The organism is Vibrio sp. 10N.222.55.B11 (genome assembly GCF_041473705.1).
GTDB lineage: Bacteria > Pseudomonadota > Gammaproteobacteria > Enterobacterales > Vibrionaceae > Vibrio > Vibrio crassostreae_C.
Genome location: NZ_JBFRST010000009.1, coordinates 1 through 55,536 on the forward strand (window position 1 = coordinate 1; position 55,536 = coordinate 55,536).

General features: G+C 44.6%; 64 protein-coding genes, 1 pseudogene and 1 riboswitch. Of the genes and pseudogenes, 34 read left to right on the forward strand and 31 right to left on the reverse strand.

What is annotated here, in order from left to right; all coding sequences use genetic code 11:
- Positions 1-85: 85 nt before the first annotated feature.
- Positions 86-559 (reverse strand): GNAT family N-acetyltransferase, encoded by a 474-nt coding sequence (locus AB4503_RS05055; RefSeq protein ID WP_004734802.1) that lies wholly within the window; start codon positions 557-559, stop codon positions 86-88.
- Between the two features lie 1,218 nt (positions 560-1,777).
- On the opposite strand from AB4503_RS05055, the gene AB4503_RS05060 reads away from it, so the two are divergent.
- Entirely contained in the window at positions 1,778-2,374 is a 597-nt protein-coding gene (locus AB4503_RS05060) for a tyrosine-type recombinase/integrase (protein ID WP_371724440.1), read from the forward strand.
- 164 nt (positions 2,375-2,538) lie between these two features.
- Here the strand turns inward: AB4503_RS05060 and AB4503_RS05065 are convergent, their stop codons facing one another.
- The 5 genes and pseudogenes from AB4503_RS05065 to AB4503_RS05085 all read right to left on the reverse strand — a co-directional run.
- Positions 2,539-2,769 carry a hypothetical protein gene (locus AB4503_RS05065; protein ID WP_004735670.1) on the reverse strand — a complete coding sequence of 77 codons (231 nt, stop codon included), beginning with the start codon at positions 2,767-2,769 and terminating at the stop codon, positions 2,539-2,541.
- Entirely contained in the window at positions 2,770-3,135 is a 366-nt protein-coding gene (gspS2, locus tag AB4503_RS05070) for a type II secretion system pilot lipoprotein GspS-beta (RefSeq protein ID WP_372113827.1), read from the reverse strand.
- The gene (locus tag AB4503_RS05075; RefSeq protein ID WP_372104790.1) at positions 3,092-4,228 is read right to left on the reverse strand and encodes an alanine/ornithine racemase family PLP-dependent enzyme; all 1,137 of its coding nucleotides are present in this window, start codon (positions 4,226-4,228) and stop codon (positions 3,092-3,094) included. The genes gspS2 and AB4503_RS05075 overlap by 44 nt, the downstream gene beginning before the upstream one ends.
- Complete coding sequence (locus tag AB4503_RS05080) at positions 4,225-5,430, reverse strand: DUF1611 domain-containing protein (RefSeq protein WP_372113829.1); 1,206 nt, start codon at positions 5,428-5,430, stop codon at positions 4,225-4,227. The genes AB4503_RS05075 and AB4503_RS05080 overlap by 4 nt, the downstream gene beginning before the upstream one ends.
- A 461-nt stretch (positions 5,431-5,891) precedes the next feature.
- Positions 5,892-6,161: pseudogene (locus AB4503_RS05085) on the reverse strand (carboxypeptidase M32); the annotation flags it as partial.
- Positions 6,162-6,552: 391 nt separating this feature from the next.
- On the opposite strand from AB4503_RS05085, the gene AB4503_RS05090 reads away from it, so the two are divergent.
- Positions 6,553-6,831 carry a hypothetical protein gene (locus AB4503_RS05090; protein ID WP_017063787.1) on the forward strand — a complete coding sequence of 93 codons (279 nt, stop codon included), beginning with the start codon at positions 6,553-6,555 and terminating at the stop codon, positions 6,829-6,831.
- A 529-nt stretch (positions 6,832-7,360) separates the two neighbouring features.
- Here AB4503_RS05090 and AB4503_RS05095 read toward each other — a convergent pair.
- Both AB4503_RS05095 and AB4503_RS05100 read right to left on the reverse strand, forming a co-directional pair.
- Positions 7,361-8,272 (reverse strand): LysR family transcriptional regulator, encoded by a 912-nt coding sequence (locus AB4503_RS05095; protein WP_017070940.1) that lies wholly within the window; start codon positions 8,270-8,272, stop codon positions 7,361-7,363.
- Positions 8,273-8,602: 330 nt separating this feature from the next.
- Positions 8,603-10,075: a carboxypeptidase M32 gene (locus tag AB4503_RS05100; RefSeq protein ID WP_017066275.1), complete on the reverse strand. Its 1,473-nt coding sequence runs from the start codon at positions 10,073-10,075 to the stop codon at positions 8,603-8,605.
- A gap of 321 nt (positions 10,076-10,396) precedes the next feature.
- On the opposite strand from AB4503_RS05100, the gene AB4503_RS05105 reads away from it, so the two are divergent.
- Entirely contained in the window at positions 10,397-11,032 is a 636-nt protein-coding gene (locus AB4503_RS05105; RefSeq protein ID WP_017058961.1) for a LysE family translocator, read from the forward strand.
- Positions 11,033-11,133: 101 nt separating this feature from the next.
- Here the strand turns inward: AB4503_RS05105 and AB4503_RS05110 are convergent, their stop codons facing one another.
- From AB4503_RS05110 to AB4503_RS05120, 3 genes are all read right to left on the reverse strand, one after another.
- Positions 11,134-12,609 carry an aerolysin family beta-barrel pore-forming toxin gene (locus tag AB4503_RS05110; protein ID WP_372113832.1) on the reverse strand — a complete coding sequence of 492 codons (1,476 nt, stop codon included), beginning with the start codon at positions 12,607-12,609 and terminating at the stop codon, positions 11,134-11,136.
- A 560-nt stretch (positions 12,610-13,169) separates the two neighbouring features.
- A complete protein-coding gene (locus tag AB4503_RS05115; RefSeq protein WP_372113876.1) occupies positions 13,170-13,574 on the reverse strand; it encodes a hypothetical protein in 405 nt (134 codons plus the stop codon).
- Between the two features lie 191 nt (positions 13,575-13,765).
- Positions 13,766-14,470, reverse strand: coding sequence for a S24 family peptidase (locus AB4503_RS05120; protein WP_136985805.1), 705 nt, complete (start codon positions 14,468-14,470; stop codon positions 13,766-13,768).
- A gap of 212 nt (positions 14,471-14,682) precedes the next feature.
- Between AB4503_RS05120 and AB4503_RS05125 the strand changes: the two genes are divergently transcribed.
- From AB4503_RS05125 to AB4503_RS05160, 8 genes are all read left to right on the forward strand, one after another.
- Positions 14,683-14,910 carry a helix-turn-helix transcriptional regulator gene (locus AB4503_RS05125; RefSeq protein ID WP_048615410.1) on the forward strand — a complete coding sequence of 76 codons (228 nt, stop codon included), beginning with the start codon at positions 14,683-14,685 and terminating at the stop codon, positions 14,908-14,910.
- Between the two features lies 1 nt (position 14,911).
- Positions 14,912-16,957 (forward strand): transposase domain-containing protein, encoded by a 2,046-nt coding sequence (locus tag AB4503_RS05130; RefSeq protein WP_136985804.1) that lies wholly within the window; start codon positions 14,912-14,914, stop codon positions 16,955-16,957.
- Complete coding sequence (locus AB4503_RS05135; protein ID WP_048666276.1) at positions 16,954-17,886, forward strand: AAA family ATPase; 933 nt, start codon at positions 16,954-16,956, stop codon at positions 17,884-17,886. The genes AB4503_RS05130 and AB4503_RS05135 overlap by 4 nt, the downstream gene beginning before the upstream one ends.
- Positions 17,887-17,888: 2 nt before the next feature.
- A complete protein-coding gene (locus AB4503_RS05140) occupies positions 17,889-18,293 on the forward strand; it encodes a BlaI/MecI/CopY family transcriptional regulator (protein ID WP_136984520.1) in 405 nt (134 codons plus the stop codon).
- Positions 18,290-18,508, forward strand: a complete 219-nt coding sequence (locus AB4503_RS05145; protein WP_048666278.1) for a hypothetical protein — start codon at positions 18,290-18,292, stop codon at positions 18,506-18,508. The genes AB4503_RS05140 and AB4503_RS05145 overlap by 4 nt, the downstream gene beginning before the upstream one ends.
- Positions 18,508-18,759: a hypothetical protein gene (locus tag AB4503_RS05150; RefSeq protein ID WP_372107171.1), complete on the forward strand. Its 252-nt coding sequence runs from the start codon at positions 18,508-18,510 to the stop codon at positions 18,757-18,759. The genes AB4503_RS05145 and AB4503_RS05150 overlap by 1 nt, the downstream gene beginning before the upstream one ends.
- On the forward strand, positions 18,756-19,397 hold the full coding sequence (locus AB4503_RS05155) for a DUF3164 family protein (RefSeq protein ID WP_372113835.1): 642 nt from the start codon (positions 18,756-18,758) through the stop codon (positions 19,395-19,397). The genes AB4503_RS05150 and AB4503_RS05155 overlap by 4 nt, the downstream gene beginning before the upstream one ends.
- 71 nt (positions 19,398-19,468) lie before the next feature.
- A complete protein-coding gene (locus AB4503_RS05160) occupies positions 19,469-19,636 on the forward strand; it encodes a hypothetical protein (RefSeq protein ID WP_372113837.1) in 168 nt (55 codons plus the stop codon).
- Between the two features lie 641 nt (positions 19,637-20,277).
- On the opposite strand, the gene AB4503_RS05165 is transcribed toward AB4503_RS05160, so the two are convergent.
- The 5 genes from AB4503_RS05165 to AB4503_RS05185 form a co-directional block, all read right to left on the reverse strand.
- Positions 20,278-20,439 carry a hypothetical protein gene (locus AB4503_RS05165; protein WP_372113838.1) on the reverse strand — a complete coding sequence of 54 codons (162 nt, stop codon included), beginning with the start codon at positions 20,437-20,439 and terminating at the stop codon, positions 20,278-20,280.
- Between the two features lie 20 nt (positions 20,440-20,459).
- A complete protein-coding gene (locus tag AB4503_RS05170) occupies positions 20,460-21,674 on the reverse strand; it encodes a hypothetical protein (protein ID WP_372113840.1) in 1,215 nt (404 codons plus the stop codon).
- 318 nt (positions 21,675-21,992) lie between these two features.
- Positions 21,993-22,661, reverse strand: coding sequence for a hypothetical protein (locus AB4503_RS05175; protein ID WP_372113842.1), 669 nt, complete (start codon positions 22,659-22,661; stop codon positions 21,993-21,995).
- Positions 22,662-22,903: 242 nt separating this feature from the next.
- Positions 22,904-23,362 carry a hypothetical protein gene (locus tag AB4503_RS05180; protein ID WP_372113844.1) on the reverse strand — a complete coding sequence of 153 codons (459 nt, stop codon included), beginning with the start codon at positions 23,360-23,362 and terminating at the stop codon, positions 22,904-22,906.
- Positions 23,363-23,475: 113 nt separating this feature from the next.
- Complete coding sequence (locus AB4503_RS05185) at positions 23,476-24,123, reverse strand: hypothetical protein (RefSeq protein WP_372113846.1); 648 nt, start codon at positions 24,121-24,123, stop codon at positions 23,476-23,478.
- A 419-nt stretch (positions 24,124-24,542) separates the two neighbouring features.
- Here AB4503_RS05185 and AB4503_RS05190 point away from each other — a divergent pair, with 419 nt between their 5' ends.
- The 3 genes from AB4503_RS05190 to AB4503_RS05200 are packed head-to-tail and all read left to right on the forward strand — an operon-like array spanning position 24,543 to position 25,530.
- Positions 24,543-24,824 carry a hypothetical protein gene (locus tag AB4503_RS05190; protein WP_372113847.1) on the forward strand — a complete coding sequence of 94 codons (282 nt, stop codon included), beginning with the start codon at positions 24,543-24,545 and terminating at the stop codon, positions 24,822-24,824.
- Positions 24,821-25,270, forward strand: a complete 450-nt coding sequence (locus tag AB4503_RS05195) for a regulatory protein GemA (RefSeq protein WP_372113849.1) — start codon at positions 24,821-24,823, stop codon at positions 25,268-25,270. Before AB4503_RS05190 ends, AB4503_RS05195 begins: the two co-directional genes overlap by 4 nt.
- Positions 25,255-25,530, forward strand: a complete 276-nt coding sequence (locus AB4503_RS05200; RefSeq protein ID WP_057620491.1) for a hypothetical protein — start codon at positions 25,255-25,257, stop codon at positions 25,528-25,530. The genes AB4503_RS05195 and AB4503_RS05200 overlap by 16 nt, the downstream gene beginning before the upstream one ends.
- A gap of 134 nt (positions 25,531-25,664) precedes the next feature.
- On the opposite strand, the gene AB4503_RS05205 is transcribed toward AB4503_RS05200, so the two are convergent.
- The 10 genes from AB4503_RS05205 to AB4503_RS05250 form a co-directional block, all read right to left on the reverse strand.
- On the reverse strand, positions 25,665-25,997 hold the full coding sequence (locus AB4503_RS05205) for a hypothetical protein (protein ID WP_372113850.1): 333 nt from the start codon (positions 25,995-25,997) through the stop codon (positions 25,665-25,667).
- Positions 25,939-26,229 carry a hypothetical protein gene (locus AB4503_RS05210; protein ID WP_372113852.1) on the reverse strand — a complete coding sequence of 97 codons (291 nt, stop codon included), beginning with the start codon at positions 26,227-26,229 and terminating at the stop codon, positions 25,939-25,941. Before AB4503_RS05210 ends, AB4503_RS05205 begins: the two co-directional genes overlap by 59 nt.
- Before the next feature lie 73 nt (positions 26,230-26,302).
- A complete protein-coding gene (locus tag AB4503_RS05215) occupies positions 26,303-26,842 on the reverse strand; it encodes a lysozyme (RefSeq protein ID WP_048666288.1) in 540 nt (179 codons plus the stop codon).
- Positions 26,839-27,069, reverse strand: coding sequence for a hypothetical protein (locus AB4503_RS05220; protein WP_311764700.1), 231 nt, complete (start codon positions 27,067-27,069; stop codon positions 26,839-26,841). Before AB4503_RS05220 ends, AB4503_RS05215 begins: the two co-directional genes overlap by 4 nt.
- 53 nt (positions 27,070-27,122) lie before the next feature.
- Entirely contained in the window at positions 27,123-28,289 is a 1,167-nt protein-coding gene (locus tag AB4503_RS05225) for a baseplate J/gp47 family protein (protein WP_136984528.1), read from the reverse strand.
- A gap of 1 nt (position 28,290) precedes the next feature.
- Positions 28,291-29,322: a phage late control D family protein gene (locus tag AB4503_RS05230; protein ID WP_048666291.1), complete on the reverse strand. Its 1,032-nt coding sequence runs from the start codon at positions 29,320-29,322 to the stop codon at positions 28,291-28,293.
- Positions 29,313-29,531, reverse strand: coding sequence for a tail protein X (locus AB4503_RS05235; protein WP_048666292.1), 219 nt, complete (start codon positions 29,529-29,531; stop codon positions 29,313-29,315). Before AB4503_RS05235 ends, AB4503_RS05230 begins: the two co-directional genes overlap by 10 nt.
- Positions 29,528-29,926 (reverse strand): phage tail protein, encoded by a 399-nt coding sequence (locus tag AB4503_RS05240; RefSeq protein WP_132982795.1) that lies wholly within the window; start codon positions 29,924-29,926, stop codon positions 29,528-29,530. Before AB4503_RS05240 ends, AB4503_RS05235 begins: the two co-directional genes overlap by 4 nt.
- Complete coding sequence (locus AB4503_RS05245; RefSeq protein ID WP_372107190.1) at positions 29,927-30,514, reverse strand: hypothetical protein; 588 nt, start codon at positions 30,512-30,514, stop codon at positions 29,927-29,929.
- Entirely contained in the window at positions 30,511-31,149 is a 639-nt protein-coding gene (locus AB4503_RS05250) for a hypothetical protein (RefSeq protein ID WP_229647025.1), read from the reverse strand. The genes AB4503_RS05245 and AB4503_RS05250 overlap by 4 nt, the downstream gene beginning before the upstream one ends.
- 139 nt (positions 31,150-31,288) lie before the next feature.
- Between AB4503_RS05250 and AB4503_RS05255 the strand changes: the two genes are divergently transcribed.
- The 16 genes from AB4503_RS05255 (at position 31,289) to AB4503_RS05330 (ending at position 45,130) form a co-directional block, all read left to right on the forward strand.
- Entirely contained in the window at positions 31,289-31,840 is a 552-nt protein-coding gene (locus AB4503_RS05255; RefSeq protein WP_048666296.1) for a phage protein Gp27 family protein, read from the forward strand.
- A gap of 203 nt (positions 31,841-32,043) precedes the next feature.
- On the forward strand, positions 32,044-33,507 hold the full coding sequence (gene terL / locus AB4503_RS05260; RefSeq protein ID WP_229647024.1) for a phage terminase large subunit: 1,464 nt from the start codon (positions 32,044-32,046) through the stop codon (positions 33,505-33,507).
- A gap of 8 nt (positions 33,508-33,515) precedes the next feature.
- A complete protein-coding gene (locus AB4503_RS05265; protein ID WP_372107193.1) occupies positions 33,516-34,226 on the forward strand; it encodes a phage baseplate assembly protein V in 711 nt (236 codons plus the stop codon).
- A 120-nt stretch (positions 34,227-34,346) separates the two neighbouring features.
- Positions 34,347-34,688 (forward strand): GPW/gp25 family protein, encoded by a 342-nt coding sequence (locus tag AB4503_RS05270; RefSeq protein WP_048615433.1) that lies wholly within the window; start codon positions 34,347-34,349, stop codon positions 34,686-34,688.
- Positions 34,689-34,759: 71 nt separating this feature from the next.
- The gene (locus AB4503_RS05275) at positions 34,760-36,553 is read left to right on the forward strand and encodes an Ig-like domain-containing protein (RefSeq protein ID WP_136984533.1); all 1,794 of its coding nucleotides are present in this window, start codon (positions 34,760-34,762) and stop codon (positions 36,551-36,553) included.
- A gap of 8 nt (positions 36,554-36,561) precedes the next feature.
- Positions 36,562-37,074: a phage major tail tube protein gene (locus AB4503_RS05280; RefSeq protein WP_372107195.1), complete on the forward strand. Its 513-nt coding sequence runs from the start codon at positions 36,562-36,564 to the stop codon at positions 37,072-37,074.
- 9 nt (positions 37,075-37,083) lie between these two features.
- Positions 37,084-38,052, forward strand: coding sequence for a hypothetical protein (locus AB4503_RS05285; RefSeq protein ID WP_372113855.1), 969 nt, complete (start codon positions 37,084-37,086; stop codon positions 38,050-38,052).
- An 11-nt stretch (positions 38,053-38,063) separates the two neighbouring features.
- Complete coding sequence (locus tag AB4503_RS05290; protein ID WP_136984534.1) at positions 38,064-38,447, forward strand: hypothetical protein; 384 nt, start codon at positions 38,064-38,066, stop codon at positions 38,445-38,447.
- Positions 38,444-39,067 carry an Ig domain-containing protein gene (locus tag AB4503_RS05295; protein ID WP_372113857.1) on the forward strand — a complete coding sequence of 208 codons (624 nt, stop codon included), beginning with the start codon at positions 38,444-38,446 and terminating at the stop codon, positions 39,065-39,067. Before AB4503_RS05290 ends, AB4503_RS05295 begins: the two co-directional genes overlap by 4 nt.
- A gap of 55 nt (positions 39,068-39,122) precedes the next feature.
- On the forward strand, positions 39,123-40,124 hold the full coding sequence (locus AB4503_RS05300; protein ID WP_372113859.1) for a major capsid protein: 1,002 nt from the start codon (positions 39,123-39,125) through the stop codon (positions 40,122-40,124).
- A 9-nt stretch (positions 40,125-40,133) separates the two neighbouring features.
- Complete coding sequence (locus AB4503_RS05305; RefSeq protein ID WP_372113861.1) at positions 40,134-40,565, forward strand: hypothetical protein; 432 nt, start codon at positions 40,134-40,136, stop codon at positions 40,563-40,565.
- Complete coding sequence (locus tag AB4503_RS05310) at positions 40,504-41,604, forward strand: DUF935 family protein (protein ID WP_241487292.1); 1,101 nt, start codon at positions 40,504-40,506, stop codon at positions 41,602-41,604. The genes AB4503_RS05305 and AB4503_RS05310 overlap by 62 nt, the downstream gene beginning before the upstream one ends.
- A complete protein-coding gene (locus tag AB4503_RS05315) occupies positions 41,592-42,929 on the forward strand; it encodes a phage minor head protein (protein ID WP_372113863.1) in 1,338 nt (445 codons plus the stop codon). Before AB4503_RS05310 ends, AB4503_RS05315 begins: the two co-directional genes overlap by 13 nt.
- A 90-nt stretch (positions 42,930-43,019) precedes the next feature.
- The gene (locus AB4503_RS05320) at positions 43,020-43,604 is read left to right on the forward strand and encodes a DUF2913 family protein (RefSeq protein ID WP_372113865.1); all 585 of its coding nucleotides are present in this window, start codon (positions 43,020-43,022) and stop codon (positions 43,602-43,604) included.
- Between the two features lie 89 nt (positions 43,605-43,693).
- A complete protein-coding gene (locus AB4503_RS05325) occupies positions 43,694-43,885 on the forward strand; it encodes a hypothetical protein (RefSeq protein WP_048666307.1) in 192 nt (63 codons plus the stop codon).
- A 189-nt stretch (positions 43,886-44,074) separates the two neighbouring features.
- Positions 44,075-45,130: a site-specific DNA-methyltransferase gene (locus AB4503_RS05330; RefSeq protein ID WP_372113867.1), complete on the forward strand. Its 1,056-nt coding sequence runs from the start codon at positions 44,075-44,077 to the stop codon at positions 45,128-45,130.
- Positions 45,131-45,176: 46 nt separating this feature from the next.
- Here the strand turns inward: AB4503_RS05330 and AB4503_RS05335 are convergent, their stop codons facing one another.
- From AB4503_RS05335 to AB4503_RS05345, 3 genes are all read right to left on the reverse strand, one after another.
- Positions 45,177-45,410, reverse strand: coding sequence for a DinI-like family protein (locus AB4503_RS05335; RefSeq protein WP_172379794.1), 234 nt, complete (start codon positions 45,408-45,410; stop codon positions 45,177-45,179).
- Positions 45,411-45,460: 50 nt separating this feature from the next.
- On the reverse strand, positions 45,461-48,169 hold the full coding sequence (locus AB4503_RS05340; protein WP_372113869.1) for a phage tail tape measure protein: 2,709 nt from the start codon (positions 48,167-48,169) through the stop codon (positions 45,461-45,463).
- A gap of 138 nt (positions 48,170-48,307) precedes the next feature.
- Positions 48,308-48,736, reverse strand: a complete 429-nt coding sequence (locus tag AB4503_RS05345; protein ID WP_048666309.1) for a hypothetical protein — start codon at positions 48,734-48,736, stop codon at positions 48,308-48,310.
- Positions 48,737-48,862: 126 nt separating this feature from the next.
- On the opposite strand from AB4503_RS05345, the gene AB4503_RS05350 reads away from it, so the two are divergent.
- The 3 genes from AB4503_RS05350 to AB4503_RS05360 are packed head-to-tail and all read left to right on the forward strand — an operon-like array spanning position 48,863 to position 50,999.
- Positions 48,863-49,492 (forward strand): phage tail protein I, encoded by a 630-nt coding sequence (locus AB4503_RS05350; RefSeq protein WP_230853860.1) that lies wholly within the window; start codon positions 48,863-48,865, stop codon positions 49,490-49,492.
- Positions 49,489-50,583: a phage tail protein gene (locus tag AB4503_RS05355; protein ID WP_136984541.1), complete on the forward strand. Its 1,095-nt coding sequence runs from the start codon at positions 49,489-49,491 to the stop codon at positions 50,581-50,583. Before AB4503_RS05350 ends, AB4503_RS05355 begins: the two co-directional genes overlap by 4 nt.
- A complete protein-coding gene (locus AB4503_RS05360) occupies positions 50,580-50,999 on the forward strand; it encodes a hypothetical protein (protein WP_372113872.1) in 420 nt (139 codons plus the stop codon). Before AB4503_RS05355 ends, AB4503_RS05360 begins: the two co-directional genes overlap by 4 nt.
- Before the next feature lie 273 nt (positions 51,000-51,272).
- Here AB4503_RS05360 and AB4503_RS05365 read toward each other — a convergent pair whose 3' ends face one another.
- Positions 51,273-52,085 carry a winged helix-turn-helix domain-containing protein gene (locus AB4503_RS05365; protein ID WP_017063797.1) on the reverse strand — a complete coding sequence of 271 codons (813 nt, stop codon included), beginning with the start codon at positions 52,083-52,085 and terminating at the stop codon, positions 51,273-51,275.
- A gap of 384 nt (positions 52,086-52,469) precedes the next feature.
- Positions 52,470-53,840 carry a sodium:alanine symporter family protein gene (locus tag AB4503_RS05370; RefSeq protein ID WP_017059726.1) on the reverse strand — a complete coding sequence of 457 codons (1,371 nt, stop codon included), beginning with the start codon at positions 53,838-53,840 and terminating at the stop codon, positions 52,470-52,472.
- A gap of 128 nt (positions 53,841-53,968) precedes the next feature.
- Positions 53,969-54,088, reverse strand: a riboswitch (glycine riboswitch).
- Between the two features lie 609 nt (positions 54,089-54,697).
- On the opposite strand from AB4503_RS05370, the gene AB4503_RS05375 reads away from it, so the two are divergent.
- On the forward strand, positions 54,698-55,432 hold the full coding sequence (locus AB4503_RS05375) for a chromosome segregation ATPase (protein WP_017059725.1): 735 nt from the start codon (positions 54,698-54,700) through the stop codon (positions 55,430-55,432).
- The last annotated feature ends 104 nt before the right edge of the window (positions 55,433-55,536 follow it).

Below are 55,536 nucleotides of genomic sequence, written 5' to 3' on the forward strand. Positions count from 1 at the left end.
GATTTGATCAACAACGCCCAGTTGAAGTATAAAATGAGGCGGCCAAATAGCCGTCCCAGACACACCATCTGACTTGTTTATCCACTCATTCCTTTAAGCCAAAAATTAATTCAATTTCATCATCAAGTCTTCTGCCCGTTGGTATAAAACCAAGCTTTTGATAAATAGAGAGCGCATTGCCTTTTTCTTTATCCATCGTTGTCAGGGAGACGCCTTTTAAACCGGTAATGGAAGCGTATTTCTTACTGAAGTTAATCGCTTGACTCCCCAATCCTTTTCCTTGGAAACGATGGTCAATCATGACGCGCCATACATATAAATGCTCCTTTTGAAAGTGTTCATCGTGTGTGTCCAGTATTCTAGGGTCAATCAGAGAGATTAGCCCCGCAGGTTTATTGTTTAAGTAAATACCATAGTTGATACTATCGTCGTTAAAACTGGCTTCTGCAAGCCACTCTGCGTTGTTAGCAATGAGTTGTTTTTGAGACTCTTCCACTGAGAGATCAATAATGTCATTGATAATGGTATTGTTTATTTTTAAAAAGCTAATTTTATTCATGCTTATTTACCTTGGGTAGGTGTTTCATTAAAAGTAACTGGCCAATGTAAGGATCTTGATAAGCTAATCTTGAGTTATCAAAATGGTAATGTCGCTTTTGCTCCTGTCTTTTAACATAGACTCTTCAAGTATCTTATAGATCTCTTTATCTGGCGCATATTAGAACGCGCCAATTTTTTTAATTAAGGTATATGTATGTCTTAATTAAAAACGATGATGGAAGTTATTGTTTCCTTTTTGCCTGCCCCCATGACAGAAATATTAGTTCCAAGCGTTGCCCACGATGATTCAAAAATAGGGTACGTATAGTATTTTTACAATAGTGCCGTCACAAAACCCAAAACAAACTCCCTGATAGAATGCTGACGAGTGTGATTAAAGATAACTTTAATGTGTTCTCAGCCAGCTACATTTTGTATATCACTTATCAGCTAAAATGGTGGCCAATATCTTATCGCCTTTGCATTCAACACTGACGTTCATTCCATTGACGAGTGCTCTCTCATTAGGCGCACTTGCTCTCATATCGAGTCCACTTGTTTAAATTTGGACAACTAGTTCGGTAAGCGTTAAAGAAAGAGTGCTGGTTACCCTGAAGTTTTAGTGTAGGCCACATCTTGATGTTATCGAAGATGGCCAATCGCAATGCAAAAATAGACACAGCCCTGGAATATTGAAGCTAATGTTATCGAAAGCTTTTCTGCACTATTTTTTTAGTTTGCGTAATTGGTGTAGCCAAACTTAACACCAATGATACGAACCGCCATATAAGTTTTAACTCATACCATTTGACGTATTATTGCGGAATCTTTTGTCTATGACAGTATGACTTTGTAAGTAAAATCATTACATAATGAAAGCGTATTTATTAAGTTGCCAGTTCAAACCTTGATGTATTGTTTTCATAAAGTTCAACGTTAATGTCGGTTTTATCTAATAGTCATAAGATGTTGCGCCTAATGAATTGATAGCAGCGTAGCTTCTTACGTCTAAAGCGGGACTGTATTGGATAAACCTGTGATAAAAATACAACGATTCACAAAAATGCTGTGCTTGGCCGACATATCACTCAGATTGACATCACTCATGGAAGTTGATTAAACGACTTTATATACTTGTAGTAATTCATTGTTTACTAAATTAGTAAAATCACTGACACGCTTTTGTCCATTTCCTTCCAACTACAATCGTGATGACCAAATTAAAAAGGAGGTCATCATGGTAGTTTTCAACAAAACGAAACGAAGTGGCGTCAAAAAGCCTTTTCGGCTTGAGGAAATTTGGCGGATCAGAACCAGATTAGAAATTGAAAATAATTTGATGCAGCTTGCGTTGCTCAACTTAGCTATTGATAGCAAACTTAGAGCAAGTGAATTGCTCGTTCTCAGAGTTTGCGATGTATCTTCGCAAGATAGGATATTTAACCGCGTTAAGCATATCCAGCGCAAAACAGATATTGAAGTTCAATTTGAGATAACGACAAGAACTCAACAGAGTCTAATGAAATGGATTTTGATGGCTTCGCTACATGACAGCAATTTTATTTTCCCAAGCCAAAGGCGAAAGCAACAACCGATTAGCTATTCGTACTATCGATACTTAGTGAGGAGATGGGCTTCTAATCTGGGGTTGGATCCTAACTTGTATGGCACTCACTCGATGAGGCGAACAAAAGCGACGTTAGTCTACGCAAAAACGAAAAATATCCGAGCGGTGCAGCTACTACTTGGTCATACCAAGGTAGATAATACAATCCGCTATCTTGGGGTTGAATTAGAAGATGCATTGTTGCTTTCAGAAGGTACTGAGTGTTAATCGAAAAGGAACCTAAATACTTAGGTGTTTCAATTGCTATTACGCTGAAAGTTGTTACCCATTCACCGCTACACTTGATTATTTTCAATACGTTAAGTGCAAATACTACTAATCTGTCCAAGGTTTAGAGGACCTTGAACAGATTAGGTATACACAAGCTTAAATTAAACGTTGGAACGCGCGTTTTTCTTCTTTGATTTATAGGCTTTCATTGAAATTTTTAAAGCAAGCTGTTTTTGTTTAATTGAAATGAGTTGTCTAGTTACGACCTTATGGTGTAACTCTGTGATAAAGTTTTTTTCCCAAGGCGTAAGGCGGTCAAACCTCAATAAAATAGTGTCATTGAGTACATTGAACAACTCGTATTGGCTTTTATCCATTCGACTGCTAAGCATTCAATTAGAGCACTTAGCTAGAGAAATGACGTTAAGGCTTTCTACTTTCTCATTTTTTCCTAAGGTAATGATTCGATAAGAGAGCCCACTCTCTAATAGTGGTCTTATTTCGATGTTGTCACAAAAACTAACGGCGACTTTTTCTACTAAGCGGTCCATATTCAAAGTTTTCTTTTTTACGAAAACAAGAGTGACACTATCGCCCTCTGACTGTGCATTTACGAGTGTGATTGAGCCTAACTCTTGTGGAAGTTGGCTTGAAATAACTGTCGCTCTATAATCGGCAAGTCCATTAGATTTTATTGGGCTTATCTGACAACCGTTAAGCATGACACTGACGAAGAGAATTACAGTTGTTCGTAGCATTATGTGCTCCTTCTTCCTTTCTTCTCCCTTTAGGTGCCTTAAAATATTTATGGATATAACGTGAAGATATAGAAGATAAGAGCGCACTGTAATCTAAACTGAATGTGACTTTTTCCCCTACAAATAGTGGTTTCTGTGAGGATTCAAGGACAAGATGATCACTGGTTGAAGACATGATCTTAATCCCATTCGGAGCCTTAAGCCCGCTGACACAAACATCTTGGCGGCCTAATGCTAGAATAGCTTGTGAGACCTCCCCTCTATCTTGAAGGTTTTCTTTTTCACCAAAAGCATTTAACCCCCGACTCCCCCAAGGCAAAGTCGGTTTAGTCTTGGATTCAATCACTTCAGCGGTCAAAGAAACCGCATCCGTATGTAAGCCTTTGATATTTTCGTGCTCTAAAGGCTCACAGCCTAAAAAAATGGCTTCTCCTATACGAAGGTGATTGACTCGAGTTAAGCCTGTTCTCTGAAGAGCCCAGTTAACTGAAGCAGAATTACCCCCTGAAATAATTTCTAGACTGACCCCAAATGTAGCTTCAATTCCATCGGCAAGCTCAGAAAGAATACTCATATTTTGATCATCTGGAGCGACACCATACCGACAGGCTAAATTCGTACCAATTCCTTTTATCGTGATGTTTGGTAAAGAAATGATCTCTCGGATAAAATCAATCACGCGATTTGGCATCACACCTTCTCTTAGATCGCCAAGCTCAACCATAATAATGATACCGTGACAGCAATTTTGTTGTTCCGCTGCATGTGAAAGCCTCTGAATCACTTCAACTTCAGAGTTTAAACTCATATCACTGTATTTTATTACGCTCGCCACTTGACTGAGCATGGGTGTACGTATCAGCATTTTAGGGGTAGCAATGCCAGATTCAGTCATCTTTTGAAGATTTTCGATCCTTGAATCGGCTAACATTGTTGCGCCAGCATCAATAAGAACTTGTGCGATGATAGGGTGGCCGAGGAAGGCTTTTGTTACAGGCGTAACGGATATATTTTTCAGTGAGAGCTGAGAAATCAGGAACTGAGCGTTATGATGAACTTTCCCACAATCGATGTCTAACCTAGGGTAGTTCACCCTTTTTCGGCCAGTTTACTTGCTATTATAGGAAAGGCTGACGTTACGATGTGCTGTAGATGTTCAACAGGCTGTGACAAGACATCAGTAACCGGTAAACCAAATTCGGTAGTGTAAGTGTCTATCGCACAACGTGTTTCATCCAACGACATATCTTCATGATTCAGTGTTAGTCCAATAACATTGGTATTAGAAAACGTTTCGATAAGATTGATTTCTGAGGCAATCGAAGGCATTGGGCAATCAGGAAAATCACTACGATATAAACGTTTAGGGGCATGTTGCAGTATCACACCCGTTGGACAACTGCCACGTAAGATAAAAGCGCTGGTTGAAAACGCAGGGTGACTCAAGGCTCCTTGCCCTTCAATAATAATCAGATCCGGATTTTCTTTTTCATAGGCCTGTACAATGACAGATTCCAACTCACCGGCACAAAATTGTGAAGGAACAGCATCGAGTGCAACGCAGTATTGTGCGCCCTGCATAATGCCTGTTTGACCAGTGGCAATCAGAACGACGTTAAGGCCTTTTTTAGTCAGTTCATTCGCCAATATTGTTGCTGTTGTTCGTTTTCCTAGCGCGCAATCCGTCCCCATTACAGCAATTCTCGGACATTTAACGTTGTGTATTTTTCCGCTAAACGTTTTCAGATCGCCTTTACTTTTGGGTTTGCGAGTATCGAATATTCGAACGTTATTCTTTAAACGGGCTTCTAAAAATAGAGGATCATCGGTTAGGAATTCATGTAAGCCATTTACGATGTTCATTCCTAGTGACATGGCATTTAAAATGATGCTTTTATCTAAGTCAGATAAAAAGCCACTTGATGGCGCAATGCCAAAAATGAAGTAATCAGGAATGCTTTCTGCGTGAATGATAGCTTCTTCAGCATTAGCAAGGATAGGTATTCCATTGGCTTTGTTATCAAGAACTTCACCAGCATCTAAGCCAGCAGACTCACTATCAATAACCGATAGAATACGATAGCTTAACGAATGTCTCACTAACCCATTAGCGGTTTTACCATCAATTTTACCAAAATTACCTTCGCAATATATAATCGCAGAAGGGATGACAGGTTTTACTTTCTGAGCAAGTGGTAACCAAGGTGCGAAATGGGGTACATCGTTGTTGATTTCTACATTTTCAATTCTAGTGAGTTTGAAGATGTTTCTTAACTTTTGGGTTGAAATGGACATAATTAAAGCCTGCGGTGAGGCTTAGGAGGGCAACTAAGGAGTGCCGAGATGCGAGTTCGGAAAAGAAAAGAAGTCCCCACTAAGCGGTAGGGATAACAACCAAGGTAACACACTCACCAGACTTTTGTTGATTATTATTAATACGCTTTCTAAGTCTATCACTTTCAGGCTTCACCCATACTAACGTGATTGATTAGAGATCTAAGACTCATTGTTCAACGTCGCCGTATCAACCTCTCAGCTTTAAGGTTTCAAGATACTTTTTCTAATATTAGTTAAGTGAATTAGAGTTTTGAGTTTAACGCGTTTTTGTCCAATTTCGTGCTAGTAGGTACCAGAATCTTCCGTGATTGTTAAGTTCGATGAAGGGATAAAACCTTCAAATCAATCTAAGTATGTTTTGAAAATGTGATTAAAAAGGCTGAATCAATAAACTGATCAGCCTCTATCGATTTATTCCATTAAAGGTAACGACTTCTCAAATGATCTTTGAAGTATTGCGCATTCAAGGTTTCACCTGTTGCACCTTTCACCAAATCATCAGTAGTAAGCAGGCTGCCTTTGCTCCAAATGTTCGATTCTAACCAATTGAAGATAGGGGATAGGTCACCGCTTTCAATCACTGAGTTCACATCCACTGTTTTCTTCATTGAAGCCATGAACTGAGCCGCGTACATCGCACCTAATGTGTAAGGTGGGAAGTAACCGAATGCGCCGTCCGTCCAGTGGAGAATGTGACCTGCATTTTAAGGTAGTTGCGGCTGTCCAAATTCTTGCTAACGGGGCGACTTAACTCACAAAGTACGAAAAGTGGGGGCAGAGTACAGTTCTTGACTCAAACGAATTCGCTAGTTTTTGCTCTGTAAATCGCACTGAAAGAGTCACACACATACAAGGTAGTATGAGCATAGCCTTGAACAAGCCCAAAATCCTCGCTGAGAGCGTTTGAGGAGGTCTGAGGGTTGTTTTTGGTAGCTAATTTACCCATTTACCATAATAAGAATGATGAACTCCGACTTTAATTGCATGAAACGAGAGCTATCTATTTAGTTTCACTGCTGCGACAATCTTAATTTCTTACTAAACTGGAATTAGTATTGAACTAATAAAAAAGGAATAGTTATGCGAATTGTTTTTTTTGTTTTTGCTCTTTTTTTTTCTTCCCTTTCATTTGGAGGTTTTAAACCAATTCACGATAAAGCCTTAGAAGAAAAAGCACTCGATGCATTAGAAGTTCACTTAGTAGCTGAAGGTTTGATAAGAGATGATGCTGAGCTAGCTCTCGCGTATGAGGAGGGAGGGAAGAGTATTTTTTTCTTTCGAGTAAGAGAGCATGAAGGTGGGGATGAGTTATATAGGGTTTTTTGCTCAAAGGCTAGGTGCCGTTTTAGTTATAACTGACAATTGAAGTTGTAGTGGTCTAATGATCCCTGACAATCACGTAAGCGACTTTTTTTATCCTTTTAATTCATGCTTTGCTTAATTGGCAATCTTGCTAAAACGGAAATGTCCAGAGGCTTCATAAGCCTGAAGTTTTACTCGTGGCGCTTTTCTTGCAAAGTGCCTGCTAGCTCAGATCTGCCCCAAAATCACTTAGATTGAATACTCTACATCGTTTAGGATGCGAACATTTTCCCTACTAAAAGTCATCCATCCTTATGAACTTTAGTTGTGAACAATTGCTATGTATCACATCAACCATTTAGTCACTTTATCTTCACGGGCTGGGGGTAAAATCAAAACAAACTGTATGATATCTTTTATATTATTTAAAGGTACAGGGAAAGTGACATGACTGAAGAGATAGTCAGCTTGATACCTCACACTCCTATATAAAGGGTGTAATCCATCAAAACTCGAACTTAAAGTTAACTGAAACGAAAACAAGGCTCTAATTGAACCTTGTTAAAAAATTGGATGAGTCTATGAGTTAACGACGGAGACCGTCTTCAAATCGCTTGCGATAATTGTTTATCACGGTGATTAACGACTTTTTAATATCAACAATTTGTTTGGAATGTGGACACCAAAGCGCGAAGCCAAACTTGAAGCCCTCTAGCATCTCATCGGCTTCAACTGGCTCAATGGCATGATTGGCAAACTCAGTATTAGCGAAGGTTTTAGGCAGTAACGCCCAACCAAACCCCGCTTCGACCATCTTTATCACTAGGGCAAGTTGATCGATTGCTTCATTGTCTGAGCTGTAAATAATCTTCTCTGACATACCTTCTTCAATAAAAGATCGTAAGACAAATTGTTTGCTGTTTTTCAGAGCCACCAAGACTGCACTTTTCTCCAACCTAGATAGATCTCCACCTTTTTGAACAAAAGGGAGAAATTCGAAATGCCCAAGGAAAGTAGCATCAAAGCTATACATCGCCTGACGGTCATGCACATTGACGATACCAAAATGGTATTCGCCACTATCTATGCCTCTTTTGATGTCCTGTTTATTCCTAACAAAAAAGTTCACGCGCATTAGCGGAAAATCGCGAAGAAATTGCTGGCGGATTTCAACCAAAGCGCGATGAGGAATCACACTAGAATAAGCGATGTTGACGCTTTCTAATCCACCATAAGAGAGGCTTAGCGCCAATTTATCGAAAGTACGCGCTTGCTCGATGGTTAATTTAGCATTGTGATAAAGAAGGTGACCATCTTCAGTTGGCTCTACCGAACGCCCCACTCGTTCAAACAAACTGACCGCTAGTTGGTCTTCAAGGTTGGTAATCACCTGCCCTATCGTAGTTCGGTGCTTATTGAGTTTGACCGCGGCTTTGCTAAACGAGAGTTGTTCATAAACGGTCACGAACGCGAGAAGTTGTTCAAAACTAAAATTCATAGGTTTCACTTCCTTTCTAGAGTGATTTACTTAAAATATGATAACTGATCTGCACCAGTGAAACTGGACACTCGACTAAGCGAGTTGCCCTACTTCTGTTAATTCATGACTTACTAAATTAGATAAAACGCAACTCGGAAATGTCCAGAACCTTCACAGATGGCACTTCGTAACTCAGAAGTGCCCCTTTTCTAGTTAGAACCAAAGCTACCCTTCAGCCATAATTGTGACTTTTGACTTACAATACTTGTACTATGCTTTTTTCAGCTTGGTTCTACTTACACAGCAAGCTCTGCAAATAGAAACCTTCAATGTAGTTGGGCGTTTTATCTACAGATAACGACTTCTCAAATGGTCTTTGAAGTATTGCGCATTCAAGGTTTCGCCCGTTGCACCTTTCACCAAGTCATCAGTGGTCAGCAGGCTGCCTTTGCTCCAAATGTTTGATTCTAACCAAGTGAAGATAGGGGATAGGTCACCGCTTTCAATCACAGAGTTTATATCTACCGTTTTCTTCATTGAAGCCATGAACTGCGCCGCATACATCGCACCTAATGTGTACGATGGGAAGTAACCAAATGCGCCGTCTGTCCAGTGGATGTCTTGCATACAGCCGTTAGTGAAGTTGCCTTGAGTGCTTAAACCAAGGTAAGACTGCATCTTGGTATTCCATAACTCTGGCACGTCAGTGTGTTTGATCTTGCCGTTGATCAAGTCACGCTCAATCTCGTAACGCAGGATAACGTGTGCAGGGTAGGTGAGTTCATCAGCATCGACACGGATGAAGTCTTTCTTCACGCGCGTGTAGATCTTCTGGAAGTTTTCTTTCTCAAATTCTGAGCCTGAGAATTGCTGACCAGCCAAGTTCGCTAAGTGTCCAATGAACGGGTCGCTGCGGCCGACTTGCATCTCGAAGAATAAAGATTGAGATTCATGAATGCCCATAGAACGAGCTTCCCCCGCTGGTTGTCCTGCTAGGTGTTTTGGTAAGCCTTGTTCGTAACGTGCGTGGCCTGTTTCATGCACAATACCCATTAAGCTTTGAACGAATTCCGCTTCGTCATAGCGTGTTGTGATACGCACGTCTGAAGGCACGCCGCCACAGAATGGGTGAACACTTTCATCCAATCGGCCGTGTTCAAAATCGAACTGAAGCAGCTTCATGACTTCTAAACCCAGTGCTTTCTGTTTCTCGGTCGAATAGATACCTGATGGTGCGTTAAATTGCTCGCTCGATTGTTTTTCGATCACTTCATCAATTAAACCTGGAAGCCAAGTTTTAACGTCTGCAAATAGGGTATCAAGTGAAGTAGAGCTGGTGCCCGGTTCATAAATATCCAGCATCGCATCATAAGGCGTTAGATTGGCTGCGTCTGCGCGAATCTGCGCTTCTTCACGAGAAAGCTCAACCACTTCACGCCAGTTCTTTTCGAATCCAACCCAGTCGTTGTTACCGCGTTGGCTACGCCACGCATGTTCACATTTTGAACCCGATAGAGATTTCGCTTCAACCAGTTTTTCTGGAAGTAGGTTTGCTTGTTGCCACTGGCGTTTTATTTCACGAAGTGACGATTGTTGCTCAGTGTTCAGCGCTTCATTTTCAGCGTCTGCAATCCAATCGCCAAGCTGTGGTTGAGTCATTAAGCCGTGAATATGAACAGAAAGCTCGGCCATCGCTTCACTACGAGCTTGGTTACCACCTGCTGGCATCATTGAAGCTTGGTCCCAACCACAAATAGAAGCTAGGTGTTGAAAGCGTGAACATTTTTGAGAGTGTTCGACTAGTTTTTTGAATGCGCTCATTTGACTACTCTTAATTTGGTTTCTTTAAATGATCCTTAGGGCTGCGTCAGCGTTAAGGTTCATCTCGTGTACTTTGATTATGGCTTTGCTTTTTAATGACGCCGACCTTCGCAGTCGAAGATATAGCGAGAAAAGCATGAGGCGGTACGATGCCTTGAATTTACTATTTCTTAACAAATCAAACTGTTCTATTGTGCACAAAATCAAACTGTTCTATTGTGCACAAAATCAGTGAGTTGTATAGCTGGTGGCAATTGTTGCTTGCGAATTGTTCAGATACACGGTATTGATGATAGATCGCTGAACAAAAATGACAATGATATGGATATTTTGAACTTCGAGGCATTTCTAATTGCCATCACTATTTTAACGCTAACGCCGGGCTTAGATACGGCTTTGGTGATTCGCAATACTAGCCGCTCTGGCTTAGCTGACGGTTGTATGACGAGCTTTGGTATTTGTAGCGGCTTGTATGTACACGCGTTTTTCTCTGCTGTGGGTATATCTGCAATCCTCGCCCAATCCGCTGAACTCTTTCAAGCCGTTAAGATGGTAGGTGCGGTTTACCTCATCTGGCTTGGCTTAAGCAGTTTGCGAGCGTTGATGAAAAACGGTGGCGGTTTGAAGGTCGGAGAACAAGCTCAGCAGGCTTACAGTGCAAAGCGTTCTTTGCGTGAAGGCTTTCTGTCTAACGTTCTTAACCCAAAAACAGCAGTTTTCTATCTGGCCTTTTTACCTCAATTTGTAAACCCTGAAGGTTCGCCTTTATTGCAATCTATGTTGATGGCTTCGGTACACTTTATGATTGCGATGGTATGGCAATGTGGTTTGGCTGGCGCTCTTAACTCGGCTAAAAATTTGCTCAAAAACGCGAGTTTTATGAAGTGGATGGAAGGCGTGACGGGCATGGTGCTGGTTGGGCTGGGTGTTAAGCTTCTGATGGAAGAGCCTGTGTAGTTCACCGTTTTCAGTTGAACATGAATATATGAAAGCCCACGGCGTGGGCTTTGTGCTTTATTACTGGTAGATCTTTGTACCGATCTTATTCAACAGCGCAGTTATTCAACGACGCTAATGTTCATCTCAGCACCTTCGAAACCTAAGTCACTCAACTCATCGGCGTTAAAGTTGGTGGTAACTTCGATGTCGCCAATGCGCTCAGTAGATTCGTTGACGGAATCAGTACTTCTTTTGCTGCGTAGATTGTTAGTAATTGGTGTTGCTTGTCCAATTTCGATAGTACCTGCAAATTGAGATTCAGCGTAGAAATCTCCAGACACGTAAGAGTGGAAGGGGCGTAAGCTTCCGCCAGTCGCGTATTGCATGCTTGATAAGCCAGCTTCTTTAATCGCCCAGCCCCAATCCCACCATTTAGTTTCACCTGGGATGTAACGGTGATCCCATTGGTAGCGAATGTCGGCAGATTCACTGCTGCCACGGCCCATAGTGAAGGTATGAGCCTTGTATGGACGGTTATCTGGATGGGTATGCCATGCGTTGCCACCCCAACGAAGGAAGCCGTTGAATTCAACATCGTAGCTAATATCTGCGTTGAATCGGTATGGGTAAGAGATGCTTGAACGATACAGCTCAACTCGAATCGGTAGCTCCGAATTCGCAGGAACCATAGGACGAGCTTGAAGTGTTACTTGCTCGCTAGTGGAGTTGCCATTTGTTTCAGCGAAGCTTTGGTTAGCCTCGAACTTAACGGTGAGCTTAGTTTCGCCAACCAAAGGCCACTTGAAGGTGTTCTCTGTTTGAACGCTCTGTGAGAATCCGTAGCTGTTCGTTTTCGACCAGTTTGTTGATTCGTCTACTTTTAGGTCTACCACCACTTGTTGCGCGATGTTGCTGTTGTTTCTTGCCGTCGCGTAAACCGTTTTCACTAGTTCACGATCCGACTCGACAACATCACCATGCCAAAAGTTGTCGTCTTTAACGGTGTAGGCAAAATTGTCGACGGTGATTTTGGTTTTTTCATCACAGCGATAGCCGCTACAAGAGCCATTGTTATTTCCTTGTATTACCCAACTGTTGCCAGAGCGCTTTATCGTCATGTCTTCGCCCACGTACTGACTGTTATTACCGCCAACCCAAGCGTAACCTAGGTTGTGGGCTAAGTAGCTTAATGGGCGTACAAAGTCGTTACGGTTGTTCACTAATTCATACTGAACATCGATTTCGCTGCCTTCCTGAACCGATTTGGCGGAATAGTTAGGGATTTCAGATTGGTCGTTGTTTGGGTAACAGAACGTTGACCCACTGCTTGATTGCTTAATTTCGCCATGATAACCCGGCCCCATGATTACCCAGTTTCCTTTTAACCCGGTGATCTGCCAAGTGCCCATGCGAGCGACCAAAGTACTCTTCTGCTCTTCTGCTTCATAACGGTCTATAGGACGATAACCAGAGCGACAGACATCTTCACCAAGTTGGTCAAACACTATTTGGTCTGGGTAAATCTTCGCATTTACACCGGTTGATAGAACAGACAACACTGCGGTTGCTAAGAGACTTCTGTTTACTGTGATCATTAACAATTCCCTCATTCGTAATTTTTCTATTTTGATAATGTTTTGTGTGCCGTGCAGTTAACAAGACAAGTTCACTTTTTCATGTTGATAAATAGATAGATACTGAAAAGGGTTGAATTAAATTACCCAGTTAATTCAATGTCTTGTATTGTCATTAGTGTTTTTACGGTGAAAGAGTATGCAACTGAACGTAAATTGTTTGATGGGGCTCAAACCGTTTTTAGAAAAATGAAGGCCCATTATTCGGGCTTAGACGTCAAAATTATTTGACGTTATTTTTGGCGTTTGTATGAATGGTTAATTAGAAGAACAGGTATAACCATTCACAATACTCGTAGTTTTAAGGTGGGCAGGTAGTGAGTGACAAAGAGTAAAAATCTAACTTTAATATTTTGCTTTGCTATCGGTTTTAAAATGCAAACACTTAAAGTAAGGAAGACTGTAATAATTGTGTTACTGATAAAATAATGAAAATAACCATCCGTTTTTTATGTGTAATATCGGAAAAGCTTGCTACTTGATAATAGGGCACTTGTTGCTAGTGGTTAAACTATCTCTAATTATCGTTTGGCCAGAAGTTGCGTTCGGCCTGTATTACACGTTTTAATGATGGCAAATAAATCATTCGAACTTAAGATATCAATCTTTACCGTTAATGGGTCATTGTTGATTAACAGGTAAGGCGCCAATCGGCTGTCATTCATTGTTTTATTTATTTTTTGCACAGAGACTAAGTCAATGGTGCCAGAAATAGAAAAGAAAAGTGATTGAGAAGGACGGGCTGTTCCTCTGAATCGCAGAACAAGTGGGTCGGGCATGTTGTTGTCTTGAACGGACATCAGGTGCAGCACCTTGTTGTTACTTATTTTCGTTAATCCGTCGGTACGTAATACATTGTCATTCACTATCAGGTCCACCACGCTATGTTGGTAGCGATGCTCTTCTTTTGGTTGGGGCGAAGGGATACTCCATGATAGAGAGAATTAAAAGTTAATACAAAAGAGAAAGTGAGTTATACGCTGGTAACGCATTGAAAATAAGAAATAAAAGATGAGTTTTAGCTCTAAAGTGAATTATTGAAGATTTTAGGACTTTAATGAAGAGCTCATGGTTAAGAGTTAAAACAGATGATATTGTGCGTAAAATGATCTTTTAGTTATGCTTTCTTTGCTCTCTGTAACACTCTTACCATGCGACCAAGTAATTGGAACCGGCCTTCAAACTCTTCTCCAATAAAAAATGGCTTATATGCAGTATTGTCACTTGTTACATGGTAGCCACCGCTAGCAAAATCATACTGAACACGCTTTACCAACACTTCATCATCGATTCTAAACACACACACGCCATCACGGGCCTGTTTAGGATCTTTTACCACTTCCACCAGCATTAGATCTTCATCCATCAATGTTGGCTCCATAGAGTCCCCACGTACAGGAACAATAGTTAATTCCTTCCCGTTCAGTCCTTGGCGGATAAGCCATTCCTTTGAAAACTCAAATCTGGCTACAGGGTTTTCTGAAACAACTAGACAGCCAGCCCCAGCACTAGCTTGAAAGTTATATTGAACTACCTCAACAACGTTGTCTTTTCTAACGGGAACTTCTACAAATTGTGCTGATGAGTCTTTACCAGTAGCAAGCCAATCAATGGTCACGTCTTCTGCGTTAGCTATTTTTAATAGCATAGATAGTTTCGGATCGCTTCTTCGATGTAATAGCGTCACTAAAGTGCTATGCGGCACATCCCAATCCTGTGCGCATTCTCGACCAACCCTACCATTCATCAGGCTTTCAATACGGTTATGTACACTTTCTAATGTACTTTCATCTAAAGAAAGTAATTTTTCATTATTACGCATAGTCTTTCTTTTAACTCAACTTATTGATTTATATGGAATAATAACTAGGAAAACCAAAATGCGAACAAAATACGAAAAGAAAGTTCAACTTTGCGCTTGATTTGTTCAATAATGTGATCAAAACTTAACTAACTTGATTAAGTTTGCAAACTAATTAGCGATAGTTAGTTTAGCGACTAATTAGCATATCAGTTTTTAGTTAGGGGATCATTATGTCTATTGAAAGAAAAGACATGCACAGAATCGATATAGTTGCAGCATTACATAAGAAAGGACTAACGCTAAAAGGCTTGTCTATAAAGGCAGGTCTTGCTGCTACAACGTTGTCTAACACCTTATCTCGTCCATGGCCTAAAGGTGAACGAATTATTGCTGACGCCTTAAACAAACACCCTAAAGAGATTTGGCCTAGTCGATACAGACAAAACAAGGCGGTGTGAGATGTGGGTTGATGTATCGCAATTATTGAATAGACCAGGCATGGCAGGCACACCTCAAGGTGTGAGATACAAGCTAAACCAACTAGGTGTTGTTCGAAAGCGTAAACGCCAAGGCTCTAAAGCCTTTGAGTACCATCTCGATTGCTTACCAGAAGAAACTCGTTTGCACCTCTTGCGTGACGTAGCTAAGCAGCAAACTCTACAAGCTGAAGACAGCCGCCATGTTCGTCAAGTTGTAACTCCTGATTCCGATGAACTATGGCTTGAGTACGAAGAAGCTACCGAAAGCAAGAAAGCTTCAACCAAGCAGCGCTATGAATTGTGTATGCGAGTTAAGGCGTATGTTGAATCAGGTATTAGCATGCGTAAATCAATGAAGCGCGTGGCGGAAGAGTCTGGAAGAACCTATTCCAAAATTGTGAGCTGGTTTTACAACATCCCAGGATTGCAAACCAACAAGATCCCAGTGGAAGATTGGTTGCCGGCACTTCTCGATAGAATTGGCTCTCACGGTAAACGTACCGCCCCCTTATCACAGGAAGCTTGGTCCATGTTTCAGGCCGATTATTTGCGACCTGAACAGCCCACCATAACCGAATGTTATAACCGCATGGGTAAAGCCGCTAAGCGTGAAGGTTGGAGTGTGCCCTGCCTCTCCACAATCCGAGAGCGCGTGAATACCGATATTCCTTATGAGCTTCAAGTGTATTGCCGAGGTGGTTTATTTGCAGCCAAGCAAACCTTAGTCCCTGCGCAGCGTCGCACACGAGTCGGTATGCATGCTATGCAGCGCGTATCGGGTGATGGTCATGAGTTTCGTCTTCGCTGTCACCTGGAAGATGGCACGGTGCTTCGTCCTACCGTTTGGGTGTTCCAAGATGTCTATAGCTCCATGATTGTGGGCTACGCCATTGATATTACAGAGAACACTGAGATGTTAGGCATTGCTCTTTTCAACATGGTTTTAAACTTTGGTATCCCTGAAATGTTCGACCTTGACCGAGGCTCCGTGGCGTTAAGTGAAGCAATGACAGGGCGAACCTCACGCCCTAAAGCAACGGGCAAAGGCAAGTTAGAGCATAAAAAGTTTGATAACGCTGAGATTGAAGGCGCGATTACGGCTCTAGGCTCAAAAGTGAACTGGACTCGCGTTGAAGATGACAACGTAGGCCGTAAAGGTAACGCGCGAGCCAAACCTGTTGAGCGTTTGTTCCATTCTAAAGGTGGTATCGGTCAGTTTGAGCGCCATCCAGCTTTTGCCGGAGCCTACGCAGGTGAATCAGCCACCAGCAAACCCGCGAACTACGGTGAAGCCACAGTACCTGTTGAGTTAGTGGTTGAGCTATTTGCCGAGTGGGTGACCGATTGGAATAGCCTGGAAGGCCGTCGCAGTGAAATGGCACGCGGCATTCACAGCTATAAGCAAGTGTTTGAGCAAAGTTACACCCAAATACAAGTACGTAAACCCACCGCAACACAGTTGCGCCTGTGTCTGCACCGGACACGCAAAAGTGTGAAGGTTCATGGTGGCGGCCTCGTTGAATTAAACGCAGGGCGTTACAGCAAGCATTTGTCGAATCGTTACCGCAGCCCACTGTTGTTCGAATACATCGGTCAAAGTGTTCATCTTCGCTTCAACCCTTATGACTTAACAGGCTGTGTGTATGCCTACAGTGAGCGTGGAGAGTTCATCGGCGAGGTTCCATTGTTTGCTGATGCGGCTTATGACGATTTAGGCGCGGCACGCCGTCAGAGCCTACACCAAAGTGAAGATATTAATCGAGCCGCGTGGTTAAAGGAGCAAATGGTCGGATTAACTAACGACGACCTTGCCCAGTTAACGCGCAGCAATGAGAAGCCCGAGCCATTGGGCGGTATGGTGCCGAGCCTTACTGAAATGACACCCGAGTTAGCAAGAGCGCCAGAGCAGCATCAAATGAACCCGAGTGAGTTTGAAGGCTTACTTGAGAAGAAAGCGGTGGGTGCGGATTTTGAACCCACTATGGATTTAGACGCATTAATGCAGCAGTACGGGAAAGCAAAATGAACCACATTATTCAACAAGTCCTTGCCGTGAAAGTCAGTGAAAATCTCAGTAATCGTAAGATTGCCAAAGAGTCTGATATTGGTGAAGGCATTCTAAGTAAGTTGCTTAATAACAAACCTTATACGGGCGACACCGAAACTCAGCTTCATAAACTTGAAACCTGGTTGAATACACGGTGTACCCAAGTTGAAGAGTTAGCAGATACGTCACTTCAAGAGCCTGACTTTTTGATGCTGCCAACCTCGGAAACGATTTGGAAACTGATGGACTTGGCTCGCACGATGCGCCGCTGGTCGATGGTTTACGAAGGCTCAGGCATTGGTAAAACCGTCACCGCCGAAGAATATCAACGCAAACACAACAACGTCTGGATTGTCACTGCTTCAAACTTGTGTAAATCGGCGCGGGCCATCCTCTCTGAGCTTTGTGAGCGCATGAATATTAAGGCATCCAACATGACAGTCTACCTCATGCAAAAAGCAATAGCGCAAGAACTAGATGGCTCAAACGGACTCATTATTATCGATGAAGCGCAATACCTTTCAGATGATGTATTGAATGGCTTACGCATCTTAGCTGAGCGCAAGTGCGGCGTGTTCCTTCTTGGTAATGATGTCGTGCGTACTCGTATGAGCGCGGCTCGCTCTCAAGTCAACATGAACCCGATTTGGAGCCGAATGATACGTCCAACCTGCATAAAGGTAACGTCAAATGGTGACATCAAAAGCTACATGCAGGCTTGGGGTATTCAAGACCAAGAGTTGTTTAAAGCGGCTTATGCCATTGTGCCGAAAACCACAGGGCAACTCAGAACACTCGCAGACATGATTATGTTAGCCAGTTCGTCAGCATCCCGAAACCATGAGCCGCTGACACCGAAGCACTTGGCCGCTGCTCACCACTACTTAAAAGAAAGCATAGGAGTGTAACCATGACACTGCTCCCCAACACCACCGAGACCGTAATGGCCTTGTTGACTAAGCACCAGCCCTGCACGTGTAAGGTTCTTTGGCAACAACAAGTTGGACGTGACCGCCTTGCGATCACCACCATTAAGAACCTGTTGATGCGTTTAAAAGCACATGGCGTAGTTACGGTTGGTGGGCAAGAAGGGAATGCATACCTCTATCAACTGACAGGGACCTCACCTTACTCCCCATGTCTTACTTGCCGAGGGAAAACTCTGAAATGGCACTTACACAATGGTCATTGTAAGCATTGCAGGCCCAAAAGAGGCAAAGGCAACAACCCCCAGCTGGATGCTGAGTTTCAATTTTTACTCTCTCCTGCTTACCAGTTATTAAACCAAGTTCTAAGTCCTTGGGAGGCAATATGAGTCGCAGAGAAACGGATGAATTTGTTTGGTTGCGTGGCGGTCGAGTCGCCAGCCGTAAACCAAAAGGCAAAGGTGAATTGGTGATGAGTGATAGACCTTTATTAATTGCTGATGCCGACATGGCAAAATTCGATATCAACATGAACTGTCAAGGCATCGAACGACACATGCAAGCCGTTAAGCTTAACCACAGCATTATTTATTGGGAGGCGTAATGGGACAGCAATCCAATCAAGACATTAAGCTCGAAGTGATTGTTCGCTTTGACCCAAATAACCAAAACGGTATCGGAGAGTTCTCTATCGTAGACTATCGAGCAGAAGCATTGACCCAATTGGAATCAAACACAGCCATCGCTGCTTACGGCGCAAAAGACACGGCTTACCAAGCCGTCAGCCAATTTTTAAAACAACAGAACGAGCTTATTCAAGCTGACCATTTTGTAAAAACCGGAGCACCACAATGAATAAAACGACTCAACAACCAGAAGTAAAGCCAACTCGTCCAGCCGCACCGGAAGGTTTTGTCTATAACGCGGAAGGCAACCTTATCGCACAGTGCAACATTCCCGCTCATGAGCTGCGTAAAGATGCGTTCGTCACCAGTTTGGTTAAGCAAGTAAAAACGCATCAAAAACATCTTCAAGCCTTCAAAGAAAACCTAGTGAAAGCTTTTGAAGAATTTCGAATTGAAATGTTGGAGAGCTACGGTACGAAACTGCATACCCGTGGGAATGGCGAGAACGTGGCAATGTTCAGTTTTGATGGTAAGTACAAAATCACTTACAAAACTGCCAAACTCAAAACCCTTGGCCCAGAGCATGATGCGGCTCGTCAGCTCGCTCGTGACTATTACAACAGCCAAAAAGACAAACTGCCACATGATGTATTAATCGCGGTTCAAGACTTTTTTGTGAATGATGCCTCTATTGCGAACACTATTAGCTTTATTGGTAAAGACTTTCAAGACCCAAGCTTACGCAAGGCTCAAGAAGCTGCAAAAGATTCACTGTTAGTTATTGGCAGTAAGTCGTACTTCAACTTCTACGAACGCGATGATGAAGGCGAATACCAACAGGTTCACTTAAACTTCAGCAAATTGTGAGGGAGCCATCATGGATAAAATGACCACTTAAATTGGGACTAGTGTCGCTGATACTAAACTCACTAGAATGCATGCTTGCACGTAATCCTCAAGAAGCAAAAGAGTTAGTGCAGAAAGTATTAGATGGCCTTGGTCGCCCTAGTGTTGGATGCGGAAACATGACTCGTACCTCTATGCTAGGAACCATCGTTAGTAAAGCCGATAAACAGTTACTCGCAACGAGTAAATCAACCCAATAACCAACTAATTAAATACAGGCAAGCGGCGCTCTATGCGACCCCGCTTTGGCATCGCTTTGCCTGAATTTGGTGAATCCGCCATTAGCTAGCTTGCAACGGGTAAAAATTCTAACTACGAATGTTCTGGACAAAACCTTGCTAGCAATGATCGCCGCTGAGAAGTTTCTGGACAAAAGCGAGTCAGTCATTTTGCTAATTTAGACGCTCATGTATAACTTTTTGTAAGGCAAAGCATAGTCTATTCACTGAAGTCACAGTACGTAATTTTATCTTTTATGCCTAACGCAACCAATATCACTCAAGTTTTTGGTTTATTGGTTTATTGGTTTATCATGAAGTATCACGAGATGGCAAAAAGCTATGTTTTTCGCGAGCTTGAGCTTGGTTTATCTGATAAAGCTACGCTCTGTTTTAAAAATGCAAAAACCGTTAAACAGTGGGAGAAAGGAAGTCTATAGAAACTTAAAAGTCTAATAGACGTACAAGAAATGTTGCACTGTGATAGTAGTGTCAAATGTTCGGTCAAAGTTAACGTTAAGGTAAAGTTGAACTATTAGATAGATAAGAATGTTCGAATAGTGCTAAAGTCCCAGCTGCCAGCCAGTTTCTGAGACTTGCGCAAAATGAAGATACTTGCGACTCTAGCCAAAAACTGCCTTGCTCAAAGCCTTAGATGGTTTTTTACGTAAACGAGAAGAACGTTTGCTTGTACTGGAACAAGCTAAACGCTTTATAGTTGAAGAACCGTCATTCTTCACCACCATCACGGTCACGGTTTTTTCGCTCGTTTTTGTTTCTGACATTATTGTTCTCCCAATTCTCACTATGAAGTATACGTCAAAGCCAAATCAGAGTCATTACCTTCAGTTTTTGCCTCATCTTCCGGTTCGTTTCCAGACGCAGCGCTCTCTTCTTCAGAATCTGTCTGCATTGCATTAACATTTAGCATCCATTTATCAAGAGCATAGGAAATCGTGTCTAATAAAGGTTGCGCTAATCCAATGAAAACAGTGGGGTTTCCTCGAAGTAAATTCTCGTGTCTAGCATAAATATTCATAACCAAGGTGGTTGTCTTACCTTCTAGTTCAGCTTCATGTTCGTCTACCTTTTCATAAACTGAACTGATAGGTATAGAAAGCAATGAACGCGCAGACCCATCGTCAACATAGTACTTATAGAGTAGTTCCGCTTGTTCGTTGTTGATATATCTCTTTTGCTCTCTGAATAACCAATCTTCAACGCTATGCAGAAAATTGGGATAGTATTGCTGATGGTTTGTTGAAAATGCTGTAGGTGCCCCTATGACTCGCTGTTGTGTTTTAGTTTTGGAGTCATTACCTTCAACGATAGGAAGCAGAAGTGGGTTTTTATTTATTCGACCTTGCCCTACATATAGATTGGTGTCTGTTTTGTGGGCTACAGCTATTGGTATTAATACACCGTCGATTTGCGCACATGCAGCTTTTGCACTAGCACCATCAAAAAACATATAAATGTCTTCCCAGTTCTTTGCCACATGCTCTTCTGACTCGTCGGTTCTCATTGATAGCATCAAGTTAATACTGATGGTGTCTTTAGATAAATCTTCATACTCTGAAGCCAACTTTCGCACTTGGGTAAGGCTGTCACGAATAACATCTAACGGTTCTTTGTCTTTACTATCAATTAGATACCTATCATTTAGAACGTCTCTCACAGTATCAGCATAGGTGGTGACAAAATACTGCCCTGATGGAACCAAATGCTCTTGTTCTATACGTTGTTTATCTGTGCGTTTTTCACTAAATGACTGAACTGCATCTGCAAACCCCTTAATCAAGGACAAAACAACAACACCAATTGCTATACCTTGAACTGGCGGAGTTAGATTAGTCCAAAGGTCTTGAAGCAAATTCCAGAGACCGGAGCTGTTAACTGAAGTACTTTGAAACGTAGAACCAAACTGCGCACCCAACAAGGCTCCCAATATCAACTGCATGAACACAATAATAAAAGTGAAGATCGGGTGTGCCATCAAGACTATTAGCACTTTAAACAAACATAAACCCCCTCTCCAAATCCAGCCCAAAAGCGTGGACCAAAAATTGAATTTAAGGCTTCTAAAAGAAGAGGCTAACTTTTCCTTTGCGGTATATAGCAATCTAATATCCATTATTGATGAGTGAAAGGATTGCTCATAATTATGCCACTATATGATTATGTAACAAAACTAAAAGTAATGTTTGATAGAATGACCTTCACTCACTATTACCTTATGAAGTTTACCAGCCTCGATAGCACTCCACGCTTGAAATGACATTATCTAGAGAGGCTGATATGGCAGGTAAGTGGACATTGATTGATTAGTACAGATGAATCAATGTGACAGGGATTTACGAATCATTTTTAAGCTACTTTTAGCTTCTGAACATATCTTTTCAATGTAGAGATGGTACTGTAAAGCCTGCTCCATCTTCTCATCTATAGATGAGACATACTTTTGAACTAAAGGATCATCATAATCAGCAGATTCGAGTCTGTCTTCATTATCTTGTAAGTACTGAAAGAGCGCTTTTCTCTTTATTGTATAATCTATAAAAGGTTGTGTTAAAGAAAATGTCAGCTTTGAGAGATTAAGCTGTTCGAGATGAACCAATTGTTCTTCATCAATCAATTCTTCGATTCTTGCGTAAACAAGCTGATACTGTTCTCTAACTTCTGATGAAGAGTTAGTTGGAGCCCTAAATGCAGTCATAACATCAAGACTTTCGTCATTTAAATTTTCACTAATATTAGATGTAAACTTTATAAGTAATCTTTCTAGCTCGTTTAAATATTCATATAAAGTGGAGTGATTGAACTCTGATTTCCATTGAAGAGATGATTTATACGAGTAGAAGGCGGCAAAGGCAGCGCCTAATCCAGATAATACAGTGCCAATCGAGGTTAAGAATGAATTAAATGATGCACTAATCTGAATGTTAAACCCAAAAAGTAAACCCAGTAAAACTAAGCAAACAGAAGCTAAAGAAGTAGAAAGAGTCATATGCCCCCGAACTAGTAAAAAGATCAAAAATATACTAATGAAATCAAGGTTTATCCCTTACCATATCGCAGCAACTACGGTATAGCAACTTAAGGAAAACTAATAACTTATAGCATTGTAAAGCCCATAAAAAGGTGTGAATGAGTAAAAATCCCAGTCAATAATGGGACGGTCTGAGTTAGAGCTCTTGATTTATAATGTCTGTAGAAAAGCTAAATTAGCTATTGATGACAAATATCTTGTTAGGTCGTTGTCAAGTGAGTATATGAATAATCAATGTCGCTACGGCAAAGGAGAATAAATTCATTTCGCTTTGCAGCAAAATTAACTCCACGTTCCATATACTTTGAGCCATATGTACCAAATTGTTCCATTGAATAAATAAGTTCAACCAACTCCTCAGCACATTGCCCGAGTTCTTCTGAATACATTTGTATTTTAGAAGCAAGATCCATTAACCGAGGAAGTCGATCCTTCTCGGTTTTTTGTCCATAAAAAGTAGTGAGTGAACGATAATGCAGTTCAGCGATAAACTCGTTGTAGGTAGCTTCTTTCGATTGAAGTCTGGTCATAATAAAACTATTTTTAGCCTCTAACTGCTTTGTTTTTAAATTACTGTAAACAGATACCAATGATGTGACAGCGACACCAAGCAGTGTACCCAAAACACCAACAACTGAGATAAGTACTGTTTCACTCATCGATATATCCTTACTATTAGACCTAAAACCTTACTTAAACCATTGCGTCATTAACACTAAATTTTCTTGAAGTGACAGATGCTAAGCATGGTGAATCACTCTTAAATTTATTGCTAGGGCTCTCTTACCACACCGTTTTCTAGTACAACTTCCGAAATATTCTCCATACACTCATTCAACAACTCACTATACACCTCAATAATAACCCTGAAATAACCAATCCATCCACTTAACATTACTTGAAATGCTTCTTCATTTTCCTTGGAAAACGAATCATTAAACTGAGCAGCAAACGCCAACTCCGACAACTGACTTATACCACCTCCCTGAAACCTTTCTTGATGTACATGGGAGTTACGAATGTCCATCAGTGGCTTTATATCGTTAGATAAAGCATCAAAAACTGGTTCAAGGCTCGATTTTATAGGTTCATTTGGAAGAGCCTTAACGTAGACTTTTTGAATTCTATTTGTATAGCCCTTAAGCAACTCTTTAAGTACATAACTATCATTATAAAATGCATGAATTACATACTCTAAGTATTTTTCCTTTCTGATATTTTCAGATATCGGGAACTCTGATTCCAAAAGAGTTAGTGAAAACTTCATAGCTTCAAAAGAGTTAAACACTTCCTTATAACCATCAAAGAGCATAGGAAAGTAATCAGTTTTATTATCTTTTGACGTTTCGCCTGCTAGAAGAGCCTGAGTTTTTTCAACAACCCAATTGGTCAGTACTTTTCCATATTCCTCTAAACTCATTTTTCCTCCAGATCTCTAAAGCTTATTAGCCGACAAATTGTCATATTTCACTCTTACATAATGCACTCTTAGTCATATCGTTTCAATTAGCAATCAATAGGTTAATGCACTGAGTGGAGATCAGACATACAAAATGTCGCCTAAAAGCGGGAACGCTAAGTTATCAACTCAATCGGATAATTTCGAGTAGGGCAAACTCAGATGAACAAAATATGAATGGGTAAAAGATCTAAATCATAACGGGGCATTTTTGAGTTAAAAATCACACTGCATGAACTGCATGAACTAAATCCAGCCATGTTTGTACCATTCCTTATTCTCCTTCAGCTATATTTCGTTAACTAACGCCAACTTTTTCTTACAAACGCTTCCAGATGCATAAACTATGAACAATAACTTATTGTGAGTGAGTAACGTTTATGGTCATTGCTTCCGCTCGTATCGGGCGACCTAAAGTCGATAACCCCAAATCTCAGGCCGATAGAACCCGCGATAGTCGCATGCGCAACAAGGCGCTAGGTCGAGTCGAGCGTAAATTCATCCTCGATGCCTACAGTGTGGATTTGTTTGATACGCTGCGTCGAGACGCTGGCTTCTCCGCCAAAGAAAAATCCGAGTTTTTTGCGGCTTTGCTGCTTCGTGTCGCCAACAAGAATTGGCTCGGCAAATCTTTCACCTTACCCATTGAGGAGGCGCTATGAAAATGAAGATAAATCGTCATGCTTACTATGGTTTGGTGCACAAGGGCGTGAAAGCGCTGCTGAATGATCGTCTGGGATTTTATGATGACGATGAGTATCGCAACTATTTAGGTATTCAAACGGGTCAAACAAGCTGTAAGAACTTGAGTGATGGTGCATTACGCCAGCTGGTAGAAGAATTAAAGCAGCAAGGCTATTTAGAGGACTCGCTCAAGTTTAAAAAACGCTTGGGTGGCAGCTCAGCCTACCAACCATCCAGTAAACAGTGGGCTAAACTTGCGGCTTTGGCAAAGTCAATGGGCTGGCAAGGGTTGGATGACCCTGCATTGGATAGCTTTGTAAAGCGCACAGTGAAAGTCGAACGTGCTCGCTGGCTCACTCGTGACACGATACGTGCCGTGATTGTGGGACTGGAACGCTGGGAGGCATCATGTCGAGGCGAGTAAAGTTTCGGGCCGAGCCTCGCTATGAGGTGCTTAACCCTCGGACTCAAGAAGAGCTCGAGGCGCTCTTACTGGAGATGTATCCAGATAACCGCATCGCAGCTATCGAGTTTCAGGCTACCCTCAATCAGATTGATAAAGCGATCATCAAAAGTGATTTGGGTATTCGTAATTGGTACACCCCTAAAGAGCTGGCTGAGTACCTATGGAGAAGGAGTAATTATCATGCCATCGAAACCGATCCGTATGCTTCCAGCCTATGAGGTGTTTAATAGCTGCACTCGCACCCAGCGCAACCACGTGCGAGATGGCTATTTCTTTGCCTCCAAACTGCAAACTTGGTTTGTGTTTGTCAAAGATAAAGGCGAAACCGCTAATGGCAAACCTAAGGAGCAGCTCAGTCTGTTTGGGTAGTGGACGGTGATGAAAGAGTTTGAATGGCGCTTGCATCCAGTTTGGAGCAAGCGTTGTTTTTATTGGTGTAACCGTAGAACGTTCGATTGCGCTCTATCTTACAGGCGCACAATCGAAAGTACGTAAGCCAGACAGCATCACGGCTGGCCGCTTCGCCATAAGTTAGCGGCTTTTGGTCAAACGGCCGCTCACACTCCACCAAGTCACCCACAGGTGGTGATTGGATAATATCTTGGTATTCATACTGAGTGACAATCTTAGTATCCTGACACCCAGCTAGCAGGATAAGCGATAGGCTCAGCGGCGCATATTTCATGTTCAAGCTCCTTTTCCAATTCTTCGACTCGTGTTTTTAGCTGATGTCGAGCCTTGCGCTCTCGACTCGACGCCTCGTCCGCGATTTTCTGCGCTTCACGCCTTTGGGTGGTTAATGAGGTGATGCGATCAGCCAGTAAGTGGTTGGTGGTTTCCTGGCTGGTAATGGTCTCGCCTAGCACTTGGTTACTGGCCTTTAGCTCACTGGTGTACTGGAAGAGCTTGTAGTTCACCAATAAACTTACGATGAGTATCGCGCAGCCTAACCAGAAAGCCGTGCGTTTGAGCTGGCTTAGAACACCCATGTTATTGCCATCCGTTCAAACAAATCGCCATCTCTTTATCTCGCCGTTTGGGGATACCTTCGCAACCACTGCCTTTAATACGGCAGTCTTTCTTATTAACATAGACCCAACGCGGATATTGCAAGCAGGCCGCGCGATGGTCTCCTTGATTAAATGTCTTGAGTAAGGTCGAACGAGCAAAGTTGCCCGCGCCGAGGTTGAACACAAAACTCACCATCATGTCGTATTCCGCTTGGCTCGGCGTTCGTGTGATATGCTGCTTCACCACGCTCTCAGCACTGGCCACATCCTTAACAAAGTCATGGGCGATTTGCTCATTCGTTGCCGTGTCACCTTGCTTCACCCCTTGGGTATGCCCAAGACCGAGAGTCCAAGTATTGGCACTGCATTGGTAGGCTTGAGCGCGGCAACCTTCTTCATTCGCAATATGACGCAGACCACGTTCACTGACACTCAATGCGTCGTCGATATTAAACACGATGGCCAATACGGCCATGATAGAGCACACCAAGGCTTTCGTTGCTTTAGTTTTCAAACTCATGAGCTTTCCTCCGACTCCATTTGGGTGCCATGATCGGATTTCAGGCGCGCCAACTTGGCTTTATTGAGCTGAGTGGCCACCGCATAATGTCGAATGGCCATACAACCCGAGATAATGCCCACCGTAACCGCAACAAGTTGTGCGATATCATTGACGCCAAAACTGACGATCGTGGCCATGACAGACGTGCCGACTTTCTTTAGACCCGCTAAGTCTGTTAGGGACATCAAGATGGCTTTCATTCCCGTTTCACTCATTGGCTTTTTCTCTCTTATTGTGGTTATTCAAATGTTTGTTGACTGCTTTCAGTGATGACCTCAAAGGTGACGGCCGTTAGGGTGATAAGCGGCCTTTGTTTTTGGGTCACCGGTTTCGTCTCTGTAATGACTTGACCATCGCTGCCAGTCACCGCCCCTTTAGCTAGGTACACCCCTTCAATACGTTGGGCCAGCGACGTTAAGGCTGCAGGCACTATGTCGCGTCCGTGCTGCGTCTTCCACGTATTAATGACGGCTTCAATGTTGGTTTTTGCCGTCATTTGAATGGACTCAGCCAATGAGGCGTAGTCACTGAAGATCTGCAGGTGAAAGCTGGCCGTTGCCCTGACATCCGTTGCATCCACCACGCGCACCAAATCCCCCATAGGCACTCGCTTATCCCCTGAGCACTCTGACTTAATCAAGTCTTTGATGGCTTGGTTAGGAAGCGAGCCATCTTGCAAAATGGCACTGATTTCAATTTCATTCGGGGCCGGAGTCCAAACCGACACGTTCTTAATTGATGAACTGCTTGAGCGAGCAAAGTACTCATACGCCTCGTACGGCCCAGCCACACTGAACTTTGACGGCGAAATATAGATTCGATAGGCAAAATCATCATCACCCTCAATCTCAGAGCCACCTTGTGTGGTCTCAGTATTGGCCACACGTTCAAGGGCATCCAATGGCGTAACAGCTTGATGGATTTGTCCGGCTAAAAAGCCATTTCCCTGAAGGCCAGTTTCGATGCACTCTACGCTCGTCTGAATGCTCTGTGTGCCCGCACTGACCACCACCTCTTCCAATGTTTCAAACAGAGTTTGGTTATCCACGGCAATCACTTGATAGCCCTTAGCAATGACAAAGCCAGTATGAGGGGTAAAGGTAAAAGCCATTACCGTACGGGCCTTTGAGGCGGGCAACCGTTCGGTTTCAGTGAGCAGTCCAAGGTTGTCTAAACGCTCTTTTTCTGCAAACGGCAGCAAGTTCTGTTTGCTTTCATAGTTAATGAGCGCTTTGAGCTCGTTCTTCTCATACGCGATTTGCTCAAGATGAAACGTTTCTGGGTCGTTGATGCCAGGATAGTGCCCTGTGCCTAGTTGGTAACGCTGCTTGAGGCTGACAAGGTCGGCGTTATAATTCACCTCGACCAGTTGCGGCTCTGGGATATTAGGGAATCGATTGGTCATATCAGTTCGCTCTTGCTAGTTGCGCGCTGGCGGTCCACGAACGTCCACTAATGGAGGTCGTCACGGTGGTGGGTTTCCAGCGGTTTGGCACGTTGCCAAAGTTTAAAAATTCAATCAAATGTGCGGTGGTTAACATGATATTGGTCACTGACATGCGTCCTTTCGCGCCTTGTTTCCCGTCTGCGCCGTTTTGTAAATAGGACTCGGCGTAAGCTCTGGCGTCTGCCATGGATTTCACGTTGTCGATGTTGTGCAGCATCTTCACTCGATCGCCCGTCGCGGTGGCATCCCCTGCACGATAGCTAAAAAGCTGCTGGGCTTGCTGGTCATAACCATTGACTTCGACCGCTACGTACTTTGAACGAGCGCTATCGGGTAAATTGAGAGCGGTGAGAATGTCTCGGTTTAAGGTGTCAATTTGAATCACGTCGTCTTTAAAGTTGCCCATCACAAGGTTCTTGCCTTTGATGGCCATCGGCACACTGGTTTGCTCTGACAATCGAGTTAAGAATGCGGGGGTGGTTTCATCTCGCTGCTCAATGCGAGCAAATTGAAAGTCAGGCGTATCAGGCGCTTTGATAAACGATAGGCCGCTCTCTTTTGCCCAAGACTGTGCAACGCGCTCAAACGTGACATTCTCTTGTACCAAGCACTGCTGATTGTCGATAAAACCTCGCTTGATGGTGGGCGGTTTGGCGTTTGCACCGACCATCACATCATCAGGCCCAATCTTGAAGGACACTTCATCAATACTGAACTCTCCCCACAACCACTCGTGACGCTGACCGCTTTCATCTAACCAGCCAATGCCTGGCGTTAAGGTGTCCCCTTTGGTGGGATACCAGGCCTGACAAAAACGGCGGTCTTTGTTAAACAAAGTGAGAGACAAGGTATCTGTACCGGTTTGTTTGCTTTCCATCACATCGGTATAGGTCATGGACTTGACATAGCGACTGAGCTCAGCGGTCACATCCTTTCCCGCCCAGTGCAAAATGGCGAATGGACGGATAAGCCCTGTTGCGGTTATGCCCATGGTGGCGTCTCCACAGTGACTGTGTTCACCACTTTCACCGCAGGGATGTTGACGGTTTCCCCTCCGCTAAAGGTAAAGCTGGTCATGGCTCGGGTCAGCTCACGGTTGGCATCAAATAGCGCATCGACTAAGGTTTGATTGGTGACGCTATAGGCGCGATAACAAATCTGCTCCCAGCGCTCGCTCTGGCGTGCAATTAAGGTATTCATGAACGCACTTCCACGATGTCCAGTTGATAGTCCACACTGGTCACCACGCCACTAGGCAGCGTTTGAATATTGGTGCGGGTGATTTTACGAATACAAAACTGCCCATGCACCACTGAGCCCACGACCAAAGCGCGAGGCACGCCATTTTCGCCCATTAATTCGAGCCGCTTGGTCATCTTTGTGATGTCGACAAAGTGATTATTAAAGGTCAGATCCAATAAGGCGGTGTGCTCATCTTCACCCATATTCTGGTGCGCGGGATAACCGTTAATGAGGTCTTGTTTGTTGATCTTAAAAGTGCGCGAGTCGCTGATTTTGTTTGGCGTGAAGCGCCCCTTAAAGACTAAATCACCAAAGCCGCCCCACTGGGAATAATTCGTTGTTTGTTCTGTCATCTATGATTCCTCATCACTGATGGTGTGACTCTTACCCGTGAGAAGGCTCTTGGCGGTGATCTCAGTCACATCAGGGTTGGTAAAATGTTTGTGTACGGTGAGCACCAATGTGGCTTGCCAATCTTCGCGCCAAGTAAAGAGATCGTCTTTGGGGTCAAAGTCATCGTCTTGTTTTGGCTCACTCCAGCCGGATGATGTTTTTCGAGCATCGGAAATCTCTGCATCGCCCACGACCGTCAGCCGCTCACAGAATTCACCAAAGCCAGCAGGCAAGTCTTCACCAATGTCTTTTAAAATAATCAGGTCATGGGTGAGATAATCGGTCATGCGCAGGTTGAGTTGTATCTGCTGACTAGATAAAAAACACTGCGTGTTCCCGCCGCTGACCCTGGCTGAAATCACCACATCAAGGAGCATTTCATAAGCCGCGAACGAGGCTTGTGTCGTCAGTGCCAGCCGATTCAACGCGCGGATACCATTGAACATCACACGCACTTCTTTTCTGGCCACCGCATTGGAGGGCTCAATCACCGCTTGCATGCCAAGTGAGGTTTCCAGTGTTTTCTCTAATGTTCGAATCACTTTCATTGGATTGCTGCCTTTAACTGCTCTAATGCCATTTCTTGCTGCGCTTGTTGCTGCTCGGGACTTAAATACATGAACTCACGACTGGAGACTTTGATTTGCGGCGTTCGGATGTACAGCACATAGAACACGCCTTTCTCTGCGCCTTTGTTGTTTCGGTTGGCTTTAGTCTTCACCTTTTGACCAAAAGCCTTACCCCCCAAGGGTGCTCGTCCCATGATGGAATGAGGACGGTAGAAAATCTTCCAGCCTTGAAGCTCTAATCCTTCCAAGGTTTTACGCACCCCATACACCTCGGAGCGTTTCTTTACCTGCTTGTTGACCGGTATGGCGAGCTGTTTGGCTTTCTTCGCTTTGATCACGCCGCCATTGTTAATCAGTGGCGCATGGGCTTTGTTGGTGCCTATGCGGTATTCCTCTTTGCCAGCCTTGTACGTCAATGAGGCGTAGGTTTCACCTGTATCAAACAGGGGGTTAGCCCCTGCGTTCTTGGTGTTTTTGGTCAGCGGAGCATTGGGTTTAAACGTGCCGTTTTTCATGTTGTTGCGCACACACTGCAAACCAAAGGGAGCCAACGTCTCTGGCAGACCCTCAATCGCTTTGGTGGTGTTATGCAATGCATCAAGAAAACCTTTCATCGCTGATACGCTCCATTGAACGGTGTTTGAACCAGGCTTAAATTCTGCCTTTTATTTAGCGGCCATCTGCCGAACGGAAGTTAATCAACCCTTCGGGGGATAAGCTGCACGCTCACGAGAACAATAAGAAGGAAACCCCATGGCCCCACGCTCAAAGGTGGAATTGCACGGGCTGCTTGAGCGCGTCATTGAGATGTACACCGTGGACAAAATGAAGCTGGACGATATCGCGGAGGCGCTCAAAGAAGACGGCTTTGATATTTCACGTTCGTCAGTGCATCGTGTGCTTCGTAGTAATCAGGAGTTGATTGAAGAGCAGCGTCTGGTTCAAGAGCAGGCAGAGGTCTTTCTAAAGGAATTCAAAGACAGCCCCAACACCGATATCTCAGAGCTGAACTTACAAATCATGCAGCGCTACATGTTCAAAGTATTGCGTGAATTGGAGTTTGGTCCTGAGTCATTTAAAGATCCGAACAAGCTGGCCAACTTGTTAGCGCGACTATCGGATGCACAGGTGAACCTTGACCGATTGAAAGTTGAGTTTCGTAAAGGGGTCGATGCGGCAAAGGCCGAGTTTGAAAGTCAGCTTACCGATATACTCAAAGAGACGCGCCCCGAGCTCTTGCTTGAGTTGGTCAGCATCATTCAGAAAATTCGTGTCGACCAAAAAACGAAACGAGGCCGTCGATGAGCGGCCTCTTTGGTGGATTGTCCGATGCGGATTTAGAGAATATTCGAGACAGTGCGCATATCGCCGCTGAGGACAAATGCGCCACGAAGAAGACCCAAGCCCAAGCGCGGCGTGATTTAGCCCGAAAAGAAAAAGAAGAAAAGGCGCGTCGAAAGCGCCGTGCCAAATCTAAACGTGACTTTGCATATTTCTGTCAGACCTATATGCCGGATGCGTTCACACTTGAGTTCAGTGAATACCAGCTCGCACTGACTCGCTTGGCCGCCAATCGAAATTTGAATCATCAAGACGAAGCGCTGTTCAAAGCGCTCATTGACCCGCGCGACCACGGTTTTATCAAACAGCCCCTTGCGCTTGAAAACGGCAAGCGTGGTCAGTATGAGGGCATTCTCGATATCGAACCACGCGATCACGGTAAAACCACCCGTAATACTCAGGCCATGCCTTTATGGCTGGCGCTTAATCATCCTGGTTCATTCATTGTGATTTGTGGTGCGTCTGCCGATAGCGCCAAAGAGATGATGGACGCCATCAAAGATGACTTAGAAGATAACGAACTGATTCTGGATGATTATGGGGAGCAGCGAGGTAACACCTGGACTAAACGCAAAATCAAACTGGCCAATGGCTCTTCCATTGTGGCGGTCGGTCGTGGGCAGCGGCTGCGTGGTATTAAAAACAAGTACCAACGTCCGACTCACATTATCTGTGATGACTTGCTCGATGACAAAGAGGTGGAATCGCCGACACTGCGTCGTCAGGCGGAGCGCTGGTTCAAACGCGTTATTATGAATCTGGGCAAAGGGGCGCTGACCATCATCGCCAACACCATCATGCACCCAGACGATTTACCGTCACGTCTCCTTAAACAAATTGAAGATGGCCGTTTGCCTAACTGGTTGGGGCTGCGCTTCAGTGCCATTACCCCGTCGGGGCATTCCTTATTTCCAGCACGTTGGAGTTTGCAAGAGTTAGACAATAAACGTATCGCGTCAGGCAGTGCTTGGTGGACGGAATGGATGAACCGTCCTATCGCCGATGAAGAGGCCGACTTTAAGGAAGAGTGGTTTGTCTACTTCAAACCTTATGAATTAGATCTTCGAGATTGCACCATTGGTATGGCGATTGACCCTGCTACGGGCCTTAAAAAAGGTGACTGGTCCTTTATTGCCGTGGTGGCTCGACACAAAATTACCATGGTGGATCATGTGTTGTTTGCCAAAGGCTGGAAAGAGTCTGACCTTAAGTTTGCCCAACGCATTGTGGATGTGTTTCTACAACACAGGCCGTCCTTTGTGATGTTCGAAACCGTTGCGTTCCAGAAGATTTACAAAAAAGAAGTGATGCGTTACGCCAAGAAGAAAGGCGTGCGCCTTCCAGTTCGTGAGTTCAAAGGGGGCAATAAGCAAGTGCGTATCAAGTCGCTCTCGTCACAGGTAGAGAACGGACTTATCCAATTCTTAGAGACTCAGACGCTGCTTCGTCAAATGTTTTTAGAGTTCCCTCGTGGCCATGATGATGGGCCCGATGCGGTGGAGATGGCCATCAGTGGATTCGAGTCTGGTTTTGTGGGCGGCGCAACACCACAAACGCCCAAGTCAATCAGTAGCGCCGCGAAAGCGCTCTCACGCTTTGGTGGTGGTGCTTTGCGACGAATGATGCGTTAGGAGTCTCTATGTTCAACAAACTCGCAGAAATGAAAACGAAACTCAGCGATGTGCTCTCCATGCTGCGCAAGCTGGTGTGTATTGGCAAAGTGAGCAAAGTGGATGCCGAGCTAAGGCGCGTAAAGGTGACTTTCCCTGGTCTACGTTACCCTGAGTCAGATTGGTTGCCTGTGCTGGGCTTTCGTAGTAAGAACGTGAGCATTTCGTGCAACCTTGAGCCTGGTGAGCAAGTGCTGTGTCTGTTCATTCCTAGCGGTTCAATGATGTCTGGTTTTGTGCTTGGCTCGATGGCGAACAAATCAGCAAAGCCCTATATCGCGAATGTTGATAAGTTTGGTGTCCGGTTTAAAGACGGCACACTTTTGGAATATGACCAAAGTAGCGCAACGGGCGTATTAAAAATTAAAGGTAACGAACCTGCTCTCATCGTAAACGAGTCCGGTGTAACCATTGATAGCCCTAAATACACCGTCAATGCACCGACCATTTTACTCAATGGTCAAACCCATATTACCAAAGCGCTGACGGGGGATATGACAGCAACATTTACCGGACTCGTCGGGGCCGCAGGATATGGTAGTACAACGGGGGGGGCAGCCGTGATGAACAGCGGTGCCACCATGAAAGGCTCGGTGACCATCAATGGTGTCACAGTCGCCGTGATTAGCCATAAACACAATGACGCAGAAGGCAGACCAACGTCCACCGCAAACCAATAAATGACAAAACGCCCTCAGAGCGATTCTGAGGGCGCTTAATTTCTATCGGGTGTGAATGTTCAAATAATTTTATTCAAACTCATTCAAACCGGATTTCAAACGAATTCAAACGGGGTACGCATGACCTACTCACTCAAATTTGCAGGAAGCGGACGAAACACCGATTTGGTGGCCGATATCAAGCAGTCACTTTTTATGATTGTGTACACCGGCAAAGGCGAACGGATTTATATGCCGGATTACGCAGCGGATGCATTGGAGTACATTGATAAGCCTCAATGGGAAGTGCAAGGGTTGAAAGTGTCCATTGCTGAATCGGTGGCTAAGTATGAGCCTCGAGTCAAACTCGACAGTATTGTGGTCACTCAAACCGATTTGCCACAGGGCATTATTGGCATTAAGCTTTCTTGCCAAATCCTCGCCACGGGGCAAAGTGACGTGTTCGATTTTACTAACGCTTAAGCCTGCCGAACGGAAATTATCCTCCAATAATCTCAGATACTGACTCCACTGATGAACAGGAGACAGTATCCATGGCCGAATTACTTCACGGCATCCGAACCATCGAATCGCTCACAGGTCCCATTTCGGTCATCGAAGTGTCGTCCAGTGTGATTGGTGTGTTTGGCACCTCTGAGTTGGCAGAGCCATTAAAGCTCTACCACACCACCAATTACGATGACGCGAAGAAGGCCTTCGGTGAAGGCTCGCTCGCCAATGCCATTCGTCGCGTTCACCACTATGTACCAAGCAACTCCATTCTATCAATCCCTTTAGGTAAGGACAGCGACTTCCCTGACGTTGAAACGCCAGCGGTCTCTGGCGTCACGATGAGCACATCCAGTGTCTCTATTTATATTGATGATGGCGCAAGCTTACCTGTCACGATTTTAAACCCTCACACTTGTCGCATTGCGTACAGCTCGGACAATGATCTCATTGCGACCGTGGATGCTAATACGGGCGTGGTAACGCCTGTGAAAGCCGGTATTGCTAACATCACCGCCTTGGTCACCTTTAATGATGGTGAGAATGACGTAGATGAGGCCCATGTCTATGGCGTGACGGTCGCACAAACCAATCCAAACGCAGGCAAGACCATGAGTCCAGCGACGCTGGGTGATTCTGTTGCGACAGCGTTCTTAGGCGCAGACTCTCAGCCGAACGCGTTAACCAATACGTATGAGCAAACTGCTGTTTGGTCGATTGATGATGAAGCCATTGCCTTGGTTGATAGTAGTGATGGCACGATCACACCACTTTCAGAAGGTCAAACGGTGGTCGCCGTGAAGCTCGCACCCAAGAGCAACGTCAGCTACACCAATGACAACGATATGACCATTAATGTGGGGGATGTTGCTGGCATTGAGCTCACTTATGTACTGACCGTTTCCCGTGTCACCGATGCGCTGTTGGCTAAATTCATGGAAGCACTGCCGCTACTGCGTAAAGCGAAACAGAGCTACGGCTTTTCATCCAAAATCAACATGGCTCCAGGCATTTTACACAAGGATGGCGCAATGGGACTCGCTGTGGCAGCGGTCAGTACTATCCGCGGCATTTGGGTGGGAGATATGCCAGAGCATATTTCAACAGCCACTGAGGCGTACGCTTGGAAGAAAAAGTACACCTCACAACGAGCGTATGTCGGCTGGCCACGTCCAAAAGTATTAGATACCGACGGCGCAACGGTGGTTGATTGGTACGCGCCAAGTCTGTGTGGCCTCCTTGCTCAGGTAGACCGCAACCAAACCGAGCAGAACATTGTGCCGGAAACCGGTTACTGGTGCTCGCCATCAAACTACGTCATGGCCGATGTGATTGGCCCTTCCATTGAGCTCGATTACATCCCAAGCGATCCATCGTGTGATGTGAACTACTTAAACGTGAACGGCATTGCCACGCTGATGAACCATGGCGGTTGGAAGAACTTTGGTAACTACTCCACCGCGTTCCCAACCAAGAGCGATTACCTGTCATTTATTTCAGTTCGCCGCACAGCCGACATCCTAGAAGAAAGCATTGAGGACGCCACTCGTCAGTTCTTAGACTTTCCGATGTTCACCAGCCCAACGGACATTGCTAATACGACCTGTGGCCGCGTGAAAGATACGGTGAACGATTATCTTCGCTCGAAAGAAGGCACCGCATTGGTGTACAGCAATGTGTCAATTGATGCCGGTGACAACCCGCTCACCAATCTGATGCAAGGCAAAATTAAGTACCGCTATCGAATGACACCGCCTGTGCCTATGCAGAGTGTGGAATTTGAAGCTGAAATTTACGTTGAAGGGTTAGAAAGCGCCTTTAACAAACTGATTGCATGAGGTAAGTCATGGCAGAGAAAAGTGTGGTCTGGCGTGACCAGATGGCGTTCATTAATGAAACCCAATACGTCGGACGCGTAAAAAACGCCAGCAGCGACCTACAGCGCAAGATGGCCACGGTGGGCGGCTTAGGTGGGCTGGGTGATGTCGAAGTGCCAACCGGCAAGTACGAAGCCCCAACGGCAACGGTGGAGTTTCAATCGGTGGCGCTTGGCGATGTGGCTCAGCTGACCAATAACGATGGGTGGATCAAGCTGCGCCTAACGGGACAAGTACGCATGCTGGATTCCGAAACAGGGACCAAGATTATTGATGCGGGTATTACTCGTATTCATGGGTTTGTGAAAAATCCACCGGTTCCTGGTTATAACAATGAAGGTTCGCCGTACACCGCCAACATTGCTGTGCATTTTATTGAGATCAGCAATACCTCTGGACGCGTATTCATGCTCGACATGCAAACCGGTGCGAAATACCCGCCGGATGCACCAGGGCAATTTGGTATCACCGTGACCTTATAAGGAGTCGATATGCGAATTCGTAAGTTGGAAATTGTGGCGGATGGCATTCAAAAAAATGGTCAGCCCGTCACGAAAGCGCAGCTCGAATCGGTGGTTCGTCATTATAAATCGGATGCCCGCCCTCCCGTGACCCCAGGTCACCCAACCAAAGGCAGCGATCAGATTGCCGCGTTGGGGCGAGCGTCCAACCTCAGAACAGAAGCCGGCAGTGGCGATAAAAGCGGAAAAACCGTCCTTGTGGGTGAGGTGATTTACACCCCCGAGATGGAAACACTGGAAGATTCGGGCAAGTTTGAAGGCTTCAGTGCTGGCATCCATCCAGTACCGGATAAAGAAGGTGAGTGGTACATGCACCATCTTGCCTTCTTGGGGCAGCTTCCTCCGGCGGCGGACACGAAAACCCGTGATGTGGTGGATCTCAGCGATAGCGATTTTTGTGATGACGCTATCTATCTCAGTGCAGATGTCGGTACTCAACCTGGCTCTGATGACAATGAAACAGGAATAACCATGAAGAAAGACGAACTCAAAACGCTGCTTGGCGACGTCGTCAAAGAGCAGCTTGACGGTATGGGGATTAAACCCAATACGCCGCCCATTAAAAAAGAAGGTGATCAAAGCAAAGGTGTAGACCCGACTAAGACCGATGACGATAAATCAAACGGTGCGGTTACTGCGATGCAAGAAACGTTGGCAGGCGATCGTAAGGAAACACTAACCGAGCTAGCGGACTCGCGTGAAATGAGCGACGAGCTTCGCAAGAGTGTGAAAGTCATGATTGAAGGTGCGTCCGCTATCGAGCTTTGCGCCTCTGGTGATGGCAATCGTTACAGCCAATTGAAAGGCATGCTAAGTGCTATGCCTGAGAAGAAAACGGCTCCGGCAACACCATCGGCCTGGGATAAATTAACTCAGAACTTAGAGCTAGCGGATACAGGCTCGGCTCAAAAAGATAACTTTGATCCGGAGGGTTGGTAATGGAATTTGGAATGAAAACCACCATTAAGGGCGCACCCGCCATTGTCGGCAGTTATACCGGTGGCAACGTCATCCAACAAATGAGGGTTAATGGCATCACCGATTTAGAGCCTGGTCATGCCGTGGTGATCACTGATGGCATGATCACTGGGCGTTGGGACGGCTCCCCGTTGATCACCGTTCAAGATGATGGCGCTGGCAATCTTACCGTCACTCAAGTGACGCTAGGGGTAGTCACCACCAAACAAATGAAAGGTGATGGGTCTGTTTCAGTACTTCGCCTTGGCGCGTACCTTCGCGACCGTGTGGTGCTTGCGGATGATTCAGCGCTCACTGCGTCTAATGAATTTACGCTGTCTTGCGTTCAACTCTTTGCAGAAGGTGCCTGGTTATGAGTCCTCTAGAGCAACAAAAAGCCAAACAAGATGGTGTGTTTTCCAAAGCGCTGCGTGACGCGTCGAATGCCTTTGTTCAAATGGGCGCTCACCCACGCACACTTCTGCACCATTCACGCCGTAACGATTTGATTGAGCAAGCCATCGCGAAGCTTCAGCTCTTAAAGCGTGAAGGGGAGGCTTACCATCAATTAGGTCAACCGATTGTGGAAGCAAAGTTAAAAGCGGATGTAGAAAATAATTCAGACGATAACTTAAAGCTTGAGCCTGTCGGTTTTCGTAAAGTAGATGACTCACCGGTTGTGTACTCAGAGCTTGGCGTTGATGTGCAAAGCGGTGGTTTGAATCTTGTTCTCAATAACCCTTACGAGCAAATCGTAAAGTACACCTCTAGTGATGAAGCCGTGGCCACCGTCGATGAAAAATCAGGACTAATCACTCCTGTTAGTGACGGTGAAGTAACGATTCATGTTGACCTAACGAAAAAAGGGGAATACCCACGCGTCGAAGATAGCGTTGGTTTGGTGATTGCGGATGAGCCAAAAGAAGACTCAGAGCCATCTCCCGATGGTGACGCGCAATCAGACAACAACGCTTCTGAGTCAGGCTCTGAAAAATAACCCCACCCATTAATGCATGCCGCTGTTTAATAAGCGGTTATAAAGAGAACAAAGCATGGATATTATTGATATTTTACGCGGTCTGTTAGCCCCTCAAGAGTGGGCAGAGCTGCTAAACAAATACAAAAAGCGCAAGTCAGTGCCAATGCGTATTCGCAAGAAGGTGTTTGGGGAGGCGGTGTTTTACCCAAGCGTGCGCATCCCCTGGAATGTGCTCAAAGAGACCCTGTCTAACATTCCGGTGGTACGCCGTGGTACGAAAGCGTATCAGCTTGGTGGCAATGACTTAGAAACTCAATCTATCGAGCCACAAGGTTTTTCGACGGTATCGCATGTGTCAGCGGCGGAGCTCAACAACCTCAAGGCATTAGGCTTAAAGAACATTCAAAAGTTTTTTGAAATGCTTCAGTTTGGTGTGATGCGCAAGATTGAAGTCTCAACTGAAGCGCTGTGTGCTCAATCGCTGACAGGTAAGATTGCCTACCCAATGAAAACCGCAGACGGCGCAATGGAATTGTTCGAAGTGGATTTTGGGGAAACCCTTCGCTACAACTTTGACAGCTCACTGAAAGCCACAGACGCCACCATCGAACAAGTGTACACCGCCTTGCAAGAAATGGATGAAACCATTCAAGCGAAAGGTTATGGCGCAAACTTGGAAGTATTGAGTGGTAAAACGTTGTTTGCTCGCATTGTCACCTTAGCAGGGAAAAATAAATCCAACGTGCTCGATGTGAAAGTCAGCAAGGGGCAAGTCAATGTAGGCGGCTACCTCATTAATCTTGAAAATGGTTCATACGAAACCATGGTAGGCGGTACGAAAACCCGCGTAAAAACCGTTGATGATGACAAGATGGTGATGATTGACCTTGAGGCAGGCCACACACCGTACTATGCCGCGCTCGATGATTTGGACGCAGGCCTTCAGGCCTTACCTTTCTTCTCGAAAGTAAAGAAAGTCGACGATCCAAGTGGCGCGGATGTGTACACCATGTCAAAGCCTTTGCCTGCGGTTGTCGTGGATGCCATCTGCTGGGCCGATGACGCACTGAAGTAAGGAGTGATAATGGCTATTACCCTTACCGAGTTAAGAGCGATGGTCAGCATCCAGGGAGTATCGAGCTCCCTGGATGAGCAAATCTACCACTCCTTAACTTACAACGATGAGAGCAACGCTCAAACCGCTTGTCAATCCGCCGCGCGTTGGTGCTATGCCTATCTTGGTCAAAAGAATGCCTTGTCTCGCCTTTATAGCGAGGATGACAAAGAAGTGTTGGCTGAAGGCATGACTCAAAGGGCAATTTACGAGTTAGGTGAAATCAGCGAGTTTGATTTTGATGACCGCAAAGACGAAGCGCTCGCATTAATCAACGCCTTGCTTGGCCTTAATAATGGCACTGAAAGCGGTGCTCAATACACAGGAGCTGCGATTGCCCGTGATAAAGAATCTCACATTATCGTCCCTTATCGCTCGGCTTCCCACCGACGTTATCGTTAATCACTACCCATTACCTGCCGAGCTCGGCAACGCTCGCTACCAAAGCAGCAACTACTACTTTGGGGCCATTCGCGCCATGCTGCTCGATGAAGAGGTCGCATCAAGCATTGAAATGCGTCATGCCACGGCCATGACGGTGCCTTACGTGATGGAAGGCTCAGCCGATGACATCGCGTTTTACAACGAAGTGATGGCAGACTTTGATTTAGAAATGTTGATGGAGCAGATGTTAAGTGCGACGGAATTTGGTTTTATGCCCGTGGAGCTTATCTGGGAGAAAGTCGGCTCACAGCTTTGTCTCATCCACTCAGAGCCCAAACGCCCTGAAGACTTTCGCCTATTAAAAGATGGCACTTTAGTGTATAGCGCCGTGGATTACACAACGAAAACGCCTGTGGCAGGGAAAGTCATTCCTGTGCTGCGCAATGCAACCACCGAGCGCCCATATGGCGAAACCATCTTAGAGTCAGTGTGGCCCATTTGGCAAAGTAAGTGGATAAGCTGGGCCAACATCGAGCGACTGGGCGAGAAGTACGCGATCCCAACCGCGATTGCTCTGGCTGAAAATGCCAATGGCGGGGATGACGTACAAGCGATAGCCAACTCGTTAGCCCCTGTGATGAACGGAGATGCGGTGGCACTCTCTGGTGTAAAAGAAATCGTCACCCTTGATGCCAACGGTAAGGTGGATGAACTGCTTCGAACCATTGAATACATTGATAACAAAATCGCTAAGCGCATCACAGGTCAAACCTTGACGAACGGTAATCAAAAATACGGCTCGCGGTCATTGGGTGAAGTTCATGAAAGAGCGGGCATGCGCGTCTCCAAACGCGATGCTCGTATGGTGCATAAGACGCTTAACGACACGCTGTTTAAATGGATATTCTTAGCTAATGGTCGCAAAGGCAGTCTTAAAATTCGAGTGGATGAGGACGCTTATAAAGAGTTAGTGAACAATATCGTCAATGAACCGACGACCGTTGATAAACCCACGTATCTTTCCGATGCACCAGGAAAGCACTTATGTCTGCTTTAAAAAGTCTTGATAAACAAGAGACCGATAACCTCACCAAATTACAGCGCCTTGAAGATGAGGCGCTTTCATTAACCGTCAAAAGCCTTTCAAGCGAACTGGAAGCCGCGTTCAAAGCGCATTCAAACCCAGACGATATTGATATCACCCAAGTGACAACGCAATACACCAACATCTATGCCGCTTCGATGATGGTGAGTTGGCTGCTGGGCCAAGCGCATATCCATAATGCGATCAATGATGCCAACGAGAAACCTCTCGAACTCACTTATGCGCCGATTTATCTTGCCGTGGATGAGGTGCCTTTTCAGGAAGCGATTGATTCACTCAAAGCCATGATACCGACCGATACCAAAGCGTATCGGCAGATGGAAGCGGCAATGAAGTTGCGTGCTTTTACCGTGGCAAACGTTTCCAGTATTGATGCGGTCAATCGCGTTAAAAAACGTTATGAAGAGGCATTAGGAAACGGCGCATCACGCTCTGAAACGTTAGGGAACCTCCGTCAACTTCTTGAGCAAGAAGGACTCTCTCAGGTCAATCCTTATTGGTTAGAGCTGCATTATCGCAACAATATGATGACCGCATACAATTCAGGTCGTTGGACTCAAATTGCTCATAATGATTTAGTCGAGTTTTTGGTATATTCGTCGGTGCTCGATTCGGGCACCACAGAGCTATGCAGAAAGCTCGATGGCGTGATTAAATCGAAAGACGATCCGTTTTGGGAAAGCTTTTACCCGCCCAATCACCATAAGTGCCGCGCGACCGTTTCAGTGCTATCACGCAAGCAATATGAAGCACTACCCGCATCGATGCGACGAGCCTCTGCAGAGGTCAGTGGCACAGCCTTGGATAAGGATGCGACAACAGGCAAAGAGCATCAGTTTACTAGCTCGCCATTAGTATCAATGAAAACGCTGCCAGTATCGATGATGGAGCGGGCGCAAGAATATGGACTGACCCAACGCATACTCAACTACTCTCACGCACAAAGTAAACGCGTCTTAAAAGAGCAAGCTGAAGCCGTCGCGAAACAAGGCTTATCGGCTAGCACACTCAATAACGTGATAAAACAATCGCCAGAGCTAGAGCCGTTTCGGGAAATGATACAAGAGAAGTTGATGACCTCACCTGATGAGGTGTTGTTGGCTTTTGATGAATTGGAAAGTGGGGACTTTTTACCTAGCGTGCAGTTTGTGCTTGAGTTAGACGATTCGCTCAGGGCGGTGGCGTTTGCGAGTGCGTATGGCAATACACGGGTTTACCGAGTAAGCGCTACCACTCAGCAAGTGCTTTCCAAGCAGGTGTTTAGTGAACTGCAGTAACAACCTTTCATTTTAATTATTTCAATAGCTTGATTTATGGACAGTATGACCACATAACAATACGTTGTATTCGTCAAATATTTAGTCCTTATGCAAATCAAAAAAGAGTTTGATTACTATCAAACATTACACCAAACCATAACGCATGCTTTGCTTCATCTATTGTTCCAAGTATCGGCTAGCTCGCGTTTCGTACCCATTGCAAAGCGTAATGAGATTTTATTGAAATATCTAAAGCCGAAAATGAGTGATAAGGCTTACGCTGCGATTAAAAAAGACATTCGCTTGATGCTTCAAGCGGCTCGAACAAAAGAAGGGAACTTAGAGATGAAGCTCTATCAACTTAATGACCAGGCTAAAAAGACCAAGCTCGCTGGTGCGGAGAAGCTGTACTCACTGCTCGTGCACCTATATGACGAAGAAGGCATTGAGTCGAGGCTTTTTGAGGAAGGAACTGAGGCAGAACCGAGTGTTTTGTATATGTTAGAAGAACACATTGAACATGGTTTCGACAATATGATACAGATTAGCCCTCTGTCTATGTTAATTCAACATGAGAGAGCGTATGACCTCATTGACAGTATTCATCGACATGGTTTGTTTATCGCAGAAATGAAAGAGTGGAATGCAAAAACGCATCAAGCTCACCTGCTGCTACATCCTGCAGAGCTCTAATTAAATCAAGTTATCACTATAAAGCACTGGCTATTTCCTGCACACCATACTAGTGTCGTGACCACGTTGAATTTACATGGAATTTCAGCATGTTAACGATTAAACCCCAATGTAAGCCGTTAGTCAGTTTGATTATTAAACACTCTAAAGAAGGTCATGTCGACCCTATCTCTGTATCCCAAATGCTACCTGAGCACTCTGTCCATCACGTGGCCTTTGTTATCGAGCAGCTCTCGCAGCTTCCCTATCCAGATTTAACGCAATTAATTCGAAACAATTAACTGTATAAATACACAGTTCTGCGTGATAAGGTTGATAGGTGTTTTGATGCCTTGAGTACCTGAGACCCAAGACCTTTTTGATAAAGGAATTGGAGAGGAAGCAGCAAAACGCCGCCAGCTTTAATTCTTTATTGCTGGCGGCTTTCAATCGCTATTTGTGTTCAAGGCTCTTGCTAACAGGAGATAAGAATGCACCAACACACATTGCACGATAGCCGTGCCACCCTCATCCATGCCGATTGTTTAACCTACCTTAAAACGCTTGAAGACAACTCCGTTGATCTGATTTTAACCGACCCACCATACTTCCAAGTCAAACGTAATGCCTGGGACAATCAGTGGCCAGATGTCGCTTCATTTCTAGCCTGGCTCGATGAAGTGCTTCTCGAGTTCTGGCGAATCCTTAAACCCTCAGGAGGTCTTTATCTGTTCTGTGGTTCAAAGCTGGCCAGTGATACTGAAATTCTCATCAGAAGCCGCTTTGAAGTGTTTAACCACATCATTTGGGCCAAACCGTCAGGCCCATGGCGAAGAATGCACAAACCGGACTTGCGCATGTTCTTTCCGTCCACCGAGCGTATTTTATTTGCTGGCCACTATAATGCTGAAGGCTATGCCAAAGGTTGCTCTGGTTACGCTTCTCAATGCAATGAGCTCAAGAAACACGTATTCAAACCTTTGATGGATTACTTCATCAATGCTCGTAAACAGCTTGGTGTGACAGCAAAAGAAATCAATGCGGCAACGGGGACACAAATGTGCTCCCATTGGTTTAGTGAAAGCCAATGGAAACTCCCCAACAAAGCGCAATACCAAAAACTTCAACAGCTTTTTTCAAGCAAAAAAGGAGAATTAACGAAGACGCATGGCGACCTCGTGAAGGAGTATGACGCTTTAAAAAATAACTACCAAAGTTTGGTATTGGAATACGATGATCTAAAAGCGCAATACGAACATTTACGTCGACCGTTCTCCGTCACCAGTGAGGTGCCTTATACCGATGTCTGGCAGTTTGCACCGGTGCAATATTATCCTGGTAAGCATCCTTGCGAAAAACCACAAGACTTACTGCAACATATCATCACCGCCAGCAGCCGTGAATATGATGTGGTGCTCGATGCGTTTATGGGTAGTGGCTCTACAGGTAAGGCGTGTTTGAGTTTAAATCGACGTTTTATCGGCATTGAAATGGAAGAGGAAACGTTTGAACAAACGCTGGAGTCGATGAGAAATATTCAATATTAGTCTGTAATTTAAAAAGAAAAGGCGCTTAATTGCGCCTTTGCTATATTTAGTTGTACAACCACTCGTCCGCTTCATTGAACATCTCTTCCAAAAGCGCATGGGCTTTCTCTTTTTTGGTTTTATCCCTTTCCATGATATCCAGATGATTGTTTTCACCTTTGCGAATACGGACACAAACATCGGGATCGAGTACCGACAAACGCTTTTGAATTTCAGGCTCAATCAAAGAGAATGTCCCTTTGGGTAAACCAGAAGCTTTGACGATCATATCAACGCGCATAATAAACTCTCCTTTTAAATATACTGTATAAAAACACAGTATATTTATTTTTAGTTGAGGTCAACATGATCCATATCTTTCCAAAGTTCATCCATCACATCATGCAATGTCTGTTTGAGCTGAGGCGTCATATCACGCAGGGCTGCCACTAAGGTTTGTGCCATCACATCGGCCTCAGAGCTCACCGCTTCCAGTTGAATGACAGGTGAAAAACTCACTTCAATTGTGGCTGGTGGCTGACCGATGGCGTTTCTGGGTTGCGTTGTCGAAGATTGAACCGTTTGCTCCACTTGAGCGACAGCTTGTTGGTTAACAGGATCATCCTTACCATTGAAAACATCGTATAACCAACCTGCAATCTCATCACCCGCCACAGAGCCTGCAATTGCACCTGGGACGGCACCAAAGCCACCAAACAAACTCCCCGCGAGACCGCCTAGTGTGGTTCCAGTCGTGGCTCCAATACCACGCCAAACTCCTTCCGCATCTCCCTCAATGGCACTCATGCCAATAGAGGCCGCATTCAAAGCCGTACCAATGGCGGGGAGCTTCTTGAGAACGCCTTTTCCTCCACTTATTACTTTTTCCCCAGCAGACGACCACGAGCTTGCCCCTTTAGCGACCTTGTCTACTGGTTTCGTGGCTGACTTTGTAAATAATCCCGTTGAGGTCGCACTTAGAGCTCTACCCACCACAGGCAGCTTTTTGAGAACACCTTTACCGCCATCCATTACCTTTTTCCCCGCTCTCGACCAAAAGCTCGGCCCTTTAGCAGCATTCGTCACAGGCTCAGCCGCAGATTTAGTAAATAAGCCACTAAACATACTGGCAGGTTTGAAGCCGCCTTGAGTGCCCATTGCAGTGCCAAGGATTTTACCAAAGGCTTTCTTACCAAGACGAGCCGCTATTAAACCACCAAAGCCAGCTAAACCGACTGCGCCTGCAAGACCGGCATAACCCAGTCCTGCCTTGTCATTCATTCCACTCGTCGTAGCTTCAGTCGTACTGGATACCACATCGCCAAGACCATTGAATTTATCAATCAGATTAGCGGCACTATTAGAGACGGTATCTGTCATAGAGCCAAACGAGTTCATCGCTTTGTCGATAGAAGTTGATACTCCTTGAGCTGCATCATCAAGAGAATCAACACCGTCAAAGACCTTGGCTCCTTCTTGCAGACCTTGCTGCATTGCGCCTAAGCCTTTGGTACCAATATCTTCAGACAGGATTGTGCCGCCTATGGCTTCAAGGATGGGTTTGACGATGGCAGCATCAGTTTGGTTTGCCCTATTCACTAGAGCTAATAATGCAGCATAGTTGTTACCCGGCGCATTGCCTGTTGCAACGTCACTGCGTACTCGGTAAGCGGCTTCTTTAATGCGATTACGTAGGTCTACGTTATCAATGGCGTCAATCGTACCGGCTTTGTCTTCTTTACCCACAAGCTTGGCAAACTCGTCTTCATCGCTGAAACGAGCCATGAAGGACTCTTTAAATGAATCGCCTACCTTATCTGTGTTCCAAACACCGGCTTGACGGGCGCGAACAATAGAGGCTGCAAATTGGTCAAATGAAATCTTGTCTCCAAGTAGAGGGGAATATTCAGCGAAAGTATCGAGCAAATCCCCATTGGCGTCACCGACCATTGAGCTGGTGGCATAAACTTTGTTTGCTGCCTCCTCAATGCTGATACCAAAACCTTTAGATATGTTCGCAAGTGCCCGAACGGTTTCGGGTGAGGAATAATCAGGGAAAATCTTTTGTAACTGGATAGTGGCTTTTGTTAATGCCTGAGTATCTTCTTCACCTAAGTTTTGCTGTTTAGCGAGTGCCTGGGCGGCGAAAATGCTCTCTTGGTCTGCACCATACATCCGAATTAAATCAGTACGAAATTGTCGTTGAGAAGTCGATTGCACCTCTTCTAATGAATAGCTACTGCGAGCAGCAAGGAGGCGTTCATTTCGAGACTTATCATTCCCCGCCCAGGCGAAGCCTGCTGATGCCATGGCCCCTCCTGCAATCACCCCCAGCTTTTCAAAGTGTTGTAATTTACCCAGCTCTCGACCTTGCTCTGAAATCTCTTTATTGGTTCGATTGAGTTGGCCTTGCAGCCGTTTCTCTTCTTGGATGATGTCATTGACATCGAGACCCGCCTCTTTTAATGAGTGGCCTAAGCGTGACACTAATCGCTCATGCGCTTTAATCTCATTGGTGCTCTTCTGGTGAGCCTTAGTTAAATCACCAAGCTCACGCTCTGTCGCAGAGATAGAAGAGCGAATACGGTTTTCATCTTGAGTTGTGCTTTTTAGTTTCGATTGATACGCCTGCAATGTGCGCTCAGCTTGTGCAACGGCTCCCGTTTTTTTCTTGAATGTTTTGGTATTGGTGCTGCCAGCGTCACTTAACCCCGCCATATCTGTACGAAGCTTATTGATGGTCGCTTGCAGTTTGGATTCTTCATTGGCCATGATTCGAGATTGCTGTGTCACTTTGGCAAGCTCGGCCTTCAGTTTGGGGAGTTCATTTTTCTTTTTTCCTAGAATTTTTGAGTATTGTTTTTCAGCTTCGGTCAATTGTTCAATGGCTGATTCAGCCTTTTTAAAGGCATCAACATCCGCGGTGGTTTTTTGCAGCTGCTTAAACTCTCGCTCCAGCTTATTCGATTCTTTTTCAATCTTTTTCGACTGCTGAGTAAACGCATCTTTAACCCCAACAATGAGCTCTAACGCGTAACCACTGTCCTTATTTATTGCCATGATTAAAGACCTCTATGAGATACGTATATTGCGCCCAGTCGGCATTGAGTAATTCACCAACGGAGACAAGACCGATTTTTTTGTGGGTGAGCAATCGAAAAGAGTGATCAAAAATATTCTGTTTGATTCGTGCGAGGTTTAGCTCTTTCCCATTAGGTGAGCCAAGTTGATGTGCTCTTCATAGGGCAGGTTAATTAGCATATCGACAGGAATCACCACTTCACCTTTCATACCCAAGTTCGTGAGCTTGCCATGCTCATCTCGCTTCTCTTCAATGCGTTCACCAAACACTAAAATGCTCGAGGCGATATGCGCGGTGATGGCATCGTTAGATTCAAAACCGTATTGCTCTTTGGTGAAACGCACCGCTTCAATTCGGTCCTTAACCAGCGCTTTGCGCACTCGCTTAGCACAGTTGAGTTCCATCCCACCAAATTGAACTGGAGTGTTCAACATGCAGATATCAAACTCCATCATTGCACGGGCAATATCTTCCAAAGTGAAGCTTCGAACTTCTGATGCTAATTCGGTTTCAACGGTGTTTTTAGTTTGATTTTCAGTGCTCATAGCTTGTCTCGTTGTGAGTAATTTAGAGCCTGCATTGTGTCTTTATATATAGCATCCATCTGCCGAACGGAAATTATGTGGTCAAGTTTGAATATCCTAGAACCACTGGATAAACGAGACGAAATAATGCTTCCCAAAATCTTAAAGCAAGACGTTCGGCTTCGCACGCTGAGTTTCCTGACAACGGAAGAGATGGACGAGCTTCGCTTAGCCATTCATGGCCTTCAGGTTCTCGATATTGATAACGTCCACGAATCTTACTTACCTTGGCTTTCTTGGTGGTTTCGTGTCGATACCTGGGATGACGCTTGGACGGTCGCGAAAAAGCGTGAAGTCGTCAAAGAAGGCTTAGTGCTTTATCGATACAAAGGCACTGTCTGGGCTGTAAAACGAGCGTTGGACCTAACAGGTTTCAACCCAACGCTGACCGTTTGGCATCAAATGAATCCACCAGGTGCTAAAGGCACCTTTTTGGTTGAAGTTATTCAAGACAAAGGTGGGTTGACTCAAAAAGACTATGAGAACGTCGTCACGCTTGTTGAGAGCAACAAACAAGGCTCTCAACATTGGCAAATGACGATAAAGAACAAGCCATCGACAGGAGGGATATTCAGCGTTTCGATTTCAAAAGGACGCAAACGAATTACCTCTAAAAATTTCCCAACCAACCCAACGTTAATTGGCGGACTATATTCAGCGGTCACCCTAAAGAGTCGACATCGCATGACTATCCGAAATAAGAGTAATGAAATATGAGTTTAGGATCTGCACAAGAGCATACGGCGGTGCTTACCGATAAGGGTAAAGAGCTGCTGGAAGCGGCCTACCAAAGTGGGCAAAAGTTATTAATTGACCAAATGTCTCTAGGCGATGCGAATGGCTCAAGTGTCACGCCAACACCGGACGTCACACACTTAGTGAATGAGTTCGGTCGACAAGATATTAATGAGGGCAACACGCAAGAGCACTGGTTCAATGCCATTGTCTATGTTGACGCGTCACGCTTTGCTGGGCACTTTATCAATGAGTTTGGGCTGCATGATTCTGATGGTAATCTCATCGTTTATAGCTCGTACCCCTCAACACTCATTCCTTCTGTTGATAATCAATACGTTCAAATCGAAATTGAGTGCTCAATGGATTTGTACCAAGCCTCGGCGGTGACCATCAACATAACACCAATTATCCCTCATGCTACCGAGTTAGAGTCGGGTATTGCGCGTATTGCCACCAATGCTCAAGTTGACGATGGAACCGATGACTCAGCATTCGTGACCGTCAAGAAGCTGCTACGCAGAACCGCAACAACCTTGCGCTCAGGCGTCGTGCAATTATCTAACTCCTACCAAGGTCAGAGTGAATCAAAAGCGGTGACAGAAAAAGCGCTCAAAGAAGGCTTAGGGTCAGTTTATAGTCCAGATAACTTGCCACCATTAATCCTGAAAATGACTCGCTTGTACCCTGATGACCTGACGATGTCACTTTTGCCGATTGGACAAATGCCAAGGCCAGAATGGGTTATGCCAGCTTCCGCATCAAAAGTGAAGTTCATTAATATTCAAACCAAAGTGACAACGAGTGAGCCAATCAACTTATATCTCAACATCTATTGCCATGATAGTGAAAGTGGAGGGTCGAGATATCCAAGCGCACATACCCATGTTTATTTTTCGGTGCCAAGCTTTACAACCGTATACGGTGTATATAACAATTTCATCGTCCCAATCACTCTAGCTGACGGGGGAACGCCGAAGCGATTAAGCTTTGCCACAGGTAATTATGGGCCTAATTCGAATGTCGTATCGAAGTTCGAGGTAACTATTGATGCGGTATGGGAGAGCGAATGATGAGCACAGTAACTGTAAATACCGATGAGAAAGGCGTTGTTATTGCTATTGGTCATGTAACCCATTGCAACATCGCCCATAAGCACTCAGTTAATGCCAGTGAATTGCCTGACGATATTAGAGAGCATTTAGGGGTCTATCATTATATTAACGGCGTGTTTGAAAAAGTCACCATCATCAATGAGGCAGAAGAGCGATACTGGCAGCAAACTGAACTTGCTCGTGTCAATGCAGCAATAGCCGAGTATCAAGCTGATATAACGATAGACGAGCGGTATTCAGAACTTAGAGCTGGGACTTATACAGAAGAAGACTACTTTAAATTGCTTGGTGATAGAAAGTTGCTAATTGAATATGTTCAACAGGCTGATTTTCCCGAATGTGGACGTCCTAAGTTATCTGCTTCAGTGCGTTGATTGAATAACGACATATACACAAAAATGAATCGAAACATCACCTCAAATCAGGGCGTAACTCTGCGCCTTTATAGATTTTGTTATGCACTAACATTAAATAATTCACGACAAAAATCACCTCGCTCGTTTCGCTATATCCCGCTTTATTTCGGGTGGTTTCGGGTCAATTAACGTTTTAAGTTAAAAATACATGGTGTTTTAAGTTCCGCTCGGCGCTGTCACTCCATATGCCAACCAATAAAACGAATGCAGAAATGAGCGCAACGATTGGCATCATAATTGACCTCTTTCTAGGAATAGGGCCAGTTCGGTACTGGCTTGATCTAGTTGGGTTGGCGTGTAAAAGATGTTGACGGACTGGCGTGTGGCTTTGTTCAGAATAGAGAGCTCAGAATATTCCGCTTCTTCGCTAATGTACGCCACGCAATCACATTGATACTGATAGAGAATGCTTTCTAGCTCTGGCGTCATCGCCATTTCAGGGGCTTGGAAAACTTGTATTTGACCTATCCATTGCTCGCTGAGCCGGTTAACGGGTTTGATATCGCTGAGGTTTCTCTCATTAACCTTAGCAAAAGCCAATAACGCTGATGCCAACAGTAAGCAGCCAGTGGTGAAGTAGCACAACTTGTTTCGGTTTTCAGCAGTGGGAAAGTAAGCCGACGAACTTTGTTTAGGGTTAGGCTTAGGTTCGACTGCAACAGCTGCACCGATAGCAATACCGTTATTGCCGACGGGTATCAGGTTGCTCGCATCAGCAAGGGGAGTTGTGGCTGCATTATTGATGGGGGAGTCGATTACCACGCACTCATCGATAAGGCGATAGCCCACCTTAGGAACGGTGACGATTGGGGTTTCTTTGATGCCTAATCTAACGAACCCTTGGCGCAGTAAACTTATACTTTTCGCTAGTGACGTATCCCCTATGAACTCGTTTCCCCAAGCGAAGCTAATAATATCTTGTTTGTTAACAATATCGGGTGAGTTTTTATGTAATAACTCCAGGACCCGAGTTTCACGGTATCCTACTTTAATAGAACGTTCATCGTTATAAATACGGTTTTTAATCGGGTCGAATCTGATCATATAGCCAACGTTTTATTTTTATTATAATTCTCTCTACAATGTAGATGACTATAAACTGACTAATATATGAATTAAAGTCACATGTTTTATTCTTCTGGTTTTTTGTGTCGTTGAAACGAAAAGAAATTTAATATGTTTGTTACAAAATGCCTGACACCTACGCACAATCTGTTAAATATAAGTAATATCTAATTAAGTGTTGGTTTTATTAGTGTTCTTTTTAGTAGTCTTCTATCTTCTTTATTAAATCGCATAGTGGTCGATTTAATATTCTTGTTATTTATAAGGGCATATGTGCTGCATAATAATTTAAGACGTTTCGCTATGTGATGAAAATAAAAAAGCCCGCAGTTGAATGCGGGCTTGGTATTCAATCACTTCAGTTTACGCTTTAACTGCTTCACAATCATTTGAAGACGTCAACGGTTTGAAGAATAGCTTGGTTTCTTCGATAACAACGTGGCGCAGCAAGATAAGCCCGATTAGGTTCGGAATTGCCATTAGGCCGTTCACGATATCAGCCATTATCCAGATCATGTCGAGCTTTAAGAATGCACCAGAAGCCACCAACGCAATGAAGATGATCTTGTAAGGCAATACAGCTTTGGTACCTAGCAAGAACACAACACAGCGCTCACCGTAGTAGTTCCAACCTAAAATTGTTGTAAACGCAAAGAAGATTAAGCCAACAGAAACCAACATAGGGCCAAGGGTATCTGCATTCAGACCAACAGCGAATGCGTGAGTGGTCATCGCAGCGCCTGAAAGATCAGTCTGCCAAGCACCCGTTAAGATAAGCGCCAAACCTGTCATCGTACAGATGATGATGGTGTCGAAGAAGGTACCTGTCATAGAGACAAGTCCTTGTTTCACACATGAGTCTGTTTTAGCCGCTGCTGCAGCCATTGGTGCGCTACCTAGGCCAGATTCGTTCGAGAACACACCACGAGCGATACCTGATTGGATAGCAAGCATGATGCTCGCGCCAAAGAAACCACCGGTTGCTGCTGTGTTGGTAAACGCAGAAGTCACAACAAGGGTAATGGCATTCAGTAGTTGGTCGGCATTTGAAATCAGAACGCTTAAACACGCGACGACGTACATAACCGCCATAGTAGGAACAACTTTCCCTGCCACTTTAGCGATAGATTGGATACCACCAAGGGTAACCACTGCCACTAATATCGTAAGAACGACAGCAGACATCTCACGCGAAGCGCCAAATGATATTTGAGTTGCGTCCAAGATAGCGTTGACTTGTGGGAAGGTACCGATACCGAAGCAAGCAACGCCGAGCGCGAAGACAGCGAACATTACCGCTAAGATTCGTGAGCCGACACCGTATTGCAGGTAGTACATTGGGCCGCCAACCATTTCGCCATTGCTATCGGTTCTGCGGTATTTAACGGCGAGTAGACATTCTGCGTACTTGGTCGCCATACCAAATACAGCGGCAAGCCACATCCAGAATAGGGCACCAGGGCCACCAATCTTGATTGCGGTCGCTACACCAACGATGTTACCTGTACCAATGGTTGCTGAAAGTGCAGTACACAAAGCCGCGAAACTCGATACGTCACCCGTACCAGATTTGTCTTTGCTGAACACCATTTTCAGTGCAGTTGGGAGGTGTCTAAACTGGAGTAAGCCTAAGCGAAAAGTAAAGTAGATACCTGTACCCACTAGCAGAATAAGCAGTGGTGGTCCCCAAACGAATTGGTTGATGGTTTGTAGTGTAGCTTGTAGGTGGTTCATAGATTCCCCTTAATAAATTAAAAATTTAAGGAGAAGAGGGAAGGCAGTACAGATCTCAGGGATCGGGGGCACTACTTAATACATACGGATTTCTAGATAGAATTCTTGTGTTAATTAAGGCTGTTGCTTTCCACTCCTCTGTCCTTTTGCCTGAGAGTTTCACTTAGCGAATCACTTATAGATAAGTAACGGGCACTAAGCTTGCTCCTTCGGCGACCGATCTAACGGTTCTCTCCAGAGGTTCCTCCAACGACAGTCCTCACTTTTCTGGATTTCTCCAGCATAAAGCACCTGAAAGATTTACTTCTTCGGCGGGTCAATCTAACTAAATGTTAATGTTTAGTTAAAAACCACTCTCCTGCAGTCTTCATCGGAACAATTACCTAAATAATTAGGTAATCTGTAGGCGTATCCTAGATCATATAAAATGTGATGTCAGCTACAAAATATCTGTTTGCACAAATGTTGTTCAACTAAATGATCAAACAACGAGTCTCTGACGTAACTTGCTTATTTAAATGGTATAAAATAGAGAAACAAGGAGGAGTTATGACTCGACTAATAGCGATTGTTTTTTTATTGGCTTTGGCATTTGTACTATTTCGTTACCGGACAAACGAAAAACTGCAAAAATGGGTAGTGATAGTTATCGTTAGCAGTTTCCTTTTGTATACTGCCAGCTTGATGATTTCGGAGTTAACTCGTTAAGCCTGCCTGTAAACAGGTGGGATGAATGTGTTAGTAAAGCTTAAGTGCTTCTGGCTTGAGCGATAGGTTTAACTGAGCCTTCACAATCAGTATTGGCATTCGTATCAGTGACCGCGTAACGTTAAATAAATTTTTGGGAGTACCCGCTAGTGAACCAGCAATCTGGACAAAGCGAACAAGATGAAGTGGTTGTTATAGAAGAACGCGATAAGCGCAGTCAGCTCTATATCGGCATTGCTGCGGTTATAGGTTTAGCACTGGGTGGCTTAATTGGTTCTACAGTTACGGCTTCTAAGTGGGAGTCCACTTATCAGGTACTCGAAACTCGTTATCAAGAACTGCATGACAGCAGAGCACAGTTGATGACATCCGTTGAAACTAAAGTGGCAAAAGTTGATACCGAAATCGATGCGAAAGTAGAAGCCGCTCTAGTGAAACAAACGGAAGAGCATCAAAAAGAGCTCCAGGAATTAGCGAAGCAGTCTTCGGTTTTAGAGAAGGCGAACTACTCGTTAGAGCAACAGCTAAATGAACAGAAGCAAACGTTAGAGCAAACTCAGCAAGACAACCAGAAACTTAATCGTCAGGCTGACATGCAATCGACTTTGTTTGAGCGTGCGCGTGAAGTTTTCCGAAAAGAATTACAGATTTCTCAAGAACTTGAAAAACTTGAGAAAGAAAGAGATCAACTCGAGCAGAATCTTGGTTCTCTTAAGAAAGCGTGTGATGTTTACTTAGATGGCACATCATGGGATGCGAAATCTGACGCGTGTGAGAAGCAAGATAACGCTAACTCTCGACTGAGCGATATCAGACAAATGATTGAAGTCCACACCATGGATCTCAAGCAGATCAAAACTCTCACTGAAGAGATGGGTCTATAAGCCGAAGGCTTTACCAACCTAACGTTAGTTTTGCATTAAATATTAAAACGCCCACAGCACACACGTGATGTGGGCGTTTTGCGTTTGTCGAGAGCATAGATCCG

What these genes read in the sequence shown, in the direction of transcription:
- AB4503_RS05055 (WP_004734802.1), bottom strand. Translation starts at nt 559, where the DNA reads ATGAATAAAATTAGCTTTTTAAAAATAAACAATACCATTATCAATGAC.
- AB4503_RS05060 (WP_371724440.1), top strand. Translation starts at nt 1,778, where the DNA reads ATGGTAGTTTTCAACAAAACGAAACGAAGTGGCGTCAAAAAGCCTTTT.
- AB4503_RS05065 (WP_004735670.1), bottom strand. Translation starts at nt 2,769, where the DNA reads ATGCTTAGCAGTCGAATGGATAAAAGCCAATACGAGTTGTTCAATGTA.
- gspS2 (WP_372113827.1), bottom strand. Translation starts at nt 3,135, where the DNA reads ATGCTACGAACAACTGTAATTCTCTTCGTCAGTGTCATGCTTAACGGT.
- AB4503_RS05080 (WP_372113829.1), bottom strand. Translation starts at nt 5,430, where the DNA reads ATGTCCATTTCAACCCAAAAGTTAAGAAACATCTTCAAACTCACTAGA.
- AB4503_RS05090 (WP_017063787.1), top strand. Translation starts at nt 6,553, where the DNA reads ATGCGAATTGTTTTTTTTGTTTTTGCTCTTTTTTTTTCTTCCCTTTCA.
- AB4503_RS05095 (WP_017070940.1), bottom strand. Translation starts at nt 8,272, where the DNA reads ATGAATTTTAGTTTTGAACAACTTCTCGCGTTCGTGACCGTTTATGAA.
- AB4503_RS05100 (WP_017066275.1), bottom strand. Translation starts at nt 10,075, where the DNA reads ATGAGCGCATTCAAAAAACTAGTCGAACACTCTCAAAAATGTTCACGC.
- AB4503_RS05105 (WP_017058961.1), top strand. Translation starts at nt 10,397, where the DNA reads ATGGATATTTTGAACTTCGAGGCATTTCTAATTGCCATCACTATTTTA.
- AB4503_RS05110 (WP_372113832.1), bottom strand. Translation starts at nt 12,609, where the DNA reads ATGATCACAGTAAACAGAAGTCTCTTAGCAACCGCAGTGTTGTCTGTT.
- AB4503_RS05120 (WP_136985805.1), bottom strand. Translation starts at nt 14,470, where the DNA reads ATGCGTAATAATGAAAAATTACTTTCTTTAGATGAAAGTACATTAGAA.
- AB4503_RS05125 (WP_048615410.1), top strand. Translation starts at nt 14,683, where the DNA reads ATGTCTATTGAAAGAAAAGACATGCACAGAATCGATATAGTTGCAGCA.
- AB4503_RS05130 (WP_136985804.1), top strand. Translation starts at nt 14,912, where the DNA reads ATGTGGGTTGATGTATCGCAATTATTGAATAGACCAGGCATGGCAGGC.
- AB4503_RS05135 (WP_048666276.1), top strand. Translation starts at nt 16,954, where the DNA reads ATGAACCACATTATTCAACAAGTCCTTGCCGTGAAAGTCAGTGAAAAT.
- AB4503_RS05140 (WP_136984520.1), top strand. Translation starts at nt 17,889, where the DNA reads ATGACACTGCTCCCCAACACCACCGAGACCGTAATGGCCTTGTTGACT.
- AB4503_RS05145 (WP_048666278.1), top strand. Translation starts at nt 18,290, where the DNA reads ATGAGTCGCAGAGAAACGGATGAATTTGTTTGGTTGCGTGGCGGTCGA.
- AB4503_RS05150 (WP_372107171.1), top strand. Translation starts at nt 18,508, where the DNA reads ATGGGACAGCAATCCAATCAAGACATTAAGCTCGAAGTGATTGTTCGC.
- AB4503_RS05155 (WP_372113835.1), top strand. Translation starts at nt 18,756, where the DNA reads ATGAATAAAACGACTCAACAACCAGAAGTAAAGCCAACTCGTCCAGCC.
- AB4503_RS05160 (WP_372113837.1), top strand. Translation starts at nt 19,469, where the DNA reads ATGCTTGCACGTAATCCTCAAGAAGCAAAAGAGTTAGTGCAGAAAGTA.
- AB4503_RS05165 (WP_372113838.1), bottom strand. Translation starts at nt 20,439, where the DNA reads ATGTCAGAAACAAAAACGAGCGAAAAAACCGTGACCGTGATGGTGGTG.
- AB4503_RS05175 (WP_372113842.1), bottom strand. Translation starts at nt 22,661, where the DNA reads ATGACTCTTTCTACTTCTTTAGCTTCTGTTTGCTTAGTTTTACTGGGT.
- AB4503_RS05180 (WP_372113844.1), bottom strand. Translation starts at nt 23,362, where the DNA reads ATGAGTGAAACAGTACTTATCTCAGTTGTTGGTGTTTTGGGTACACTG.
- AB4503_RS05185 (WP_372113846.1), bottom strand. Translation starts at nt 24,123, where the DNA reads ATGAGTTTAGAGGAATATGGAAAAGTACTGACCAATTGGGTTGTTGAA.
- AB4503_RS05190 (WP_372113847.1), top strand. Translation starts at nt 24,543, where the DNA reads ATGGTCATTGCTTCCGCTCGTATCGGGCGACCTAAAGTCGATAACCCC.
- AB4503_RS05195 (WP_372113849.1), top strand. Translation starts at nt 24,821, where the DNA reads ATGAAAATGAAGATAAATCGTCATGCTTACTATGGTTTGGTGCACAAG.
- AB4503_RS05200 (WP_057620491.1), top strand. Translation starts at nt 25,255, where the DNA reads ATGTCGAGGCGAGTAAAGTTTCGGGCCGAGCCTCGCTATGAGGTGCTT.
- AB4503_RS05205 (WP_372113850.1), bottom strand. Translation starts at nt 25,997, where the DNA reads ATGAAATATGCGCCGCTGAGCCTATCGCTTATCCTGCTAGCTGGGTGT.
- AB4503_RS05215 (WP_048666288.1), bottom strand. Translation starts at nt 26,842, where the DNA reads ATGAGTTTGAAAACTAAAGCAACGAAAGCCTTGGTGTGCTCTATCATG.
- AB4503_RS05220 (WP_311764700.1), bottom strand. Translation starts at nt 27,069, where the DNA reads ATGTCCCTAACAGACTTAGCGGGTCTAAAGAAAGTCGGCACGTCTGTC.
- AB4503_RS05225 (WP_136984528.1), bottom strand. Translation starts at nt 28,289, where the DNA reads ATGACCAATCGATTCCCTAATATCCCAGAGCCGCAACTGGTCGAGGTG.
- AB4503_RS05230 (WP_048666291.1), bottom strand. Translation starts at nt 29,322, where the DNA reads ATGGGCATAACCGCAACAGGGCTTATCCGTCCATTCGCCATTTTGCAC.
- AB4503_RS05235 (WP_048666292.1), bottom strand. Translation starts at nt 29,531, where the DNA reads ATGAATACCTTAATTGCACGCCAGAGCGAGCGCTGGGAGCAGATTTGT.
- AB4503_RS05240 (WP_132982795.1), bottom strand. Translation starts at nt 29,926, where the DNA reads ATGACAGAACAAACAACGAATTATTCCCAGTGGGGCGGCTTTGGTGAT.
- AB4503_RS05245 (WP_372107190.1), bottom strand. Translation starts at nt 30,514, where the DNA reads ATGAAAGTGATTCGAACATTAGAGAAAACACTGGAAACCTCACTTGGC.
- AB4503_RS05250 (WP_229647025.1), bottom strand. Translation starts at nt 31,149, where the DNA reads ATGAAAGGTTTTCTTGATGCATTGCATAACACCACCAAAGCGATTGAG.
- AB4503_RS05255 (WP_048666296.1), top strand. Translation starts at nt 31,289, where the DNA reads ATGGCCCCACGCTCAAAGGTGGAATTGCACGGGCTGCTTGAGCGCGTC.
- terL (WP_229647024.1), top strand. Translation starts at nt 32,044, where the DNA reads ATGCCGGATGCGTTCACACTTGAGTTCAGTGAATACCAGCTCGCACTG.
- AB4503_RS05265 (WP_372107193.1), top strand. Translation starts at nt 33,516, where the DNA reads ATGTTCAACAAACTCGCAGAAATGAAAACGAAACTCAGCGATGTGCTC.
- AB4503_RS05270 (WP_048615433.1), top strand. Translation starts at nt 34,347, where the DNA reads ATGACCTACTCACTCAAATTTGCAGGAAGCGGACGAAACACCGATTTG.
- AB4503_RS05275 (WP_136984533.1), top strand. Translation starts at nt 34,760, where the DNA reads ATGGCCGAATTACTTCACGGCATCCGAACCATCGAATCGCTCACAGGT.
- AB4503_RS05280 (WP_372107195.1), top strand. Translation starts at nt 36,562, where the DNA reads ATGGCAGAGAAAAGTGTGGTCTGGCGTGACCAGATGGCGTTCATTAAT.
- AB4503_RS05285 (WP_372113855.1), top strand. Translation starts at nt 37,084, where the DNA reads ATGCGAATTCGTAAGTTGGAAATTGTGGCGGATGGCATTCAAAAAAAT.
- AB4503_RS05290 (WP_136984534.1), top strand. Translation starts at nt 38,064, where the DNA reads ATGAAAACCACCATTAAGGGCGCACCCGCCATTGTCGGCAGTTATACC.
- AB4503_RS05295 (WP_372113857.1), top strand. Translation starts at nt 38,444, where the DNA reads ATGAGTCCTCTAGAGCAACAAAAAGCCAAACAAGATGGTGTGTTTTCC.
- AB4503_RS05300 (WP_372113859.1), top strand. Translation starts at nt 39,123, where the DNA reads ATGGATATTATTGATATTTTACGCGGTCTGTTAGCCCCTCAAGAGTGG.
- AB4503_RS05305 (WP_372113861.1), top strand. Translation starts at nt 40,134, where the DNA reads ATGGCTATTACCCTTACCGAGTTAAGAGCGATGGTCAGCATCCAGGGA.
- AB4503_RS05315 (WP_372113863.1), top strand. Translation starts at nt 41,592, where the DNA reads ATGTCTGCTTTAAAAAGTCTTGATAAACAAGAGACCGATAACCTCACC.
- AB4503_RS05320 (WP_372113865.1), top strand. Translation starts at nt 43,020, where the DNA reads ATGCAAATCAAAAAAGAGTTTGATTACTATCAAACATTACACCAAACC.
- AB4503_RS05325 (WP_048666307.1), top strand. Translation starts at nt 43,694, where the DNA reads ATGTTAACGATTAAACCCCAATGTAAGCCGTTAGTCAGTTTGATTATT.
- AB4503_RS05330 (WP_372113867.1), top strand. Translation starts at nt 44,075, where the DNA reads ATGCACCAACACACATTGCACGATAGCCGTGCCACCCTCATCCATGCC.
- AB4503_RS05335 (WP_172379794.1), bottom strand. Translation starts at nt 45,410, where the DNA reads ATGCGCGTTGATATGATCGTCAAAGCTTCTGGTTTACCCAAAGGGACA.
- AB4503_RS05340 (WP_372113869.1), bottom strand. Translation starts at nt 48,169, where the DNA reads ATGGCAATAAATAAGGACAGTGGTTACGCGTTAGAGCTCATTGTTGGG.
- AB4503_RS05345 (WP_048666309.1), bottom strand. Translation starts at nt 48,736, where the DNA reads ATGAGCACTGAAAATCAAACTAAAAACACCGTTGAAACCGAATTAGCA.
- AB4503_RS05350 (WP_230853860.1), top strand. Translation starts at nt 48,863, where the DNA reads ATGCTTCCCAAAATCTTAAAGCAAGACGTTCGGCTTCGCACGCTGAGT.
- AB4503_RS05355 (WP_136984541.1), top strand. Translation starts at nt 49,489, where the DNA reads ATGAGTTTAGGATCTGCACAAGAGCATACGGCGGTGCTTACCGATAAG.
- AB4503_RS05360 (WP_372113872.1), top strand. Translation starts at nt 50,580, where the DNA reads ATGATGAGCACAGTAACTGTAAATACCGATGAGAAAGGCGTTGTTATT.
- AB4503_RS05365 (WP_017063797.1), bottom strand. Translation starts at nt 52,085, where the DNA reads ATGATCAGATTCGACCCGATTAAAAACCGTATTTATAACGATGAACGT.
- AB4503_RS05370 (WP_017059726.1), bottom strand. Translation starts at nt 53,840, where the DNA reads ATGAACCACCTACAAGCTACACTACAAACCATCAACCAATTCGTTTGG.